Annotated in this window: 53 protein-coding genes (2 of these 53 cut by a window edge); 23 read left to right on the top strand and 30 right to left on the bottom strand. The window is 68.2% G+C overall.

All coding sequences use genetic code 11. From position 1 onward, the window contains the following. A protein-coding gene (locus tag VFE83_RS09625; RefSeq protein WP_324905488.1) for an ABC transporter permease crosses the window boundary here: on the top strand, window positions 1–1,050 show its 3' portion. It extends 117 nt beyond the left edge of the window; 1,050 of the gene's 1,167 nt are visible here — the last part of the coding sequence; its start codon lies off the left edge, out of view; the stop codon is at window positions 1,048–1,050. Between the two features lie 10 nt (window positions 1,051–1,060). Continuing rightward, the gene (locus VFE83_RS09630; RefSeq protein ID WP_324905490.1) at window positions 1,061–2,386 is read left to right on the top strand and encodes an ABC transporter permease; all 1,326 of its coding nucleotides are present in this window, start codon (window positions 1,061–1,063) and stop codon (window positions 2,384–2,386) included. Between the two features lie 451 nt (window positions 2,387–2,837). Here VFE83_RS09630 and VFE83_RS09635 read toward each other — a convergent pair whose 3' ends face one another. From VFE83_RS09635 to yedA, 3 genes are read right to left on the bottom strand one after another with little or no spacing between them, the layout of a single operon-like run. After that, window positions 2,838–3,347 carry a DinB family protein gene (locus VFE83_RS09635; protein WP_324905492.1) on the bottom strand — a complete coding sequence of 170 codons (510 nt, stop codon included), beginning with the start codon at window positions 3,345–3,347 and terminating at the stop codon, window positions 2,838–2,840. A 19-nt stretch (window positions 3,348–3,366) separates the two neighbouring features. Beyond that, on the bottom strand, window positions 3,367–4,275 hold the full coding sequence (gene rarD, locus VFE83_RS09640; protein ID WP_324905494.1) for an EamA family transporter RarD: 909 nt from the start codon (window positions 4,273–4,275) through the stop codon (window positions 3,367–3,369). Beyond that, window positions 4,272–5,210: a drug/metabolite exporter YedA gene (yedA, locus tag VFE83_RS09645; protein ID WP_324905496.1), complete on the bottom strand. Its 939-nt coding sequence runs from the start codon at window positions 5,208–5,210 to the stop codon at window positions 4,272–4,274. Before yedA ends, rarD begins: the two co-directional genes overlap by 4 nt. 205 nt (window positions 5,211–5,415) lie before the next feature. Here yedA and VFE83_RS09650 point away from each other — a divergent pair, with 205 nt between their 5' ends. After that, the gene (locus tag VFE83_RS09650) at window positions 5,416–5,916 is read left to right on the top strand and encodes an Lrp/AsnC family transcriptional regulator (RefSeq protein ID WP_324905497.1); all 501 of its coding nucleotides are present in this window, start codon (window positions 5,416–5,418) and stop codon (window positions 5,914–5,916) included. A 29-nt stretch (window positions 5,917–5,945) separates the two neighbouring features. Here the strand turns inward: VFE83_RS09650 and VFE83_RS09655 are convergent, their stop codons facing one another. The 6 genes from VFE83_RS09655 to VFE83_RS09680 form a co-directional block, all read right to left on the bottom strand. Beyond that, window positions 5,946–6,392, bottom strand: a complete 447-nt coding sequence (locus tag VFE83_RS09655; protein WP_324905500.1) for a universal stress protein — start codon at window positions 6,390–6,392, stop codon at window positions 5,946–5,948. A 111-nt stretch (window positions 6,393–6,503) separates the two neighbouring features. Next, window positions 6,504–7,334, bottom strand: a complete 831-nt coding sequence (locus tag VFE83_RS09660) for a methylated-DNA--[protein]-cysteine S-methyltransferase (RefSeq protein WP_324905502.1) — start codon at window positions 7,332–7,334, stop codon at window positions 6,504–6,506. A 269-nt stretch (window positions 7,335–7,603) separates the two neighbouring features. Next, window positions 7,604–9,862, bottom strand: a complete 2,259-nt coding sequence (locus tag VFE83_RS09665; RefSeq protein ID WP_324905504.1) for a carboxy terminal-processing peptidase — start codon at window positions 9,860–9,862, stop codon at window positions 7,604–7,606. Between the two features lie 258 nt (window positions 9,863–10,120). Next, window positions 10,121–11,134, bottom strand: coding sequence for a lipoyl synthase (gene lipA / locus VFE83_RS09670; protein WP_324905506.1), 1,014 nt, complete (start codon window positions 11,132–11,134; stop codon window positions 10,121–10,123). A gap of 61 nt (window positions 11,135–11,195) precedes the next feature. After that, entirely contained in the window at window positions 11,196–11,933 is a 738-nt protein-coding gene (gene lipB, locus VFE83_RS09675; RefSeq protein WP_414674717.1) for a lipoyl(octanoyl) transferase LipB, read from the bottom strand. Beyond that, the gene (locus tag VFE83_RS09680; protein WP_324905508.1) at window positions 11,921–12,199 is read right to left on the bottom strand and encodes a DUF493 family protein; all 279 of its coding nucleotides are present in this window, start codon (window positions 12,197–12,199) and stop codon (window positions 11,921–11,923) included. The genes lipB and VFE83_RS09680 overlap by 13 nt, the downstream gene beginning before the upstream one ends. An 84-nt stretch (window positions 12,200–12,283) precedes the next feature. On the opposite strand from VFE83_RS09680, the gene VFE83_RS09685 reads away from it, so the two are divergent. Beyond that, entirely contained in the window at window positions 12,284–13,057 is a 774-nt protein-coding gene (locus VFE83_RS09685) for a DUF695 domain-containing protein (RefSeq protein WP_324905618.1), read from the top strand. A 62-nt stretch (window positions 13,058–13,119) separates the two neighbouring features. Here VFE83_RS09685 and VFE83_RS09690 read toward each other — a convergent pair whose 3' ends face one another. The 9 genes from VFE83_RS09690 to VFE83_RS09730 all read right to left on the bottom strand — a co-directional run bounded on the left by VFE83_RS09690 (window position 13,120) and on the right by VFE83_RS09730 (window position 24,062). After that, window positions 13,120–14,118, bottom strand: coding sequence for a CsgG/HfaB family protein (locus VFE83_RS09690; protein WP_324905511.1), 999 nt, complete (start codon window positions 14,116–14,118; stop codon window positions 13,120–13,122). A 246-nt stretch (window positions 14,119–14,364) separates the two neighbouring features. Next, window positions 14,365–15,579 (bottom strand): D-alanyl-D-alanine carboxypeptidase family protein, encoded by a 1,215-nt coding sequence (locus VFE83_RS09695; protein WP_324905512.1) that lies wholly within the window; start codon window positions 15,577–15,579, stop codon window positions 14,365–14,367. Between the two features lie 61 nt (window positions 15,580–15,640). Further along, window positions 15,641–16,747, bottom strand: a complete 1,107-nt coding sequence (locus VFE83_RS09700; protein ID WP_324905514.1) for a septal ring lytic transglycosylase RlpA family protein — start codon at window positions 16,745–16,747, stop codon at window positions 15,641–15,643. Further along, window positions 16,744–17,880, bottom strand: coding sequence for a lytic murein transglycosylase B (gene mltB, locus VFE83_RS09705; protein ID WP_324905516.1), 1,137 nt, complete (start codon window positions 17,878–17,880; stop codon window positions 16,744–16,746). The genes VFE83_RS09700 and mltB overlap by 4 nt, the downstream gene beginning before the upstream one ends. Window positions 17,881–18,009: 129 nt before the next feature. After that, complete coding sequence (rodA, locus tag VFE83_RS09710) at window positions 18,010–19,122, bottom strand: rod shape-determining protein RodA (protein WP_324905518.1); 1,113 nt, start codon at window positions 19,120–19,122, stop codon at window positions 18,010–18,012. After that, window positions 19,119–21,254, bottom strand: coding sequence for a penicillin-binding protein 2 (mrdA, locus tag VFE83_RS09715; protein ID WP_324905521.1), 2,136 nt, complete (start codon window positions 21,252–21,254; stop codon window positions 19,119–19,121). Before mrdA ends, rodA begins: the two co-directional genes overlap by 4 nt. Window position 21,255: 1 nt before the next feature. Further along, window positions 21,256–21,741 (bottom strand): rod shape-determining protein MreD, encoded by a 486-nt coding sequence (mreD, locus tag VFE83_RS09720; RefSeq protein ID WP_324905524.1) that lies wholly within the window; start codon window positions 21,739–21,741, stop codon window positions 21,256–21,258. Beyond that, entirely contained in the window at window positions 21,738–22,850 is a 1,113-nt protein-coding gene (gene mreC / locus VFE83_RS09725; RefSeq protein WP_324905525.1) for a rod shape-determining protein MreC, read from the bottom strand. Before mreC ends, mreD begins: the two co-directional genes overlap by 4 nt. A 165-nt stretch (window positions 22,851–23,015) precedes the next feature. Beyond that, on the bottom strand, window positions 23,016–24,062 hold the full coding sequence (locus tag VFE83_RS09730; protein ID WP_324905526.1) for a rod shape-determining protein: 1,047 nt from the start codon (window positions 24,060–24,062) through the stop codon (window positions 23,016–23,018). A 276-nt stretch (window positions 24,063–24,338) separates the two neighbouring features. On the opposite strand from VFE83_RS09730, the gene VFE83_RS09735 reads away from it, so the two are divergent. Then, the gene (locus tag VFE83_RS09735) at window positions 24,339–25,271 is read left to right on the top strand and encodes a carbohydrate kinase family protein (protein ID WP_324905528.1); all 933 of its coding nucleotides are present in this window, start codon (window positions 24,339–24,341) and stop codon (window positions 25,269–25,271) included. A gap of 165 nt (window positions 25,272–25,436) precedes the next feature. On the opposite strand, the gene VFE83_RS09740 is transcribed toward VFE83_RS09735, so the two are convergent. The 5 genes from VFE83_RS09740 to VFE83_RS09760 all read right to left on the bottom strand — a co-directional run bounded on the left by VFE83_RS09740 (window position 25,437) and on the right by VFE83_RS09760 (window position 30,330). After that, window positions 25,437–25,904: a YbaK/EbsC family protein gene (locus VFE83_RS09740; protein ID WP_324905530.1), complete on the bottom strand. Its 468-nt coding sequence runs from the start codon at window positions 25,902–25,904 to the stop codon at window positions 25,437–25,439. A gap of 451 nt (window positions 25,905–26,355) precedes the next feature. Next, window positions 26,356–26,595: a hypothetical protein gene (locus tag VFE83_RS09745; RefSeq protein WP_324905531.1), complete on the bottom strand. Its 240-nt coding sequence runs from the start codon at window positions 26,593–26,595 to the stop codon at window positions 26,356–26,358. Window positions 26,596–26,613: 18 nt separating this feature from the next. Then, window positions 26,614–27,339, bottom strand: a complete 726-nt coding sequence (locus VFE83_RS09750) for a hypothetical protein (RefSeq protein WP_324905534.1) — start codon at window positions 27,337–27,339, stop codon at window positions 26,614–26,616. Next, entirely contained in the window at window positions 27,336–28,304 is a 969-nt protein-coding gene (locus VFE83_RS09755) for an alpha/beta hydrolase (RefSeq protein ID WP_324905536.1), read from the bottom strand. The genes VFE83_RS09750 and VFE83_RS09755 overlap by 4 nt, the downstream gene beginning before the upstream one ends. Before the next feature lie 88 nt (window positions 28,305–28,392). Continuing rightward, a complete protein-coding gene (locus VFE83_RS09760) occupies window positions 28,393–30,330 on the bottom strand; it encodes a M1 family metallopeptidase (RefSeq protein WP_324905538.1) in 1,938 nt (645 codons plus the stop codon). A 113-nt stretch (window positions 30,331–30,443) separates the two neighbouring features. Here VFE83_RS09760 and treA point away from each other — a divergent pair, with 113 nt between their 5' ends. The 4 genes from treA to VFE83_RS09780 all read left to right on the top strand — a co-directional run bounded on the left by treA (window position 30,444) and on the right by VFE83_RS09780 (window position 33,883). Further along, the gene (treA, locus tag VFE83_RS09765; RefSeq protein ID WP_324905540.1) at window positions 30,444–32,135 is read left to right on the top strand and encodes an alpha,alpha-trehalase TreA; all 1,692 of its coding nucleotides are present in this window, start codon (window positions 30,444–30,446) and stop codon (window positions 32,133–32,135) included. A 104-nt stretch (window positions 32,136–32,239) separates the two neighbouring features. Continuing rightward, window positions 32,240–32,980 carry a 3-oxoacyl-ACP reductase family protein gene (locus VFE83_RS09770; protein ID WP_324905542.1) on the top strand — a complete coding sequence of 247 codons (741 nt, stop codon included), beginning with the start codon at window positions 32,240–32,242 and terminating at the stop codon, window positions 32,978–32,980. 2 nt (window positions 32,981–32,982) lie between these two features. Then, complete coding sequence (locus VFE83_RS09775; protein ID WP_324905544.1) at window positions 32,983–33,315, top strand: multidrug efflux SMR transporter; 333 nt, start codon at window positions 32,983–32,985, stop codon at window positions 33,313–33,315. Window positions 33,316–33,421: 106 nt separating this feature from the next. Then, the gene (locus VFE83_RS09780; protein ID WP_324905546.1) at window positions 33,422–33,883 is read left to right on the top strand and encodes a bacteriohemerythrin; all 462 of its coding nucleotides are present in this window, start codon (window positions 33,422–33,424) and stop codon (window positions 33,881–33,883) included. Between the two features lie 10 nt (window positions 33,884–33,893). Here VFE83_RS09780 and ubiE read toward each other — a convergent pair whose 3' ends face one another. Next, the gene (gene ubiE / locus VFE83_RS09785) at window positions 33,894–34,679 is read right to left on the bottom strand and encodes a bifunctional demethylmenaquinone methyltransferase/2-methoxy-6-polyprenyl-1,4-benzoquinol methylase UbiE (protein WP_324905548.1); all 786 of its coding nucleotides are present in this window, start codon (window positions 34,677–34,679) and stop codon (window positions 33,894–33,896) included. A 90-nt stretch (window positions 34,680–34,769) separates the two neighbouring features. On the opposite strand from ubiE, the gene VFE83_RS09790 reads away from it, so the two are divergent. The 6 genes from VFE83_RS09790 (at window position 34,770) to VFE83_RS09815 (ending at window position 40,519) form a co-directional block, all read left to right on the top strand. Then, entirely contained in the window at window positions 34,770–36,419 is a 1,650-nt protein-coding gene (locus tag VFE83_RS09790; protein ID WP_324905550.1) for an MFS transporter, read from the top strand. Next, a complete protein-coding gene (locus tag VFE83_RS09795) occupies window positions 36,416–37,504 on the top strand; it encodes an HlyD family secretion protein (RefSeq protein WP_324905552.1) in 1,089 nt (362 codons plus the stop codon). The genes VFE83_RS09790 and VFE83_RS09795 overlap by 4 nt, the downstream gene beginning before the upstream one ends. Before the next feature lie 220 nt (window positions 37,505–37,724). Further along, on the top strand, window positions 37,725–38,999 hold the full coding sequence (locus tag VFE83_RS09800; RefSeq protein WP_324905554.1) for an MFS transporter: 1,275 nt from the start codon (window positions 37,725–37,727) through the stop codon (window positions 38,997–38,999). Between the two features lie 82 nt (window positions 39,000–39,081). Further along, complete coding sequence (locus VFE83_RS09805) at window positions 39,082–39,273, top strand: hypothetical protein (protein WP_324905556.1); 192 nt, start codon at window positions 39,082–39,084, stop codon at window positions 39,271–39,273. Window positions 39,274–39,351: 78 nt separating this feature from the next. Beyond that, entirely contained in the window at window positions 39,352–40,119 is a 768-nt protein-coding gene (locus tag VFE83_RS09810; RefSeq protein WP_324905620.1) for a HipA family kinase, read from the top strand. Next, complete coding sequence (locus VFE83_RS09815; RefSeq protein WP_324905558.1) at window positions 40,106–40,519, top strand: DUF3037 domain-containing protein; 414 nt, start codon at window positions 40,106–40,108, stop codon at window positions 40,517–40,519. Before VFE83_RS09810 ends, VFE83_RS09815 begins: the two co-directional genes overlap by 14 nt. A gap of 105 nt (window positions 40,520–40,624) precedes the next feature. On the opposite strand, the gene VFE83_RS09820 is transcribed toward VFE83_RS09815, so the two are convergent. Then, window positions 40,625–41,071 (bottom strand): hypothetical protein, encoded by a 447-nt coding sequence (locus VFE83_RS09820; RefSeq protein WP_324905560.1) that lies wholly within the window; start codon window positions 41,069–41,071, stop codon window positions 40,625–40,627. Window positions 41,072–41,400: 329 nt separating this feature from the next. Beyond that, window positions 41,401–43,233: a glutamine--fructose-6-phosphate transaminase (isomerizing) gene (glmS, locus tag VFE83_RS09825; RefSeq protein ID WP_324905562.1), complete on the bottom strand. Its 1,833-nt coding sequence runs from the start codon at window positions 43,231–43,233 to the stop codon at window positions 41,401–41,403. 187 nt (window positions 43,234–43,420) lie between these two features. Here glmS and VFE83_RS09830 point away from each other — a divergent pair, with 187 nt between their 5' ends. The 7 genes from VFE83_RS09830 (at window position 43,421) to VFE83_RS09860 (ending at window position 51,195) form a co-directional block, all read left to right on the top strand. Further along, window positions 43,421–44,704 carry an efflux RND transporter periplasmic adaptor subunit gene (locus tag VFE83_RS09830; protein WP_324905564.1) on the top strand — a complete coding sequence of 428 codons (1,284 nt, stop codon included), beginning with the start codon at window positions 43,421–43,423 and terminating at the stop codon, window positions 44,702–44,704. 2 nt (window positions 44,705–44,706) lie between these two features. Then, complete coding sequence (locus tag VFE83_RS09835) at window positions 44,707–44,943, top strand: hypothetical protein (RefSeq protein ID WP_324905566.1); 237 nt, start codon at window positions 44,707–44,709, stop codon at window positions 44,941–44,943. Window positions 44,944–45,109: 166 nt separating this feature from the next. Further along, entirely contained in the window at window positions 45,110–45,841 is a 732-nt protein-coding gene (locus VFE83_RS09840) for an ABC transporter ATP-binding protein (protein WP_324905568.1), read from the top strand. A 9-nt stretch (window positions 45,842–45,850) separates the two neighbouring features. Further along, the gene (locus VFE83_RS09845; RefSeq protein ID WP_324905570.1) at window positions 45,851–47,161 is read left to right on the top strand and encodes an ABC transporter permease; all 1,311 of its coding nucleotides are present in this window, start codon (window positions 45,851–45,853) and stop codon (window positions 47,159–47,161) included. A 37-nt stretch (window positions 47,162–47,198) separates the two neighbouring features. Next, the gene (locus tag VFE83_RS09850; protein WP_324905572.1) at window positions 47,199–48,422 is read left to right on the top strand and encodes an ABC transporter permease; all 1,224 of its coding nucleotides are present in this window, start codon (window positions 47,199–47,201) and stop codon (window positions 48,420–48,422) included. Window positions 48,423–48,527: 105 nt separating this feature from the next. Continuing rightward, entirely contained in the window at window positions 48,528–49,877 is a 1,350-nt protein-coding gene (locus tag VFE83_RS09855) for a sigma-54 dependent transcriptional regulator (protein ID WP_324905574.1), read from the top strand. A 4-nt stretch (window positions 49,878–49,881) separates the two neighbouring features. Next, a complete protein-coding gene (locus tag VFE83_RS09860; protein ID WP_324905576.1) occupies window positions 49,882–51,195 on the top strand; it encodes a sensor histidine kinase in 1,314 nt (437 codons plus the stop codon). Window position 51,196: 1 nt separating this feature from the next. Here VFE83_RS09860 and VFE83_RS09865 read toward each other — a convergent pair whose 3' ends face one another. Both VFE83_RS09865 and glmU read right to left on the bottom strand, forming a co-directional pair. Then, window positions 51,197–51,721 (bottom strand): GNAT family N-acetyltransferase, encoded by a 525-nt coding sequence (locus VFE83_RS09865; protein WP_324905578.1) that lies wholly within the window; start codon window positions 51,719–51,721, stop codon window positions 51,197–51,199. After that, window positions 51,718–53,079, bottom strand: coding sequence for a bifunctional UDP-N-acetylglucosamine diphosphorylase/glucosamine-1-phosphate N-acetyltransferase GlmU (gene glmU / locus VFE83_RS09870; protein WP_324905580.1), 1,362 nt, complete (start codon window positions 53,077–53,079; stop codon window positions 51,718–51,720). The genes VFE83_RS09865 and glmU overlap by 4 nt, the downstream gene beginning before the upstream one ends. Before the next feature lie 147 nt (window positions 53,080–53,226). Here glmU and VFE83_RS09875 point away from each other — a divergent pair, with 147 nt between their 5' ends. Further along, window positions 53,227–53,631 carry a GtrA family protein gene (locus VFE83_RS09875; RefSeq protein ID WP_324905582.1) on the top strand — a complete coding sequence of 135 codons (405 nt, stop codon included), beginning with the start codon at window positions 53,227–53,229 and terminating at the stop codon, window positions 53,629–53,631. 111 nt (window positions 53,632–53,742) lie between these two features. On the opposite strand, the gene VFE83_RS09880 is transcribed toward VFE83_RS09875, so the two are convergent. Together VFE83_RS09880 and atpD are read right to left on the bottom strand one after the other, a co-directional pair. Then, window positions 53,743–54,165, bottom strand: a complete 423-nt coding sequence (locus VFE83_RS09880; RefSeq protein ID WP_324905584.1) for a F0F1 ATP synthase subunit epsilon — start codon at window positions 54,163–54,165, stop codon at window positions 53,743–53,745. A gap of 146 nt (window positions 54,166–54,311) precedes the next feature. Then, window positions 54,312–55,667 carry the 3' portion of a F0F1 ATP synthase subunit beta gene (gene atpD / locus VFE83_RS09885; RefSeq protein WP_324905586.1) on the bottom strand. It continues 45 nt past the right edge of the window, so 1,356 of the gene's 1,401 nt are visible here — the last part of the coding sequence; the start codon falls outside the window, past its right edge; its stop codon occupies window positions 54,312–54,314.

The following is a 55,667-nucleotide window of genomic DNA, read 5'->3' on the forward strand; positions in this document are numbered from 1 at the left end:
GAGAGCTTCGCGCAGGCTGGCAAGAGCGCGGCCGGCGCGCAGCGCCTGCAGACCGGTTCGCGCCTGTCCTTCATCCAGACCCTGCCGCTGGCGCTCAACGAGCGCATCAAGCAGGTCGATGGCGTGTCCACGGTCACCTACGCCAACTGGTTCGGCGGGGCGTACCAGGACCCGCGCAACCAGATCTTCAGCTTCGCGGTGGCACCGAACTACCTCGACCTCTATCCAGAGATCGAAGTGAGCGCGGCCGAACGCGCGGCATTCGACAGCACGCGCACCGGCATACTCGTCGGCGAGACGCTGATGAAGCGCTTTGGCTGGAAGGTGGGCCAGAGGATCCCGCTGCAGTCGACGATCTTTCCCAACCGCGACGGCACGAAGAACTGGAGCTTCGACATCGTCGGCACGCTACGTTCCAAGGACAAGAAGAGCGGTGGCTGGTACGACAGCCTCGTACTGATGCAGTGGAAGTACTTCGACGAGTCCACGCCGTACAACCGCGGTGAAGTCGGCTGGTACGTGGTAAAGGTCAAGGACGCCGGCCAGGCCGACCGCGTCGCAAAGCGCATCGATGCCCTTTCGGCGAATTCAGCCAACGAAACCAAGACCATGACCGAGCAAGCCGCGTTCGCTTCATGGATGAAGCAGACGGCGAACATCGGCCTGATCGTGGGCTCGATCATGGGTGCGGTGTTCTTCACCCTGTTGCTCCTGACCGGCAACACCATGGCCCAGGCGGTGCGCGAGCGGATCCCCGAGCTGGCGATCCTCAAGACCATCGGTTTCAGCAACGGCAGCGTGCTGGGGCTGGTGCTGACGGAATCCGTGCTGCTTGTCCTGATCGGCGGCGCGCTGGGGCTGGGCCTGGCCGCGGTAATCGGACCGATCGTGAACGTCGGCAGTGGCGGGATGATCAACATGCCGCCGGTCGGCCTGAGCAGCTGGGCACTGGGCCTGGCCCTGATGATCGGCATCGGCCTGCTGGTCGGCGCGTTGCCGGCGCTGCGTGCGATGCGCCTGAACATCGTGGACGCGCTGTCGGGCCGCTAAGGAGATCCTCATGAACAAGTTGAAGTCGTTCTTCGGTGGTCTCGGTCTGGTGCTGTTGGTGGCACTGGGCCTGGTGGCGTGGCTGGCATTGCCCTGGTACGCGCTGCTGGCGCTCGCCGTTGCCTTTGCACTTTGGATGCTGCTCAGCCGACGCGGCCGCCAGGCCAGTTCGGTGACGCAGGTTGGCGTGTCCACCCTGCGCCAGCGGCTGGGATCCTCGTCGGTGATCGTGATCGGCATCGCCGGCGTGGTCGCCGTGCTGGTGGCGATGCTGGCGATGGCCGAGGGCTATCGCGAGACATTGCGCCGCAGTGGCAGCGAGGACACCGCCATCGTGCTGCGCGGCGCCTCTGCGGCGGAGGTGATGTCCACGCTCAACCACGACAGCATCAACGTGATCGCCCAGGCTCCGGGCATCGCGCGTGACGCGCAGGGTCGTCCCATCGCCTCGGCCGAACTCGTGGTGGCGGCCAACATGCCGCTGCGCGACGGTGGACCCGACGAGGACGGAAGCGTGCAGTTGCGCGGCGTGGGCGAGCAGGCATGGGCGGTGCGCCCCAACGTGAAGCTCGTCGAGGGCCGCCGTTTCAACACCGGCATGCGCGAGATCGTCGTCGGCGTGGGTGCGCAGCGCCAGTTCCGCGGGCTCGAAGTCGGCAAGCAGGTACGCATCGGCAGCGACCAGTGGACCGTGGTCGGCGCATTCAGCTCCGGCGATGCGATGGAGTCGGAGGTCTGGGCCGACGCGGAAGTGGTGGCCACCACCTATCGGCGCGGCAGCACGCGCACCTCGGTGACCGCGCGGCTCGATAGTGCCAAGTCGTTCAAGCCGTTCAAGGCCGCACTTGCAGGGGACCCGCGCCTGGACACCGATGCCACCACCACGCTGGAGTACTTCAGCAAGCAGTCCGAGCAGATGGTGAAGATCATTCGCGTGATCGGCATCGTCGTGGGCGCGATCATGGCGATCGGTGCCATCTTCGGGGCACTCAACACCATGTTCGCAACCGTGGCGACACGCGCACGGGAAATCGCCACGCTGCGCGCCATCGGCTTTCGTTCGGTGCCGGTCGTGATTGCGGTGATGCTGGAAACCATGCTGCTGGCGTTGGTTGGCGGCCTGATCGGCGGCGCGCTCGCCTGGCTCATCTTCAACGGATACACCGCCTCCACCATTGCCGGCGGCGTGGGACAGCTGACCTTCGAGTTCAAGGTCACGCCGGCGGTAATGTGGACGGGCCTGAAGTGGGCGCTTGCCATCGGCTTCGTCGGCGGCCTGTTCCCCGCATTGCGCGCGGCGCGCCTGCCGGTGACGGATGCACTGCGCGCGGCATGATGTCCACGCGGTGATGGCAACCGAAAGGCCGCGAGCGATCGCGGCCTTTCTTTTTCCGGCGATGAAGGTTTCGAGCAACCGCATTCCCGCACAACAGCCGTCATTCCCGCGAAGGCGGGAATCCAGCGACCAGATGGGGGCAAGCCTTACGCAGTGCGTGATGCGTCAGGCAGATGGATTCCCGCTTTCGCGGGAATGACGACAATCAGGTTCATAGCCAATGCCGCCATTCCCGACGCATCATCACTAACGCAACAGTATCGTCATACCGCGCAAGACCCCATCAGCCCCGCACAACAGTCGTCATCCCGCGAAAGCGGGAATCAGCGATCAGATGGGCCAAGCCTTACGTAGGGCGTGATGCGTCATGCAGATGGATTCCTGCTTTCGCGGGAATGACGGCTATCAGGCGAAGATCCAGTCACTACGTAAGACCACGCATGGCTCCACACTACGCGCGAGTCCGCGCGACCCGCTCCGCCTCGATCTTCCCCAACAGCCACTGCAGGCCCGCCAAGTGCTGCTGGTCGTGGCTGCACAGGTAATGCGCCAGGCTGCGCAGTGTGAGCGGGCCATAACCTTCGAACTCGGCCGTGCGCGCCAGCTGGCGCTCGTCCAGGCGCGCGATGGTCTCGACCGTGCGCGAACGTGCGTCGCGGAACGCGTGCAGCACCTCGTCGGCATCGGCATCGCCGTAGCGCCGCTCGATCGCCAGCGGTTCGCTGTCGATGGAAGGCAGCAGCGGATGTTCTTCGTCCAGCGTGCGGCGAATGCGCTCCTGGTAGCCCTCCACCTCGATGTCGCGCACGTGGCACAGCTGCTCGATCGCGGTGAAATGCTCGCTGGGAATGCCGTCCCAGCTCGGCGGTGCCCAGTGGCGGAACTCGCGCGGAATGGCCGCGTAGTGCGCCTCCAGTTGCAGCGGAAACAGTGCCAGTGCGTTCAACGTGGTCTTGTTCATCGCAGGCCTCAGGAAGGAATCAGGCGGCGGCCGGCGCAATCGGCCGGCGCGCGCGCATCAGCCCGTCGGTGGCGAACACCGCCAGGCCGCACCAGATGAAAACGAAACCGACCAGCCGCGCGGCGTCGAACGGCTCGCGCAGGATCAGCACGCCGATCAGGAACTGCAGCGTCGGCGCGATGTACTGCATCAGCCCGACCACCGACAGCGGAATGCGCCGTACCGCGTAGGCGAAGCCGATCAGTGGCAGCGCGGTGAGCACGCCGGCGAACACCAGCAGCAGGTCCATCGCGATGCCCCAGCCGCCGAGGAAGCCGCCCATGCCGTGCGTCTCGCCCCACAGCATCACCGCCAGCCCAGGCAGGAACAGGTAGAGGCTCTCCACGCCCAGGCCGGCGACGGCATCCACCGCGACCAGCTTGCGCACCAGTCCGTACAGGCCGAACGACAACGCCAGCGCGATGGCGATCCACGGCGGTCGGCCGTACTGCCAGGTCAGCCACGCCACACCGAGCAGCGCCAGCATGACCGCCACCCACTGCAGGCGTGTGAGCCGTTCGCGCAGGAACGCAACGCCGATGACGACGTTGAGCAGCGGATTGATGAAGTAGCCCAGGCTGGTCTCCACGACATGTCCGGCGTTAACCGCCCACACGTACAGGCCCCAGTTGAACGAAATGAGCGTGCCGCTCAGCGCCAGCATCCACGCCGCGCGCGGCCGGGCCAGCGTGGCGCGCAGCCAGCCGCGTCCCTGCTTCCAGAACAGCCAGCCGGCGACCAGCAGCGCGCTCCACACGATGCGATGCACGACGATCTGGATCGACGGCACGGTCTTGAGCAGATGCCAGTACAGCGGCATCAGGCCCCACAGCACGAACGAAGCCGCGGCGATCCACAGCCCGTTGCGCGTCTCGTGCGCGCCGGTCATGCCGCCGGCTCCGAGGTGGACGCCGGTGCCACGGGCTTGCTCGCACGCGCCTTGGACAGGGTGATGATCACCACGCCCAGCAGGATCACCGCCATCGCGCCGAGGTCGTGCGCGGTGAAGCGCTCGCCGCCGATGAGCGCGCCGAACACCACCGCGATGGGCGGATTGACGTAGGCATAGCTGGTCGCCAGCGCCGGCCGCACGTGATGCAGCAGCCAGATGTAGGCGGTGAAGCCGAAGATCGAACCGGCCACGACCAGGTACAGCATCGCGGTGGTCGCGCTGACGCTCGGCATCTGCGTGATGCGCTCGCCGTGCAGGACCGCGGCGAGCAGCATCCACACGCTGCCGGTGAGCATCTGCCCCGCCGCCGACATGAAGGGCTGCGGCAGGTCCTGGTCGCGGCTCCAGATCGAACCCCAGGCCCAGGCGATCGGCGCGATGACCAGGCACACCAGGCCCAGCGTCGAGGACGACAGCTCGCCGCCTGCGCTCAGCCACAGCACGCCGAGGAAGCCGATCACCAGGCCCACCCATTCGATGCGCGAGGGATGGCGTCCGCGCAACATCGCGAACACGCCGGCGAACAGCGGCATCGAGGCCACCGCGATCGCGGCCAGGCCGGAACCGACCTCGGTCTCGGCCAGGTTCACCAGCCCGTTGGACAGCAGCACCATCCAGATCGAGAGGATCCACAGCGTGCGCCACTGCCGGCCGGTCGGCGATGCGCCGCCGCGCCAGCGCAGCACTACGTACATAATCAGGCCGGCCAGGAACATGCGGCCGGCGCCCAGCAGGAACGGCGGGTAGCTCTCCAGCGCGAAGCGGATGGCGAGGTAGGTCGAGCCCCAGAGGATGTAGACCGAGGCCAGGGCAAAGGCGACGGCCAGCGCGCCGGGGGCGGCCCGGGCGACGGTGGGTGCAGCGGTGCTCATGCGGTGTCCAGACGTGGGGTGGAGGTGCGGCACTGCCAACAGCGTGTTTTGCCCCGAACGCCGCGGGCACCGCGCCGTGCGGAGCCCTTGCCGATGTGGCCGGAGCCCCGCACCGCCGGTGCAGGAAACGTTCGGATAGGCAAAGCGTAACGCCGGATGCCGCGACGTGATTGATAAATCCTGCGCAAGAACGCAAAAATTTTGCATGGCCGCCACACCCCTGATGCTCGACGAATTCGACCATCGCCTGCTGGAGCTCCTGCAGCGCGATTCCGCATCCACGCTGACCGCGCTGGGCGAAGCGGTGGGCCTGTCGGCCAGCGCCGTACAGCGCCGGCTGACGCGCTATCGCCGCAGCGGGCTGATGCGCGAGATCGCCGTGCTCGACCCCAGGTCACTGGGCGGAACGATCACGCTGGCGACGGTACTGGTGGCGATGGAGCGCGACTCGGCGAAGCTGCACGCGGCCTTCCACGCGCGCATGCGCGGTGCGCCGGAGGTGCAGCAGTGCTACACGCTGGCCGGCGAGTGGGACTATCTGGTGATCCTGGCCACGACCGGCGTGGCCCATTGCCGCGAAGTCGCCGACCGGCTGTTCGGCGGCGACGAGAACCTCAAGCGCTACGAAACCCGGATGGTGTTCGAGCCGATCAAGCTGGGCCTGGAACTGCCCACGCGCCCACCGCCGGCGCGACGCAGGAAATAGCGCGTCCGCGCCGGTTCATCGAACGGTACTTACGACGGCTGGCGGTACACCAGCACCGGAATGGTCGAGTGGGTGAGTACCTTCAGCGTCTCGCTGCCCAGCACCAGCGCCTTGATGCCGCGCCGGCCGTGCGAAGCCATCGCGATGAGATCGCAGCCACGCTCGTGCGCGATCGCGATGATCGCCTCGTACGGGAACTCGTCCTCGATGACCACGCTGTCGCACGGCACGCTCAGCGCGTGCGCCCGTGCTTCCACGGTCCGCAGGTGGCTGCGCGCCATTTCGCGCGCCTCGCGCTCGTAGTCGTCGCGCACCGCGATCATCTGTTCCGGCGTCACCGCGAACACGTGGTACGGCTGCGTCACGCACAGCACGGTCACGCGGGCGCGCAGCGTCTTCGCCAGCTCCAGCGCCTGGTCGATGGCGTGGTCGGACAGCGGCGATCCATCGGTGGGAATGCAGATGTGGTGGTACATGGCGGCCTCCGCAGGGTGGATGTACCACCACCTTCGGGTTCCGGCGCGGCCATGCCGTTGATCCGGCTCAACCGTCGGCCGGTGTTCCGACGAGCGGCACGGTCAAGGCGCTCAGGCCGCGCGTTCACGCGCCAGGACCTGCTGTTTCATCGGCAGGCCCCATCGGTAGCCGCCCAGTGAGCCGTCTCCGCGCACCACGCGATGACAGGGCACGACCACGGCCAGGCGGTTGCCGGCGCAGGCGTTGGCGACGGCGCGCGTGGCGCGAGGATGGCCGATCTGCCGCGCGATGTCGGCGTAGCTGCGCGTCTGCCCGCGCGGGATCTTCATCAGGGCGTCCCAGACCTTCTTCTGGAACGCGGTACCGATGAGGTCGACCGGTACCTGCGCCTGCCTGCCGGCCAGCGCATCGGCCACGGCGCGCAGGCGCGGCGCGAGGAACTCGTCGCGTCCGGAGTCCACGCGCTCGAGCTGCGCCTTGGGGAACTCGGCATGCAGTTGTGCTTCCAGCTGCGCCGCGTCCTCGCCGAGCTCGATCATGCAGATGCCGCGCGAGGTCGTCGCCACCAGCGCCTGGCCGAGCGCCGTGTCGGCGATGCTCCAGCGGATCTGTTCGCCCGCGCCGCCCGACCGGTACCGCGCCGGCGTCATACCCAGTCGCGCCGCGCCGCCTTCGTACACGCGCGAGGGCGACCCGTAGCCGGCGTCGTACAACGCCGCGCTGACGTCGCTGCCTTCGCGCAGCGCCAGCTTCAGCGTCCCCAGCTTGCGCTGGGCGAGGTACTCGGCGGGACTCAGTCCGAAATGTTCGGCGAACCGGCGCTGTAGGTGCGAGGCGCTCAGGTCCACCTGCGCCGCCAGCTCGGCCAGCGTCGGCTCACCGTCGTCGAGCAGGCGCCTGGCGTGATCGAGCTTGTCGCGAAGCTGGCGGGCGGTGTTCATGGGGCAAAGCCTAGCGAGGACGCCGCATAGCCCGCTATCCGGATCTTGCTGCAGGTCTGGAGCTCCGCAGACCCCGTGAATCTCCCCCGGCCCCTCTTTTTCAAAGAGGGGAGAAGCGCAAGCGAAGCTCCGTTCTTTGGCCCAAGGAGGGAGCAGGAGCGAAGCTCCGTCCGTTGTTCCAAGGAGACAAAGCACGCCCCGCGCTTTTCAACTTCCCCCTTTGAAAAAAGGGGGATTGAGGGGGATTAGCTCTTGGCTTTACCCAAGCCTCAGTCGGCCCAATGACCCGCCGTCGTCGCGGTCGGCAGCACCTGTGCCGAGAGCTGGCGGTCGTTGTTGAGCAGGCGTACCGCGTCGGCCAGGATCGCCGCGGACTCGCGCAGCAGCGGATCGGGGCGCTTCTCGGCCAGCTTCTCGCGCTCGGCATCCTTGGCGATGTCGCGCTCGTTCGCCGACAGGCCGTCGTCGTACGCGTCCTCGGCCAGCGGATCCAGGTCCAGGCCCAGCGCCTTGCGCTGCTCCTGGCGCTGCTTGCGCTTGGCGTCGTCGCGGTCACGCTCGGCGCGGCGCTCGGCCTCGTTGAGGCTCACCCACTTCTTCGCGCGCTCCTCGCGGAACTGCGCGACGTCCTCGGACCACCACTGGAATTCCTTGTCGTTGGCGATGCGCGTGGTGTGCAGCGCTTCCAGCTTCGGCAGCAGCGGCGCGAAGTTGCCGTACGCGGTGTGCGGCACCGCGGAGATGCGGGTCCACGGCAGCGCGTTGTCGTAGGTGCTTTCGCCGTATTCGCTGGCATCCACCGACACCGGGAACGAGACGTCCGGCACCACGCCCTTGTTCTGGGTCGAGCCGCCGCTGACGCGGAAGAACTGCGCGATGGTCAGCTTCACCTGGCCGAAACGCGCTTCCTCGTTCGCCGGCCAGCGGTCCAGATCGACCAGGTTCTGCACCGTGCCCTTGCCGAAGCTCGTCTCGCCGATGACCAGGCCGCGACCGTAGTCCTGGATGGCACCGGCGAAGATCTCCGACGCCGAGGCCGAACCGCGGTTGATCAGCACCGCCAGCGGGCCTTCCCAGGCGATGCCGCTGTCGCTGTCGCCTTCGACGCTGACGCGGCCGCCGGATTCGCGCACCTGCACCACCGGGCCGCGGTCGATGAAGAGGCCGGTCAGCTCGATCGCCTCGTTGAGCGAACCACCACCGTTGTTGCGCAGGTCCAGCACGACACCATCGACCTTGTCGGCGCGCAGCTTGGTCAGCAGCCTGGCCACGTCGCGCGTCGCCGACGCGTAGTCGTCGCTGTTCTTCCGGCGGCCCTCGAAGTCCTGGTAGAAGCCCGGCAGTTCGATCACGCCGATGCGCTTTTCCGGCGCGCCGTCGGCGGCGGGAATGGTGATGACCTTGGACTTGGCGGCCTGGTCTTCCAGGCGCACCTTGTCGCGCACCAGCACCAGGCGGCTCGGCTCGCTGTCCAGGCCGGCCTCGGCCGGAATCACGTCAAGACGCACCTTGGTGCCCTTGGCGCCGCGGATCTTGGCGACGACGTCGTCGATGCGCCAGCCGATCACGTCCTCCATTGCGCCGCTTTCGCCCTGGCCCACGGCGACCACGCGGTCACCGGGCTTGAGCTTGCCGGACTTGCCGGCCGGACCGCCCGGCACGATCTCGCGGATCGCGACCACGTCGTCCTGCTTCTGCAGCACCGCGCCGATGCCTTCCAGCGACAGCGACATCGAGACGTTGAAATTGTCCGCGGTCTTGGGGGTGAAGTAATCGGTGTGCGGATCGACCGAGTTGGCGTAGCTGTTGAGGAAGGTCTGGAACACGTCCTCGCCCTTCAGCTGCGCGATCGACTTGCCCATGTTCGCGTAACGCTTGTCGAGCGTCTTGCGGATGTCTTCCTGCTTCTTGCCCGCCAGCTTCAGGCGCAGCCAGTCGTTGCGCACCGACTGCTTCCACAGCGTGTCCAGCGCGGTCGCCTCGGCCCACGGTGCATCCTCGCGGTCGTACTCGTAGCGATCGGCGCCGGTGAATTCGAAGATGTCCTGCTTCAGCAGGTCGCGCGCATAGGCCACGCGCTGGTCGACGCGCTGCTTGTACAGCGCGAAGATCGCGTAGGCCGGCGCGAGGTCGCCGCTCTTGATCGCGTCGTCGAACTTGAGCTTGTACGCGTCGAACTTGGCGATGTCCTGCGCGGTGAAGAACTGCTTGCCGCCGTCCAGCGCTTCCAGGTAGCGCTTGTAGATGTCGGCCGACAGCGTGTCGTCCAGCGCGACCGGCCGGTAGGCGTAGCGACTGTCGGAGAGCAGTCCGTACACGAGCTTGGCGGCCGTGGTCTGGTCGGCGGTGGCCGCGCGCGGCAGCGGCGACGGCTCCATCGACTTGATCAGGTTCGGCTTCTCGTGCGCGGGCACCTCGACCTGCGAGGTCTTCTTGTCGCCCGCGCTGTCGGACTGCGCGAGCAGCGCAACCGGCGTGGTCAGCAAAAAGGCGACAAGGACGGAGGCAGGCGTGGTCTTGGCTTTCATCGCGGCAGCTCTAGGCCGCATGCGGCCTGGTCAGGTCTTCTAGGGAGTCGAACGCAGAATGGACCCGGAGTCCGACAGCCCCACAGTGCCGAAAGTTGCACCGGCTGTCACCCCGCGAAGGTGGGATTAAGCGTGCCATGCGGCGCACTTTCCCCATTCATCGGCGGGCATTCAGCTGCGCGCAGGCGAACCGTTAGGCGTACGTTAGCCTCGGGCACCGGTGGTCAAAGAAGCGTGATGCAGGCCGCCGCCGCGGGATCAGACCGCTGCGACGACGCCGGCTTCCATCGCCGAGCGGTCGGCGTGGTAGGACGAACGCACCAGCGGGCCCGAGGCGACGTGGGTGAACCCCAGCGCCATGCCGTATTCCTCCAGCGCCTTGAATTCCTCCGGCGTCCAGTAACGCAGCACCGGATGGTGGTGCGCGCTGGGCTGCAGGTACTGGCCGATGGTGATCATGTCCACGTCATGCTCGCGCAGGTCGCGCAGCGTCGCCTGAACCTGCTCAAGGGTCTCGCCCAGGCCGAGCATGATGCCGCTCTTGGTCGCGACCTCCGGATGCTGCGCCTTGAATTTCTTCAGCAGCGTTAGCGACCACTGGTAATCGGCGCCCGGACGCACGTTGCGGTACAGGTCAGGCACGGTTTCGACGTTGTGGTTGAACACGTCCGGCGGATTGGTCGCCAGGATCTCCAGCGCGCGCTCCATGCGGCCCTTGCCGCGGAAGTCGGGCGTGAGCACCTCGATCTTGGTGCCGGGGCTCTGCTCACGGATCGCGGCGATGCAGTCGACGAAATGCTGGGCGCCGCCGTCGCGCAGGTCGTCGCGGTCGACGCTGGTGACCACCACGTACTTCAGGCGCATGTCGGCGACGGTGGTCGCCAGGTGCATGGGCTCGGCCGGGTCCGGCGGCTTCGGGCGGCCGTGGGCGACGTCGCAGAAGCTGCAGCGGCGCGTGCAGACCTCGCCCAGGATCATGAAGGTAGCCGTGCCGTGGCTGAAGCACTCGTGGATGTTCGGGCAGCTGGCTTCCTCGCACACCGTCACCAGGCGGTTCTCGCGCAGCTTCGCCTTGAGCTGCTGCACCGAGTTGCCCGAAGGAATGCGCACGCGGATCCACGACGGCTTGCGCAGCACCGGCGCATCGGCGAACTGCACCGGCGAACGCGCAATCTTGTCGCCGGCGACCTGCTTCACCCCCGGTTGCAGGGTCGCAGGTACGTCGCTACCGACGACAGCGAGGGGAATGGTCTTGGCGGCAGGTTCGTTCATGGTCTCTTCTTTGACACGGATTACGCGGAAGGACGCGGATAGGGCAAGCCCGGGAAGGTCCTTATCCGCGTTTATCCGTGGAATCCGCGTCCAATGCTTTCTCTGGCGGAAAGGCAGACGGCGGTGCCGCTTCGACGACAAGGCCGAACTGGCGGGCGACGTGCCCGATCAGCACCGGCTTGACCGCTTCCAGCCCGGACGGGCCGCCCAAGTCTAGCATCGAGGTCACCTGCAGCCCCTGGTAGCCGCAGGGATTGATGCGGCGGAACGGCTCCAGGTCCATCGCGATGTTGAACGCCAGGCCGTGGAAGGTGCACCCGCGGCGCACGCGGATGCCCAGCGCGCCGATCTTGGCTCCGTTCACGTAGACGCCCGGCGCACCGTCGCGGCGCTCGGCGTGGATGTTCCAGTCGCCCAGGGTGTCGATCATGGCCTGTTCGATGCGGTGCACGTAGTCCTTCACGCCTACCTTCAGGCGCTTCAGGTCGAGCAGCGGGTACAGCACGATCTGGCCCGGCCCGTGGTACGTCACCTGGCCGCCGCGATCGACGTGGATCACCGGGATCTCGCCCGGAAAGAGCACGTGCTCGTCCTTGCCGGCCTGACCCAAGGTGAACACCGGATCGTGCTCGACCAGCCACAGCTCGTCGGGCGTATCCGGTGTGCGCGCGTCGGTGAAGGCCTGCATGGCGTGCCAGACCGGCTCGTAGGCCTGGCGGCCCAGGTCGCGCAACTGCGTGGGTGGCAGGAGACGCGGCGCCTCCGCCACGTCCGCTACCGGCGCGGCTACAGCGTCCACTTCACTTCCGGATGGTCGCGCAGGACCTGGTGCGCGCGGTCGTACTGCTCGCGGCTCTCGGCACGGAAGCTGATGCGCACGGACACGAAACGGCCGTTGCTGGAGAGCTTCCAGTTGACCGTCTCGTGCAGCACTTCGATGCCTGCATCCATCAGCAACGTGGGAAGCACGGTTTCCAGGTCCTTCTCGGCCGCGCCCATCGCACTGAGCTCGAACGTGCCGGGAAACTGGAACCCATGCTCCGGGTTGTCGGATTTGATTTCCATGGGCGGATTATCGGGGTGGGAGGCGCGGAACCCAAGGGACGGGTTCGACATAAGATGCCCGGATCACCCAAGCAGGGACGCCGGATGGACCGGAAATGGGACTTCTACTTCTGCCATGTGGACGACAAGCCCGCATCCATCTACGTCGACCTGCACCTGCGTGACCAGGCGCCCCTGGCGGCATTGCCCGATCGCGCCTACCTCAGCCTCGTGTTGCGCCAGCCGCGTCCCGACGGGCTTTCCAGCCATGACGAATTCGACGCGCTCAAGGCCATCGAGGACGCCCTTGAGGAACACCTCGCCTCGCCCACCACGATGTACGTCGGACGCAACACTTCCGACGGGCGGCGGGACTACTGGTTCTACGTCGCGGACGCCGCTGCCTGGAAGCGGCAGGCGGCGGATTTCATGGCGCGGTTTCCCGACTACTCCCACGAGGCGGAGTCGGAACCGGATCCCGCATGGTCCGCATACCTCGAATTCCTGTACCCGAATGAGCAGGGCTGGGACTTCATCACCAATCGCCAAGTGTGCGATAGCTTGGAGGAAAACGGCGACCCGCTGACGCAGGCGCGCGAAATCGAACACTGGGCCTACTTTCCCGACGCGTCCTCGTGCGAGGTGTTCGTCGCCCGCGTAACGGCACTGGGGTTCGAAGTGCGCGAGTCGTGGGTAACGGAGTCGGCAGGTGACGAGGTCGGCGTGCGTCTTGTCCGGCGCGACGTCCCCAGCCATCGCGACATTCACGACGTCACCGTTCCACTGCTCCGCGCAGCGCGCGACGCGGGCGGGCGCTACGACGGGTGGGAGACGCAATGCCTGCCATCCAACGAACGGCGGGGCTCGCCGCACCAATGAAGAAGCCGGCAATTGCCGGCTTTTTCATGCGCCCGAAGCCGCGTGCCTGAACCGGGAAAGAACTACCCGCCCGCCGCCGGGTGCGGATCGCGCGGGTCGTACTTGGACAGCTCCAGCAGGGTCGACGACACCCAGCCCTTGTTGCCCAGTTCGTCCTCGACTTCCCACATCGCGCCGTCTTTGGTGCCGGTGGGGTACAGCATCATGCCCACGTCCAGCGAGCGCACTGCCTTCGTACCGGCAGGCGTGGTGAACAGGCGCGCCGGCTTGATCACGGTGACCGCGCGGGCGGCGTTCGCCGCGGACGCGTCGTCGGGCAGGCCACCCAGTTGCGCGACGATGTCGGTGTAGGCCTGCAGGTACGCCATGGCGATGACCTGGCCGATCTCCGTATTGGCGTAACCGCCCACGCCGGCGCTGCCGAGGCCACTGCCGCCGAACAGGCTCCCGCTTGCGCCGAAGCCGATGTCGGTCTTCTTTGCGCTGCCTTCGGCCATGGCGACCTGCTCGGAAGACCGCACGTCGGTGATGGTCAGCACCACGTCGGCGGTCTTGCTGCGCATGTTCAGCGCGCCGCCAAGTGCGGCGCCGCGACTGCCGCCGAGCAGGCCGCCCACCAGTGCGCCGATGCCGCTGCCGCCTGCGTTGCTGTTGCGCGCGACCAGGTCCGGAACCATCACGTAGTCGGCCGCCTTCACCTGGCCCTTGCCCACGTTGGAGCGGTTGCGCAGTTCGCCGCCGTAGGACAGCTCGCGCTCGCGCATGGCCGCGTCCATGCCGGCGCCGCGATCGACCAGGGTGAAGCATCCAGACTTGCTGACGAAGACCTTGATCAGCTTGGACGGCGCGGGCAGCTGCTCGCCGCTCCACCAACTTGTGGCGTCTTCCGGTTCCAGCACCGAGATGCTGCCGAGCTTCTTGCTGCACACGGGTATCTGCGCGGTCTTCTCCGCGCGGATCTGCTGCGCGCTCTTGCGTTGCGCGACCGCCGGCGTGGCGATCGTCCCCGCGATGACCAGCATGGCCGCGGTCCATACGGCCGCGCGTCCGGTGTGATTCATTCGATCTGCTCCCTGATGAGTTTCCGTCTTCCGTGAGGCTGCGATGCAGCTCCCGCCGTGTTGCCGCGGCGAGACGGACGCGCGCGGACCGGCGCGAGACGGTAGCGGGCCATGGCACGCACTGCCTTCCGAATTTGTCCCATGGAAACCGGGCGCGCAGTCGTGCATCGCGCGACGCATGGCGATCGCCCAAAAGAAAAGGCCGGCAAGTTGCCGGCCTTTATCAAGCGACGTTCGTCGAAGGAGTCAGTCCGACTCCCACCACATCCAGAATTCATCCCACAGGCGCTTGAAGAAGCCGCCCTGCTCGACCGCGTTCAGCGCGACCAGCGGACGCTGTGCGACGACCTTGCCGTCCAGCGTGACCTTCACCGTGCCGATCTTCTGGCCCTTGGCGATCGGTGCGACCAGCGTCTTGGGCACGTCCATCATCGGCTTGAGCTGGTCGTACTTGCCGCGCTGCACGGTCACCAGCATCGGCTCGGCGACGCCCAGTTGCACTTCGTCCGCGGCGCCCTTCCACACCTTCTGCCTGGCAATGGCCTTGCCGACGTCGTAGAGCTTGTGGGTTTCGAAGAAACGGAAGCCCCAGTTGAGCAGCGCCTGCGAATCGACGGCGCGCTGGTTCTCGCTGGTGGAACCCATGACCACCGAGATCAGGCGCTGGTCGCCGCGCTTGGCCGAGGCCATCAGGCAGTAGCCCGCGCCGGAGTGGTGGCCCGTCTTGATGCCGTCCACGCTCGGATCGCGCCACAGCAGCAGGTTGCGGTTGGGCTGCGTGATCGGACCGACCGTGAATTCCTTGATCTTGTTGTACGAATACGCGACCGGATAGTCGTGGATCAACGCACGGCCGAGCAGCGCCAGGTCGCGCGCCGTGGAGACGTGTCCCTCAGCCGAGAGGCCGGTCGGGTTCACGAAATGCGAGTTCTTCATGCCGATGCGGGCGGCGTACTGGTTCATCAGCGACGCGAAAGCATCCGTGCTGCCGGCGACGTGCTCGGCCAGCGCGATCGCGGCATCGTTGCCCGACTGGACGACCATGCCCTTTTCCATCTCCAGCAGTGGCGCGGTCTTGTTGACCTCGAAACCGGAGTAGCTGCCGTCGGTGCCCGCGCCGCCGACGCGCCAGGCGTTCTCGGTCATCATCACCTGGTCGTCTGGCTTGATCTTGCCGGCCGCCATTTCCGCGGCGATCACGTAGCTGGTCATCACCTTGGTGATGCTGGCCGGCTCCATCGGCTGGTCGTAGTTCTCGCCGGCCAGGATGTTGCCGCTGGCGGCATCCATCACCACCCAGGCGGTGCCGGTGACCTTCGGCGGAGGCGGCACCGGCAGCGAGTCGCTGGCCGGCGGCTGCGCGGTGCGCGGCTGCGGCGTGGTCTGCGCGATGGCAAGGCCCGCCACCAGCGTGGTGGCGGCAGCGAGTACGGCGGCTCTGGCGAGAGCGGGGACTTTCATCTTCTGGGCGGCTCCGGCGGCCGGACGAGCCGGCCTGTGACAAAAATAAAGAGGAGAAATTCTAGTCGCGCACGCGCTGCGGCTGGCCGAAACCCAGACCCGCGATGCGGGCGGCGAGTTCCGTGACCTGGGCGGGCTGCAGCGGCCCCACCCGCACGCGCCAGATGGTCTGGCCGTTGGTGCTGGCATCGCTGAGCTGCGCAGTGTCGATACCGGCCTGGCGCAGCTGCGACAGGGCGCGATCGGCGTTGGCGCGGGCGGTGAAGCTGGCGACCTGGTACATCACGCCCGGGTCGCCCGAAGCCACGGGCGATGTGGGCGCCGGCGCGGGCCGGCCCGTCGCGATGCGCACGCCCGGCGGCAGTTCGCCGGCCTTGGCATTGGCGATGGGCATGGCGGCGACCAGGCGGTCCATCGCGCTCGGCGCCGCTGGCTTGGCGGGCCCCGCAGCCGGCGCGGACGCCATGGTCGCCTCGTCATCGCCCGGCGTCAGTGCGCGCACCTCGACCCGGCCCGTGCCGCGCTGGGTGATGCCCAGCTTGACCGCGGCGGCGTAGCTGAGGTCGATCAGACGCCCGTCGTGGAAGGGTCCGCGATCGTTGACGCGCACCACCACCGACTTGCCGTTGTCGAGGTTGGTGACGCGGGCGAAGCTCGGCAGCGGCAGTGTCTTGTGCGCGGCGGTGAAGGCGTACATGTCGTACACCTCCAGGTTGGACGTGCGGCGGCCGTGGAACTTCTGCCCGTAGTACGAGGCGGTGCCGCGCTCGCTATAGCCCTTGGGGTTGTCGAGCACCTTGTAGGTCTTGCCCAGCACCTTGTACGAGGGCCGGTTGCCCACGGCCGAACGCGGCTCGGCGGTGACTTCGGGCTCGGGAATCGCATCCACGTCCGGGATGTAGTCCGGCGTGGTGTCCGGCACGCCCGGCTTGTACAGGCCGCCAGCGATGTAGTCGCCACGCGTGCGCGGGTCTTCCTGGGCGGGCGCGTACGGGGATTTCTTCTTGCCTCCGGGAAGCGGCGCGCGATGCACGCCATCGCGATCCGGGGCCGGCACCGCTTCGGAAGCGGACTTCTTGGGATTGCTCGCGCAGGCCGCCAGGCCCAGCACCAGCGCGGCGGCAAATACCCTCAGGGCCACGCCGCGATGAAGGCTGGCGCCGTTCATGCCGCCGGTTGCCCCGTGCCGGCATCGGCGACCGGCACATCCCGCCCGACGATCGCCTCGCTCAGCTGGTACACCGCCATCGCGTAGTGCTTGGAGATGTTGTAGCGGGTGATCGCGTAGAAATTGCGGAAGCCGAACCAGTATTCCGGCCCGGCCACGCCATCCAGGCTGACCACGGTAGCGGTCTGGCCGGGCGCGACGGCGCCCAGCGGCCGGAAGCCGCGCCTGGCCAGATCGTCGAGCGTGTATACGGGATCCAGGCTTTCCGGCTGGATCGGCTGCGCGCCGACGTCCGCATTGGCCCGCAGCGTCACCGGGCCGCCACGCACCCAGCCGCCCTTCTTGACGAAGTAGTTGGCGATGGACGCGAACACGTCGTCGAGGTTGTTGAACAGGTCGCGCTTGCCGTCGCCGTCGCCGTCGACGGCGAACTCGCGATAGCTCGACGGCATGAACTGACCCCAACCCATCGCGCCGGCATAACTGCCGGTGAGCGTGGTGATGTCGAGTCCGGTTTCCTTGCCCAGCGCGAACAACTGCGCCAGTTCGCCGCGGAAGAACGCCTCGCGGCGGTTCTCGCGATCGGCCTTGGCCGGATCGCCGCTGCGCGGATAGGCGAAGGCGAGCGTGTACAGCGCATCCAGCACCGGATACGAACCGGTGTTGCGGCCGTAGTTGGTCTCCACGCCGATGATTGCGACGATCACCTGCGCGGGCACGCCGTACTGGGCCTCCACGCGCGCCAGCGCATCGCGGTGCTGGGCGAGGAACTCGCGGCCGCCGTCGATCCGGGTCTGGGTGATGAAGATGGGGCGGTAGTCGCGCCAAGGCTTGGCCTCGGCCGGGCGCGACATGGCGGTGATGATGCTGTCGCGGATCTCGGCGCGTGCCAGCACCGACTCGATATAGGCCGGATCGATGCCGTACTGCGTGGCGGTGTCGCGTACGAACGCGGCGCGCGCCTGCTCCAGGGGCTGCTGCACCACCGGTTCGGGCAAGGCGGGCGTGCCCGGGACCTGCGGCACGGGCGCAGCGGGAGCAGGGGTCTGGGCGGGCGCGGGCGGCGGCGCAGCGGGTGTCGCGCAACCGGCCAACGCGAGCAGGAGCGCGCTGATCACGGCGCTACGGGGCATGTGGCGTCGGGTCATCGACGCGAGGGTAGCACGCGTTCCGGGACGTCAAAACCGCGTGTTTGCGCGATGATCGGCTGCGAGTCAGCTTCGTCGGTGCGTGCGCCCACGCTGAATGCGCATTGGTGCGAGTCAGCGTGCGTAGATCGGCCGATGCGCGCGCACCGCCATCACCACGCCGAGGCCCGCGAGCAGCGAGACCGCCGACGTGCCGCCGTAACTCAGCAACGGCATCGGCACGCCGACCACCGGCAACAGGCCCGAGATCATGCCGCCATTGACGATGACGTACACGCAGAACGCCAGGCCCAGCGCGCCGGCAATCAGGCGCGAATAGCCGTCGCGTGCTTCCGCGGCGATCCACAGGCAGCGGCCGACCACGAACAGGTACAGCGCCAGCACGGTGGCCACGCCGGCCCAGCCGAACTCCTCGCTGAGCACGGCGAAGATGAAGTCGGTGGTGTGTTCGGGCAGGTAGTTGAGGTGCGACTGGCTGCCCTGCCCCCAGCCCTTGCCCGTGAGGCCACCGGCGCCGATGGCGATCTTCGACTGGATGATGTTCCAGCCGGTGCCCAAAGGATCGGACTCGGGGTTGAGGAAGGTGAGGATGCGGTCCTTCTGGTACGGCCGCAGCAGCCAGAACCACGCGACGGGTGCGACCGCGGCAACCGCGCCGAACGCCATGCCGAACCACCACCACGGCAGGCCGGCCAGGTACAGCGCGAAGGCGCCGCTCACCGCCACCAGCATGGCCGTGCCGAAGTCCGGCTGCAGCAGGATCAGCCCGGTCGGCACGGCGATCAGGATCGCGGCGACCAGCACGGTGCGCAGCCGCGGCGGCAGCGCCTGCCGGTCCAGGTACCAGGCCACCATCATCGGCAGGCTGAGCTTGAGCAGCTCGGCCGGCTGCACGTACACCACGCCCAGGTTGATCCAGTGCCGCCCGTGCTTGCCGGTGCCGATCAGCAGCACCAGGATCAGCGGGATCAGCGAGCCGGCGAACAGGATCGGCGTCCAGTTGCGCAGCTGGTTCGGCGGAATGCGCGAGAGCACCCACATCACGCCCAGGCCGGCGACGAAGAACGCGCCCTGCCGCACGACCAGGCCCATCGAGTGGTCGGCCGCGCTGTACAGCACCGCCAGGCCGATGCCCATCAGCGCCAGCAGCGCGCCGACCAGCGGCAGGTCGAGCGTGCGCGCGAAGCGCACCAGCAGGTCGAACAGCCAGCGCAGGATCTGCCTCATCGGGTGGGCTCCTGCGGGCGCTGCAGCCGTGCCTCATCGGCGGCGCCATTGGACCGGACGGCCGAGGGTCCGGCCGGAGCAGTTGTTGCGGGCGCCGGCCGGCCAGCGTCCGCGGCTCCGCCGACCCTCACCCCAACCCCTCTCCCGGCGGGAGAGGGGCTTCGCGTGGCGGGCGCCGAGGGCGTTGCCGCGCTTGCGGGTGCGGGTGCGGCGGGAGCGGCAGGCGCCGGGCCGATCGGCTCGGCCTTGGGCTGCGGCGGACGCACGTACTTGGGATCGGTCGGGATCGGTTCGGGCATCTTGCCCAGCAACCAGGCGTCGAAGATCTTGCGCGCGATCGGCGCCGCGGTGCTGCCGCCGAAGCCGCCATGTTCGACCGAGATCGCTACCACGATGGTCGGGTTGTCGGCCGGTGCGTAGCCGACGAACAGCGCCTGGTGGCGCAGGTGGTACGGCAGCGAATGCGGATCGAAGCTCTGGCTGCCCTTGCGGCTGATCTTCTGCGCGGTGCCGGTCTTGCCGGCCATGAGGTACGGAGCGCCGGCGGCCATCGCGCGGCCGGTGCCGCCGGGGCCCATCGTGGCGATCATGCCTTCCTGCACCGCGCGCAGGTTGGACGGGTTGTCGGTGATGCGCGGCGGCGTGGGCTGCGGCAGCTTCAGCCACGGCGTGTCATAGCCATCGCGGCGTTCGACGACGAGGTGCGGACGCACCAGGTCGCCACCGTTCGCGATGGCCGCGGTGCCGCGCACCAGCTGCAGCACCGTGGCGATCCAGTAGCCCTGGCCGATGCCGGCGTTGACCGTCTCGCCCGCGTACCACGGCTCCTTGCTGCGCTTGCGCTTCCACTCCGGCGACGGCACCACGCCCACGTTCTCGCCGGCCAGGTCGATGCCGGTGCGCGCGCCGAACCCGTACTTGTGCATGTACTGGGCGAAGCGGTCGATGCCCATGTCGTAGGCGAGCTTGTAGTAGTAGTAGTTCACCGACGCGGCGATCGACTTGCGCAGGTCGGTCCAGCCCGCGCCGCCGTGCGCGTCGCGCCAGCCGCGGCGCTGGCCGGGGATGTAGAACGTGCCGGTGGAGAACACCGCGTCCTCGGGACGGCGCAGGCCGCTGTCCAGGCCCGCCAGCGCGATCAGCGGCTTCACCGTCGAACCCGGCGGGCCGCCGCCGAGCACGTTGCGGTTGAACAGCGGACGCGACGGGTTGTCCATCAGCGCGCGGTAGTCGGCGTTGGAAATGCCGTTGACGAACAGGTTGGTGTCGTAACCCGGCAGGCTGACCATGCCGAGGATCTCGCCGGTGCGCGGATCCATTGCCACCGCCGAGCCGTCCATGTCGCCGAACGCGGTGACCATGGCCTGCTGCAGGTCCAGGTCGATGCTGAGCCTCAGGTCCGAGCCCGGCGTGGCCGGCACGTGGCCGACCTGGCGCATCGGTCGGCCGTCGACGTTGGTCTCGATCTGCTCGTAGCCGACCTTGCCGCGCAGCACGTCCTCGTAATAGCGCTCCAGCCCGGTCTTGCCGATATGGGTGAGCGCGGCGCTGCCTTCGCCGAGCTGCTTGACGTCGTCGGCGTCGATGCGGCCGACGTAGCCGATGACGTGAGAGAGCAGTTCGCCGTAGGGGTAACGCCGGTTGAGGTACGGCACCAGTTCGATGCCGGGGTAGCGCCAGCGGTCCACCGCGAACCTCGCGGCCTCCTCCTCGGTCACGCGCAGCTTCAGCGTGATCGGCTTGAAGCCGCGCGTCGCCCTGCGCTCGTCCTCGAAGCGCGCCACGTCTTCGGGGCTGATGGCGATGATCTGCGACAGGGACGGCAGCCACTTGTCCGACTTGCCGGCTTCGAACGGCGTCACTTCGATGCGGTAGGCCGGCACGTTGTCGGCCAGCACGCGCCCCTTCCGGTCGAGGATCAGCCCGCGCCCCGGCACGACCGGGCGCAGCTTGATGCGATTGGCTTCCGACTGCGTGGCGTAGTCGTCGTGCTGCCACACCTGCAGGCGGAAGTACCAGAACGACAGGCCCACCAGCGCCACCAGCACGCAGGCGAAGGCGATGGCGGAGCGCAGTCGGAACTGGTTGGCTTCGGCTGCGCTGTTCTTCAGGACGCGGCGGCGCGGGCCCATCTCAACGTACCCGCCAGCGGCCATGCCGCATCGAATCCAGCGCCACGTACACCAGCGGCCATAGCAGCATGCCGGTCAGTGGCGAGAGCCAGTACGACGGCGACAGGGTCGGCGCGCCCACGGCGACGTGCACCGCCGCGGTCACGATGCGGTCGTTGAGCAACAGGCCGCCGATGGCCAGCGCCTGCTGCGACATCGGGAAGAAGCGCAACCGCGCGCGGAAGCGCTGCAGGATGTAGGTCATCACGACCAGCCGCAGCGCATGCTCGCCGAGCAGGCCGCCGTAGACCAGGTCGCCGAGCAGGCCGACCAGGAACGCCGCGCCCAGGCCGAAGCGGTCGGGGTCCTCGATCACCCAGTAGGCCAGCACCAGCGCCAGCCAGTACGGGCGTAGCGGCTGCGCCACCTCTGGCAGCGGCAGCAGGCCCAGCAGCAGGGCCACCGCCAGGCTCACCGACACCACCCATTGCGGTCGGGCGCGCGTCATCGGCGCACCTCCGGCGGGTTCTGTTCCGACCCGCGGCGCGCTGGCGCGGGTGTCGAGGGTTGCGGAGCAGGCGTGGCCGGCGATCGAGAGGCGCCATTGGCGGGCGGCGTCGCCGGCGTGGCCGGTGCAATTGCCGGAGCGGTTCCACCCGGCTGCGACGGATTTGCGGCCGAGGCCGGCGGGTCGGCTGCCGTGCCGGTCGCAGGCGTGGCGCCGGCCCGCTGGGCACCTTCGGCCTGGTTGAAGGCGGTAGCCGCGGGCAGCGGGTTCGGCATCGACAGCAGCACCAGCACCTCACGGCCACGGTCGAGTTGCGCGGCCGGCTTCACCTCGCCGACCAGGAAGGCGCGGCTGTCGTCCGGCTTGAGCGAGGCGATGGTGCCGACCGGGAAGCCCGGCGCGAAGCGACCGCCCAGGCCCGAGGTGACCAGCACGTCACCGACCTTCACGTCGCTGGAAAGCGGCACGCTGGTCAGGCGCAGCACGTCGCTGCGGCCCTCGCCGTACACCACCAGGCGCACGCCGTTGCGCGCCACTGCCACCGGGACCGCGTGCGACGGATCGGTCAGCAGCAGGACGTTGGCGTACATCGGCGTCACCGCGATGACCTGGCCGAGCAGGCCGCCGGAGTCGATCACGCTCTGCCCGACCTCGACGCGGTCGCGCGTGCCCACGTCCAGCACCAGCCGCTGCCGGGTCGGATCCAGGTCGACATCGAGGACCGGCGCCAGCACCACCTCGAGCTTGCCGCGGTCGGCGGCGTCCAGCAGGCCGCGCAGGCGCGCGTTGTCGGCCGCCAACGTGGCAAGCCGCGCCATGCGGGCCTGGTTGAGCATCAGCTCGTTGCGCAGGCGGCGATTCTCGGCGGTGAGCTGGGTCAGCGTCCCGGCGTCCTCGCGGATGCGCTCGACCGCCTGTCCCGGCCAGCCGGCGACCATCCACAGGGGCTGCACCAGCACGGTGAGCTGTTGCCGCGCCCGGGTCAGCCAGCCGCCGCGGTGGTCCAGCACGATCAGCACCACCGCCAAGGCCAGGTAGGCCAGCAGCTTGAGCGTGCCAGCCACGTCGCCGGTGCGTGCGGAACTGGGAGGACCGGCGTAGGTGGGCATCGTGGCCGGGAGTCGGGAACCGGTTAGAGGGAATCGTCAGAGCGTCGCGTCTGTACGCGTGTCGTCGCCGGGCGGAGATGCAGGCCCGGCGCGGTCGGAAACCGGGCGGAAGCGCATTGCGGGACACGCCGCAACCATTCCCCTTCCCGGTTCCCCATTCCCGGCTTACTCCGGCGCGAAGAACTCGTTGCCGTGCATGTCGACCAGCTCCAGCGCGCGGCCACCGCCACGGGCGACGCAGGTCAGCGGATCGTCGGCCACTTGCACGTGCAGGCCGGTCTCCTCGCTGATCAGGCGGTCCAGGTCGCGCAGCAGCGCGCCACCGCCGGTCAGGACGATGCCGCGCTCGGCGACGTCGGCACACAGCTCCGGCGGGGTCTGCTCCAGCGCCAGCTTGATCGCCGAGACGATGCCGGCCAGTGGCTCGCGCAGCGCCTCGAGCACCTCGTTGGAGTTGATGGTGATCATCTTCGGCACGCCCTCGGCGAGGTTGCGGCCGGAGACTTCGATGGTGGCGGCCTTCTGCTGCGGGTAGGCGCAACCGATCTCGAGCTTGATGCGCTCGGCCGTGGCCTCGCCGATCAGCGTGCCGTAGGTGCGGCGCACGTAGCTGATGATGGCCTCGTCGAAGCGGTCGCCGCCGATGCGGACCGAAGCCGAGTACACGATGCCGTTGAGGGCGATGACCGCCACCTCGGTAGTGCCGCCGCCGATGTCCACGACCATCGAGCCGCGGGCCTCGGTCACCGGCATGCCGGCACCGATCGCGGCCGCCATCGGTTCCTCGATCAGGTAGACCTCGCGGGCGCCGGCCTCCTCGGCCGATTCCTTGATCGCGCGGCGCTCGACCTGGGTGGAGCCGCAGGGCACGCAGACCAGCACGCGCGGGCTCGGGCGCAGGAAGCGCGACTTGTGCACCTTGCGGATGAAATGCTTGAGCATTTCCTCGGTGTAGGTGAAGTCGGCGATGACGCCGTCCTTCATCGGCCGGATCGTGGTGATGTGGCCGGGCGTACGGCCCAGCATCATCTTGGCCTCGCTGCCCACCGCCGCCACCGTGCGGTTGCCGCCGATCAGGCGGTCCTGGCGGACGGCGACCACCGACGGCTCGTTCAGGACGATTCCCTGGCCGCGGACATAGATGAGGGTGTTCGCCGTGCCCAGGTCGATGGACAGGTCGTTGGAAAACATGCCGCGAAACTTCTTGAACATCGAGGGATCGGCCGTTAAAAGGGGGCGCGTGAGGGGTTCGCTAGCCTATCAACGCCCCCCTTGTCGAGCAAGGAAAAAACCTGCATTTCCGGGCACTTCGTGCCCTGCGCCGTCACCTGAACGAGCCCATCGCCCGCGGCGGCCCCGCCGGTCCGGCTGGCCGGCCGCTGCCCCAGCCGCTACCCTAGCGCCCGCGCGCCACCGTGGCCGCCGTCACGCGAACCCTCGCACCGCTTCGCCCGCTCCGCGCGGGCATCAACACTGGGTGACTTTCCGATGTCTGCACTGATCTGCGGCTCGCTGGCCTACGACACCATCATGGTGTTCCCGGACCAGTTCAAGAACCACATCCTGCCGGACAAGGTGCACATCTTGAATGTGTCCTTCTTGGTGCCGCGGATGCGCCGCGAATTCGGCGGCTGCGCCGGCAACATCGCCTACAACCTCAAGCTGCTGGGCGGCGATCCGATCCCGATGGCGACCGTCGGCCAGGACTTCGGTCCGTATCGCGAGCACTTCGAGCATTGCGGCATCAACCTGTCGCAGGTGAAGGAGATCGAAGAACTGTTCACGCCGCAGGCCTTCATCACCACCGACCACGACAACAACCAGATCACCGCGTTCCATCCCGGCGCGATGATGCGCAGCTACGAGAACCACGTGAAGGACGTGAAGGGCGTGACGTTCGGCATCGTCAGCCCCGACGGTCGCGAAGGCATGCTGCAGAACGCGAAGGAATTCGCCGAGGCCGGCATTCCCTTCATCTTCGACCCGGGCCAGGCCATGCCGCTGTTCAACGGCGAGGAGCTGCGCAACTTCATCGAACTGGCCGACTACGTCACCGTCAACGACTACGAGTCGAACCTGCTGCAGGAGCGCACCGGCTGGAGCGAGAACGACATCGTCAAGCGCGTGAAGGCCTACATCACCACGCGCGGTCCGCACGGCTCGCAGATCCACACGCCCGACAAGACCTATGACGTGCCGCCCGCGCACGAGCGCCGCGTCACCGATCCGACCGGCTGCGGCGACGCGTTCCGCGCCGGCCTGATCTACGGCATCGAGAAGGGCTACGACTGGCTGACCATCGGCCGCATGGGCAACCTGATGGGCGCGCTGAAGGTCGAGCATCCGGGCACGCAGAACCAGCGCTTCGACTTCGAAGAGTTCAGCGAGCAGTTCAAGCAGCAGTTCGGTTACGCGCTGTAAGAAGCCGGGAATCGGGAACGGAGAACCGGGAATCGTACGAGCGGGTTACGGCTCGCTCTCTGGTTCCCGCCTTTGGCTCTCGATACCAGCCAGCGAATCGCGCGCAAGCTTGGGCTTCGCGCGCGCCACGATTCACGATTCACGATTCACGATTCCCGGCGATCGTCACATCATGTGCGCCAGCCAGAGCATCTCCGGCGCGGCGAGGCGTTCGAATTCCGCATAGGGCATGCGCACCACTTCGGTGTGGTTGCCGGCGTTGAACGCGATTTCCTGCTGATGCGCCAGGCGTGAGTCGATGTACACCGGCATGCCGTACAGGTGGCCGAAAGGCGGCATGGCGCCGGGTTCGCAATCGGGAAAGGCGTCGCGGAATTCGCTTTCCTCGGCCAGTTCCACGGGCACGCCGCCCAGCGCGAGCGAGAGCCGGTACAGGTCGGCGCGATACGTCGCGGGCATGACGACCATGGCGAGCTTGCCGTCGGCCTTGATCATCACCGTCTTGGCGAAGTGATTGGGCTCCACGCGCGCGGCCGATGCGGTCTCGTGCGCGGTGACGGTGCGCGGATGCGTCAGCGTCGTGTATGGCGCTTGGCCTTGGTCGAGCAGGTTGTGCAGTCGTGGGGAGAGCATGGCGTCCTCCACGTGGCGCAGCAGCGCTTCCACTCGCGGCCGTGCCGTCGATGAACCCGGCACGCGCTTCCGTTGCACGCGCCGCCCGATGCGTGTGCTGCCCGCATCGGTTCCGAGCTTACGGGCACGACCGTAAGGCGCGCGTGCAGGAATGCGTTCACGTGGGGCGTTTCAGCGACCGAGTGGTTCTCTTCGGACTTGCCTCTCGCTGTTAGAAGCCGGAGGCCGGGAAAATTCGCCCTCCATTCGCAATCGCTGCTGTGGGCAATCCCCCTCGATCCCCCTTTTTCAAAGGGGAGGAAACACCTACTGCGGCTGAAAGTACCTCGACGGCCCATCGCACCGTATCGGCCCCCGGTCTTCTCCCTCCTTTGAAAAAGGAGGGCCGGGGAGGATTCGCTTCTGCCTCGGACGCCTTCAGGTTCTGCGTATCAGCAAGCGGCACGATCCTTTACTGATCGAACTCCTCCGCCATCCGCTCAAGCCATTGCGGCAGATCGCGCCGACGTACCCGAAGCCGTCGCGCTTCGGCCAGGCGCTCCAGCATGTACGCGCGCCGCGCCTCGTCTTCGCCTGCCAGGCGCAGTGCGAGGTCGCGGTCCATCCAGCCGCGGATCTTCCAGTACAGCCCTGCGTGCAATGCGATCACCAGCACCGTGGTGATCACGACGATGACGTAGGCGATGTTCACGCCGGACGTCCCACCCGCTCAGTTCCACTTCGGCAGCTTGTTCGCGTCCAGTCCTCCCACTTCGAACACTGCCGTACGCGTACCGCCGGCCTTCACCGGAAACTCGATCGCGATGACTTTCGCGCCCTTCACGGTGCGCCACAGCATCTTCTCGTCTTCGATGAACATCGCGATGGCCTCGTCGGTCTTTGGCCGGCTCGCGTCCACCGGCTTCGGCTCGGCGTCGTCGACCTTCAGGCTCACCTTGCAACCGCCGTAGCAGTCGAAATCACCCTTCTCCAGCACCAGGTAGCTGCTGCGGCCCCAGTCGGGGTGATCGCGGAAGATCAGCTGCACCGGGCGCGCGCCGCTGCCGTCCGTGTCGACATGGTCCTTGGCGTAGATCGACGCGGACAGTTGCTCGCCGCCTTTCACCGGCTGCGTCTGGTAGGTCCACAGCACGCTCAGCCGGCGTTGTTCACGCGCCTGCGTGGCGCGGCCCTTCACTTCGTTGTAGCGCTCTTCGATGCGCGCCGCGGCGGCGCTGGACGGATATTTCGACATCAGCACGTCGCCGTGCGCGCGCGCGAGTTCCCAGTTCTGCCTGCCGTACTCCGCCTCGAAGGCCTTCGCCATTTCCTCGGCGGCCTGCTCCTGCGCGGCGGCCTGCGCCGCGGCTTCGGCCTTGGGGTCCTGCGCCGGCTGGCATGCCGCGAGCACGCCTGCAAGCACGAGCACCGGAACCTGCAATGCGGAGTGTTTCATCGTCCCCTTCCTCGTTCGATCAGCATGATCACGGCCTGCGCGACCGCATCGGGTTGCTCCACCAGCGACATGTGGCCGCAGCCGTCGAGCAGCACGCGCTGCGCCTGCGGCATGCGCTCGCCATAGATGGCCAGCGCACTGAGGTCGATCACCGCGTCCTGCCGGCACCATAGCAACATCGCCGGCTGACGGATGTCGGCGGCGGCCTCGCCGGGCAGGAAGCGCTCTTCGCCACGGCCGATGCGGTCGAGCACGCGTTGCTCGAATGCCGCATCGCGCCTACGCCGCTCGATGTAGATGCCGTCCACCGGCCACGGAATCACGGGTTTGGTCGCGTCGTCCTCGAACACCGTGTCCAGATAGCGTTGCAGGGATGCCTCGTCGCTCACCGCGAACGGGTTGCGCCCGGCCAGCACGTCCTCGCCGAAGCGGTTGTCGTTGAAGCGCACGCCGGCGGCGTCCAGCAGGCCGACGCGCGTCACCTGCTTCGGATGGCGAGCGGCCGTCAACGCCGCGATGCCGCCACCCATTGAATGCCCCAGCAGCACGACGCCCTCGCCCGCCACCGCATCGATGAAGTCGGCGACGCGATCGCTCTGCGCGTAAAATCCGTAATCGGCGCCCTCGATGCGCCCGCTCTCACCCCAGCCCGGCAGGTCGGGAATGATCAGGCGATAGCGTCCCTGCAGGCGCCTGGCGACCGGATACCAGTTCTCCTTGCTGCCGGTGAAGCCGTGCAGCATCACGACGACAGGCGCGCCTTCGGGCGCGTCGTCGCTGTAGGCGTACACCCAGCGGTGGTCGCCCACCTGCACGTGCGCCTTGGACAAACCCGCGGCGATGCGCTGGCGGGTGAAGTCGCCGCTGATGAGGGCGTACGGGTTGCGCCACAGCAGCGCGGCGGCGATGAGCAGGAGCGCAATGAGCGCGACGGAGACGATGCGGAGTTTGCGGTGGCTTGCCACGGTCACCTCATCTCGCCTGATGCCGAAGGACTGCCGCGCCTTGCCCCTCCCCTGCTTGCAGGGGAGGGTTGGGTTGGGAACCCTTGCCTTACTGCTTCGACGGCTGCTTCGCCTTGGCGATGGTCTCTTCGACCGAGGCGGTGGTGATCGGGTGATAGCCCGGACGCGCCTTGGCGAAGGTTTCTTCCGCCAGCTTCAGGCCTTCGGGCGTCTTAACCAGTTCGCTGTAGGTCGGCATGATCAACTTGCGGCGGCCGACGCGGGTGATGAACTCCGCCGCAGCCTGGTTGGCCTGCGTGTATGCGCTGCGCACCGCCAGCGGATACCAGCGCTGCGCGATCTCGCCGTTGGGCGTGCCGGTGAAGTGGAACGCGCCATCCAGCGCGGCCAGCTGTTCGGGCTTGAGCGTCTGCGGCATGCCGTCGATGAAGTGCACCCATTCCTGCGTGCTCCACTTCGCGGTGGCGTCCGATGCAGGCAGCGTGCCGGTGTCGAGCCAGGCCTTGCGCGCGGCGTCCACCGCGTCGAAGCGCGGCGACACGGTCTTCGGCGCACTGGCCGGCACGCCCGGCTGGTAGATCCACTCGTCCAGTTCGGCCTCGGTGACCTTGCCCGGATACTTGTCCAGCAGGTTCGCCTTGGCGTACTCGATGAACTTGGTGGTCGGGATCGACTGGAACGCGAAGTGGTTGAAGTACTCCTTCAGGAACGGATCGAACGCCTCGCGGCCGAAACGCTCCTCCAGGAACTGCAGGAACCACGCGCCCTTGGTGTACACGGTGGAGCTGCTGGCGCCATCGGGATCGGACAGCGTGCCCGGACGTAGCGCCAGCACCTGCAGCTTCGGGTCGATTTCCTTGTACTCGGCGGCCAGTTCGTTGCGCGAGATCACCTTCTCCATGTCGGCCGCTTCCTTGCCGTACAGGTCCTCGACGATGCGGTTCTCGACGTAGCTGGTGAAGCCTTCGTTGAGCCAGCCGTCCTTCGGCGTGGAGAACGTCACCAGGTTGCCCGACCAGCTATGCGCGAGTTCATGCGCGACCAGCGACACCAGCGACTTGTCGCCGACGATCACGGTGGGCGTGGCAAAGGTCAGGCGCGGATTTTCCATGCCGCCGTACGGGAACGAGGGCGGCAGCACGAGGATGTCGTAGCGCTCCCAGCGGTACGGGCCGTACAGGCGCTCGGCGGTGGCCATCATCTTCTCGGTGTCGGCGAACTCGGTGGCGGCCTTGCTCACCATCCCCGGCTCTGCCCAAACGCCGGCGCGTGCGCTGATCGGCTGGAAGGTGAGGTCGCCCGCGGCGATCGCCAGCAGGTACGACGGGATCTTCTGCGGCATCTTGAAGGTGTAGTCGCCGTCGCGCGCCGCCTTCGGGTCGTTGTCGGCGCTCATCAGCACCATCGTGTCCTGCGGTGAGGTCACGTGCGCGGTGTAGGTGAAGCGCACGCGCGGCGTGTCCTGCAGCGGCACCCACGAACGCGCGTGGATCTGCTGCGACTGGCTGAACATGAAGGGCGACTTCTTGCCCTGGGTCATTTCCGGCGTCAGCCACTGCAGGCCCGATGCGTCCGGCGAGGTGCGGTAGGTCACGCGGATGCGCGGATTGCGCTGCGGCGTCTGGATGGTGAGCTTGCTGCCCAGCACCTTGTCCTTGTCGGCCAGCGCGAACTCCAGGTCTTCCCACTTGCCGTCGCTGCGCTCGCCGACGACCTTCTCGACGGTGATGTCGCGCGTGTCCAGGACCAGCTGCGTGGCCTTCGCATCCAGCCAGTTGAGCGTGTAGGTGGCGCTGCCGGCCAGCTGCTTCTGGTCGAAGTCGACCTTCAGTTCCAGCGCGAGATCCTCGATGCGGACCTTGTCCGGCTCGGAGTACGAGTACTCGTCCACTTCGGCGACGGTCTTCTGGTCGGCGGTCACGGCGGCGGCCTCCTTGCTGGCGGTGTCGGCGGGCGGCGCGGCATCGCGCGAGCAACCGGCGGCGAGAGCGGCGGCAAGGCACAGGGAGAGGATCGAATAACGCATGCGGAATCCACGCAGGACAAGGGTGAGCGGCCGAGTTTAGCGCCTCCGCGCCGGCGGCTCGAATGGCGGAAGCTCACATTCCGCCCATCTCCGGGCCTCTACCTTGCGGCCCCATGAGCCCGCATTCCGCCCTGGGAGATTCCGGCAACCGCTGGGCCGCGGCGGCCCTCCCCTTCGTGCTGGCGACCACGCTGGCCGCCTGTGTCGCGCCACATGGCCGCGAGCAGGCACCGTCCGCCGCCGCACCGGTCACGCCCGACCTCGCCTACCCCGAGCTGTTCGACGCCGTGCAAAGGCGGCCGCTGTTTGCGGACCAGAAGACCTTCGCCGACGCGCGCCCGCTGCGTGATCCCGCGCGTATCCGCGCCGACTATCTGGCGCAGCGCGATGCGCCGGGTTTCGACCTGCAGACGTTCGTCGCGCGCGAGTTCGCGCTTCCCGCACCGGCGCAGACCACGCACGTCGAACCCGGACGCAACGTGCAGGAACACATCGACCGCCTGTGGCCGGCACTGACGCGACGCAATCCGCCGCCTCGACCCGGTGATAGCCTGCTGACGCTGCCGCAGCCCTACGTCGTGCCCGGCGGGCGCTTTCGCGAGATGTACTACTGGGACTCGTACTTCACCATGCTCGGCCTGGTCGAAAGCGGCGAGCACGAACGCTCGCGACAGATGCTCGCCAACTTCGCGTTCCTCATCGACGCGTACGGCCACATTCCCAACGGCACGCGCAGCTATTACCTCAGCCGCTCGCAGCCGCCGTTCTTCTCGCACATGGTCGAACTGGAGGCGCGCGTCGAAGGCGACGCCATCCTCGTGCGCTACCTGCCGCAACTGCGGCGCGAACATGCGTGGTGGATGCAGGGCGAGCAATCGCTGGAACCCGGGCAGGCGACGCGCCGCGTCGTGCGGCTGGCCGACGGAAGCGTACTCAATCGTTACTGGGACGACCGCGACACGCCGCGACCGGAAGCCTGGCTGCACGACGTGAAAACCGCCGCAAGCGTGCCACAGCGCGCGGCCGCCGAGGTGTATCGCGACCTGCGCGCGGGCGCCGAAAGCGGATGGGACTATTCCAGCCGATGGCTCGACGATCCACGCACGCTTGGCACCATCCGCACCAGCGCGGTGGTCCCGGTCGACCTCAACTCGCTGATGCATCACCTGGAAAGGACCATCGCGAAGGCATGCCACAAGGCCGCCGATGCCGCCTGCGTGCGGGAGTTCGACGCACGCGCATCGCGTCGCCAGGCCGCGATCGAACGGCACCTGTGGAATGCCGCCGGCTATTACACCGACTACGACTGGCAACGCCGCACGTTGCGCACGCCGGTCACCGCCGCGGCGCTGTATCCGCTGTACACCGGCATCGCGTCGCCGCAGCGCGCGCATCTCACGGCGGTGACGGTGCGCACGCGACTGCTCCGTCCGGGCGGACTGGCCACGACCACGCTGCGCACCGGCGAGCAGTGGGACGCACCCAACGCCTGGGCGCCCTTGCAGTGGGTCGGCGTCGAAGGTCTGGAACGCTATGGCGAACACGCACTGGCGCGCGACATCGCCGACGGATTCCTGCGCCGCGTGGAAGACGTGTTCCAGCGCGAGCGGCGCCTGGTGGAGAAGTACGACGCCGATGGAGACCAGGGACTCGGTGGCGGCGGCGAGTACGCGTTGCAGGACGGCTTCGGCTGGACCAACGGCGTGGTGCGTGCGCTGCTGTCGAAATATCCGCGGCCTGCCCAGACAACCGCGCAGCGTGAAGCGAAGGCCGCCGCGGAGTCAGCTGCATCCTCGCAACGGTGATTTCCGTCGCGCAGGCGGCGCAACGATCCTTCCCGCCAGACCCCGCTGAAGAGCGCGTGCGGCCTTCCTAGCCTGTCGTCCTTCCTCATCCATGGACATGCGACATGAGCGATCTGAAAGGCAGGGTGGCCCTAGTCACCGGTGGCAGCCGCGGCATCGGTGCGGCGACGGCATTGCGGCTGGCGCGGGACGGCGCCGACGTTGCGATCACCTACGCCAGTTCCCCGGACAAGGCGCAGGCCGTGGTGCAGTCGGTACAGGCGCTGGGCCGGCGCGCCATCGCGATCCACGCCGACAGCGCCGATGCGGATGCGGTAACGGCTGCGGTGGAGCGCACGGTGGCCGAGCTCGGTCGGCTCGACATCCTGGTGAACAACGCCGGCGTGTTCTCGTACAAGCCGTTCGAACAGGTCTCGCGCGAGGAATACACCGCGATGATGGCGATCAACGTGCAGGCGCCGTTCGTAGCGGCGCAGGCCGCATCCCGGCATCTCGCGAGCGGTGGCCGCATCATCACCATCGGCAGTTGCCTGGGCGAGCGCGTGGGCGGCCCGAACATGGCGCTGTACTCGGCCAGCAAGGCCGCAGTGATCGGCCTCGCCAAGGGATTGGCGCAGGATCTGGGCCCGCGCGGCATCACCTCCAACGTCGTCCAGCCCGGCCCCATCGACACCGACATGAACCCCGCCGACGGCGAGGGCGCCGATGCGCAGCGCCAGGGCCTGCCGCTGCGCCGCTACGGCCGCAGCGAGGACATCGCCGCGATGGTGGCGCACCTGGCCGGGCCGGCAGGCGACTTCATCACCGGCGCGGTGATCTCCGTCGACGGCGGCTTCTCGGCCTGACCATGCAGCGCGCGACCGTCCTTGCCTGGATCCTGCTGGTCGGCGCCGGCCTGCTGGAGGTGGTGTGGGCCATCGCACTGAAGCAGAGCGAAGGCTTCAGCCGCCTAGCGCCCAGCGTGGTCGGCATCGTGGCGGCGGTGACCAGCTTCGTGATGCTGGCCATCGCGTTGCGTTGGCTGCCGGTGGGCACCGCCTACGCGGTGTGGGTGGGCATCGGTGCCGCCGGTGTCGCGCTCGCCGGCATCGTGGCGCTCGGCGATTCCGCCAGCGCGGCACGGCTGGGTTGCGTGGCGCTGATCGTGGCCGGCGTTGTGGGTCTGAAGCTCATCGAGTGACGGCCCGCAACACGAAAGAATCCCAGCGGTGAATTGAGGTCCATCAAGGGAGCGCCGCCGGGCGTTCCCAATGCTGCGCGCCCCACGCACGTACAGGAGCGCGCCGATGGCCCTCATCACCTGGCAGGAGTCGCTGGACACCGGCATCGACGTCATCGACACGCAGCACCGGCGCATCTTGGCGATGATCAACGAGCTGCACCACGTCCAGTCGGTTGGCGATGCCGCGGCCGTGATGGGCGTGATCGACGAACTGACCGACTACACGCTTTCGCACTTCGCCTTCGAGGAAACGCTGATGGAGGACGCGGGCTACGCGTTCGCCCGCGCCCACAAGCGCATCCACGACATCTTCGCCAAGCGCGTGCAGGAATACCGCGCGCGGGCCGCCGCCGGCGAGGACGTTGCAAACGAATTGCGCAGCCTGCTGTCGCGCTGGCTGTTCAACCACATCCGCACCGACGATGCGCACTACGTCGGTGCGGTGAAGCAGCGCATGAACGCGCTCGCGCAGGACAACGCCGAGGACGGCTGGTTGCGCCGCTCGCTCAGGCGGTTCTTCCGCTGAGGGCGTGCCTTTAGACCTTGTAGCCGGTGTGGATGGCGACGATCCCGCCGGAGAGGTTGCGGTACTCGCAGCGCGAGAACCCCGCGGCCTGCATCATCCCCTTCAGCTCGTCCTGCGGCGGATGCTTGCGGATGCTCTCGGCCAGGTACTGGTAGCTGTCGGCGTCGTTGGCGAACAGCCGGCCCAGTCGCGGCAGCACCTGGAACGAATGGAAGTCGTAGATCGGCTTGAACCAGTCGGACTTCACTTCCGAGAACTCCAGCACGCGCGCCTGTCCGCCTACCTTCAGCACGCGGAACATCTCGCGCAGCGCGGCGTCCTTGTCGGTGACGTTGCGCAGGCCGAAGGCGATCGTGACCAGGTCGAAGCTGGCATCCGGAAACGGCAGCTTCTCGGCGTTGAGCTGCACGTACTCGAAGCCGGCGACCTTGCCGGCATCGGTCATGCGGTCGCGGCCGACGCGCAGCATCGCGCCGTTGATGTCGCCCAGCACGATGCTGCCGGCCTGGCCGACGCGGTCGCGCAGCAGCAGCGCGATGTCGCCGGTGCCGCCGGCGAGGTCGAGCACGCGATCGCCGCGCTTTACCTGGCAGGTGCCGACGAAATAGCGCTTCCACACGCGGTGGATGCCCAGCGACATCAGGTCGTTCATCAGGTCGTAGTTGCGCGCGACCGACGAGAAGACCTGGCCGACCAGCTTCTGCTTCTCGCCGACGGGCACGTCGCGGAAACCGAAATGGGTGGTACCGGGCGCATTGCCGGAACTGGCGTCCTGCTTCGGGCTGGATTCGTTCATGCGGCGATTATCGCACCCCATGCGACAATTCACCGCCGCCGGACGCGGGTCGTGCGCCGGAGCCCGCGCCGAAGGAGGAACACCGCGCCGATGAGCCGTTACGCGCCGCGCGAATGGCAGCCGCACGAGCGGCCCACGCTGCCGGGATCGCCCTCGACCCCGCTGCACTCGCCGGCACGCCGCGCGGCCTTCGCCGTCGTGGGCTTCATCGTCGCCATCACTGGCGGCCTCGGCAACGCCCTGGTCACCGCCAACCTGCTGAACCTGCAGGGTGCCATCGGCGCCACGTCGGCCGAGATCGCGTGGCTGCCGGCGGCCTACGTGATGACCAACGTCTCGGCGAACCTGATCCTGGTGAAGTTCCGCCAGCAGTTCGGCCTGCGCCTGTTCACCGAGGCCTTCCTGCTGCTGTACGCGCTGGTGACCTTCGCGCACCTGTTCGTGAACGACTTGAACTCGGCCATTGCGGTGCGCGCGGCGCACGGCATCGCCGCCGCGGCGATGAGCACGCTGGGCCTGTACTACATGATGCAGGCCTTCCCCGCGGCGCACCGGCTGCGCGGGCTGGTGGTCGGCATCGGCGTGGCGCAGCTGGCCCTGCCGCTGGCGCGCATCTTCTCGGCCGAGCTGCTGGAATTCGGCGAGTGGCGCGGGCTTTACCTGTTCGAACTCGGCCTGGCGCTGGTCGCGCTGGGCGGCGTGCTGATGCTGCGCCTGCCGCCGAGCGACCGCATGAAGGTGTTCGAAAAGCGCGACTTCCTCACCTTCGCGCTGTTCGCGCCGGGCATGGCGCTGCTGTGCGCGGTGCTGTCGCTGGGCCGCATCGAATGGTGGCTGGAGGCCGAATGGATCGGCTGGGCGCTGGCCGGCGCGATCGTGCTGCTGACCGCGGCAATGGCGGTGGAACACTTCCGCGAGAACCCCCTGATCAACACGCGCTGGCTGGCCAGCGGCACCATGGTGCGGCTGGCCGTGGCGATCCTGCTGATCCGCATCGCGCTGTCGGAGCAGAGCACGGGCGCGGTGGGCTTCATGCAGGCGCTGGGGTTCACCAACGACCAGATGCACGGGATGTTCGCAGCGGTGTTCGTGGGCGGTGCGCTCGGCATTGTCGCCAGCGCGCTGACCATCCGGCCCAACCGCATGATCATCCCTTCGACCATCGCGCTGGGCTGCATCGCCATCGGCGCGCTGCTCGACAGCCGCTCGACCAACCTGACGCGACCGGCCGACATGTACGTCAGCCAGTTCCTGATCGGTTTCGGCAGCGTCTACTTCCTTGGTCCGGCGATGGTCGCCGGCATGGGCCGCGTGATCGGACAGCCGCGCAACCTGATCACCTTCGTGGTGCTGTTCGGCATGGCGCAGAACCTGGGCGGGCTGATCGGCACCGCCGCGCTGGGCACGTTCCAGACCGTGCGCGAGAAATACCACTCCAGCCAGCTGGTGGAGCACCTGACGCTGCAGGATCCGCTGGTGGCCGCCCGCGTGCAGGCCGGCGCCTCGGCGTACTCGCAGGCCATCGCCGACCCCGCGCTGCGCAACGCTCAGGGCGTGCGCGCACTGGGCGCGGCGGCTTCACGCGAAGCCAACGTGCTGGCCTACAACGATGTCTTCCTGGCGATCGCCGCCATCGCGCTGCTGACCATGGCGTGGATGCTGGTGCATCGCCTGCAACTGGCGAGGCGCGACCGGCTGGCCGCCGCCGCGACCGCCCCCACGCCTTCGCCCGCCTCATGAACAATCCCGCCCCCGACGCCACGCCCGCAGCTTCGCAAGCCCGCCAGCGCCGCCGGCGCTGGCAGATGGCCGCCTTTGCGATGGTGGCCCTGATCGGCGTGGTGGTGGTGCTGTACGCATGGCGACTGCCGCCGTTCCGCAGCGACATCCAGAGCACCGAGAACGCCACCGTGCGCGGGCAGGTGACGATCATCGCGCCGCAGCTGGCCGGCTACATCACCGCGGTGCCGGTGCAGGATTTCCAGCGTGTGCGCCGCGGCCAGCTGCTGGTGCAGATCGACGACCGCATCTATCGCCAGCGCCTTCAGCAGGCGCAGGCGCAGCTGCAGAGCCAGCAGGCGGCGCTCGACAACGCCGCGCAGCAGCGGCGCAGCGCGCAGGCGCAGGTGCTGCAGGGCGAAGCCTCGATCCGCGATGCGCAGGCGCAGGCGCAGAAGACCGCCGCCGACCTGCGACGCATCGAACCGCTGGTCGCGCAACAACTGCTCTCGCAGGCGGACCGCGACCAGGCTATCGCCGCGCGGACGCAGGCGCAGGCCGGCGTCGCGCAGGCGCAGGCCGGCGCCGAGATCGCGCGGCAGAACGTGCAGAGCGTGGCGGTGAACGTGGGCGCGCTCGAAGCGGCGGTGGCCAACGCGCAGGCCGCGATCCGCCTGGCGCAGATCGACCTGGAGAACACGAAGATCCACGCGCCGCGCGATGGCCAGCTCGGCCAGGTCGCAGTTCGCGTGGGTGCGTTCGTCAATCCCGGTACGCAACTGATGGCGCTGGTGCCCGACCGCATGTGGGTGATCGCCAACATGAAGGAAACGCAGATGGCCCGCGTACGCATCGGCCAGCCGGTGTCGTTCACCGTCGATGCGCTGGGCGGCGCACGCCTGCATGGCCGCGTCGAGGAGATCTCGCCGGCAACGGGCTCGGAGTTCAGCGTGCTGCCCGCGGACAACGCCACCGGCAACTTCGTGAAGATCGCCCAGCGCATTCCGGTGAAGGTGTCCATCGACGACCGGCAGCCGCTCGCGGCACGGCTGCGTCCTGGCATGTCGGTGGTGGTGAGCATCGACACCTCCGGCGCGCGCGACTGAAGCGCCACGTCCGGCAAAGAACGCGCGCGATGAGCCCGGCGTGAAGGCGCGCGCAGCCGCATTGCACATCGCGTGGAACCCAGTGTTGCCGGATCGCGGGTGGCCCCGTTGCCGGCACTCCCGCACACTGTGCACCTTGCCTGCTGCATGACGACTCCGTCGCGGCACTCGTCCCCCGACCTTCTTCGCCCGCCATGCGCGGGCCGCTCCGGATTTCCCGATGAACGCCAACAGCACCGCAGCCATCCCGATCGCGCGCCCCCTGTGGCGCGACCGCGCGCTGGTGCTCATCGGCATCGCGATGTCGGCGTTTAACCTGCGCACGGCCGTAACGTCGCTGACGCCGCTGCTCGACAGCCTGGGCCAGACGTTCGGCTTCGGATCCACCATGACCGGTGTGCTCGGCATGGTGCCGACGGCGGCGTTCGCGCTGTTCGGCGTGATCACGCCGGCCATCGCGCACCGGCTCGGCCTGGAACGCACCGCGCTGCTGTCGATGGCGCTGGCCGCGCTCGGCCTACTGGCGCGCGCCTTCGTCGGCGACACGTCGATGCTGCTGCTGACCTCGGCGGTGGCGCTGTCGGGCATGGGCATGGGCAACGTGGTGCTGCCACCGCTGGTGAAGCGCTATTTCGGCGACCGCGTCGGCACGGTCAGCACGCTCTACATCACCGTGCTGCAGCTGGGCACCATCCTGCCGGCGCTGCTCGCCGTGCCGATCGCGCAGGCCGCCGGCTGGCGCGTGTCGCTGGGTGCGTGGTCGCTGGTCGCCGCCGCTGCGGCGTTGCCGTGGATCGGCGTGCTGTGGATGGAGCGCTTCGGCCAGTCGCGCGAGGCCAAGCTGCTGGCGCGCGCACACGACCGCGCGGTAACGGCCGACGACGCCGCGCCCGAACTCGACGCACCGCGCGCCAACGGCCGCGTGTGGCGTTCGCCGGTGGCGTGGGGCCTGACGCTGATGTTCGGCATGACCTCGCTGACGACCTACTCGATGTTCACGTGGCTGCCGAAGCTGCTGGTCGAGGCCGGTGGCAGTCCGGCGCTGGGCGGCAGCATGGTCGCGCTGTTCTCGACGATGGGCCTGCTCAGTGCGATCGCGCTGCCGGCGCTGGCGGTGCGCATCGCCAATCCGTTCCCGATCGTCGTTGCCTGTGGAGTCGCGTACCTGGCCGCCTTCGCCGGCCTGCTGACCGCGCCGATGGCCGCGCCGCTGCTGTGGGTCGCGCTGCTCGGCCTGGGGCCCAGCACGTTCCCGCTGTCGCTCACGCTGATCAACCTGCGCACCCGGACGCCGGGGGGTTCGTCGCGTCTGTCGGGCTTCGTGCAGGGCGTGGGCTACAGCCTGAGCTGCTTGGGCCCGCTGCTGTTCGGCTGGCTGCACGACGTGGCGCACGGCTGGGCGTTGCCGTTCGCGTTCCTCGCGCTGTGCCTGCTGGCGCTGCTGTACGGCGGCTGGCTGGCGAGCCGCCCGCGCATGCTCGAGGACACCTGGTAGCGGCATCTGCACGCAATGCACACGCGATGTTCGCAATCGCTTGTGCAGGCTTGGACGCACGTCCATGCAGAGGGGCAACGCCATGGCCCGACGCCACGTCGAGACCGATCCGGCTTCCGCCGGCAAATCGCAGCGCGAGTACGAGCACAGCTCCGGCGACCGCAATACCAAGAAGGGCGAGAAGGACTGGAAAGGCTTCAGCGGAGGCCGCCAGCGCGACGCCACGCCCGGTGCTCCCGGCGCGGAACCCGCGCGCAAGGCCGATCGTCGCTGAGCCGCGCAGCGATACGCACGCATTCGCGGGGCGATGCAGGTAACCTGTCGCGGCTCTCACTCGCCGCGATCCATGGCCCTGCGCACCGTCCAAGCCACTCGCTACGTCACGCCGCTGCGCGAAGGCGGCTCACTGCCCGCCGTCATCGAAGCCGATGACGACGGGCTTTACGTACTCAAGTTCCGCGGCGCCGGCCAGGGCCCGAAGGCGCTCGTCGCCGAACTGGTGGCCGGCGAGATCGCGCGCGCGCTCGGCCTGCCGATTCCGGAGCTGGTCTTCGTCGAGCTGGAAGCCGAACTCGCCCGCACCGAGCCCGATCCCGAGATCCAGGAACTGATCCGCGCCAGCGACGGGCTCAACCTCGCGCTGGATTACCTGCCCGGCGCGATCAACTTCGATCCCGTCGCCGAACAGGTGCCCGCGGCGCTCGCGTCCGAGATCGTCTGGTTCGACGCCTTCGTCAGCAACGTCGACCGCAGCTTCCGCAATCCGAACCTGCTGGTCTGGCATCGCAAGCCGTGGCTGATCGATCACGGCGCGGCGCTGTATTTCCACCACGGCTGGGACGGCACGCCCAGCCACGCCGACAGTGCCTTCCCGATGATCCGCGAACACGTGCTGCTGCCGCAGGCCGACGACATCGCCGGCGCGGATGCGCGCCTGGTATCACGCCTGTCGCGCGACACGTTCGAGGCGATCCTCGCGCAGGTGCCGGAAGCATGGCTCGTCGGCATCGACACGCCGCAGGACCCCGGCGCGCATCGCGCCGCGTACGTCGAGCACTTCATGCAACGGCTGGCGCATCGCCAGCGCTTCGTCGAGGAGGCCGTCTGTGCACGCGCCTGAACCGACCCGCAGCCGCGACACCTACGACTACGCGGTTATCCGCGTGGTACCGCGCGTGGAGCGCGAGGAGTTCGTCAACGTCGGCGTGATCCTCTCCTGCCCCGCGGCGAAGTTCCTCGAGGCCCGCATCGAGATCGACGAAGCGCGGCTGCGCGCACTCGATCCCTCCATCGACCTGGACACGGTGCGCCGGCATCTGTCCGCCATCGAGGCGATCTGCGCGGGCGGCCCCGGCAGCGGCCCCATCGGCCTGCTGCCGCAGCGCGCGCGCTTCCACTGGCTCACCGCCAAGCGCAGCTCGATCATCCAGACCTCGCCGATCCACCTGGGCCGCTGCACACACGTGACCGATGCGGTGGAGCACCTGATGGACCGGATGGTGCGCGTGCCGCGGGAGTGACCGTCGCCTGCGTCGGTCAAGGCCCTCACTGCGCATGAGCAGTGGCACGTCAACGAAAGCACCACACGGCACGTTCGGGGGGCGACGCCGTTGCCCCCTACGTGCTTACAAAACCTGTATCTGCGACGCCCGGCTTACGCGAACGTGCGTCTGGTAGTAGTACTTCCCGCTGGGCCTGTTTCCGACCATGAAGTCGATGCGGGTACGCCGCGCAGTGCCGGTAACGAGTATCCGTTTGCCCTTGAGCGCGATCTCCGGCGGAGCACCCAACTGCTGTTCAAGCTGCGCGGCTGCTTCCTGCAGGACAGCCACGGAGAGATTGCGCGGGTCCCGGTAGTCGATTTCCGAATTCAGGTGGACCTTGTCGGTGCGCCCCGTCGCCTTGACGGTCATGGCGAACACTCCCCTGACGCCCTCGTGCGGCGCGGCTGCGGCGCGCAACACGGCTTGCCCCGGGTCGATCCAAGCCGCGTCGGCCAATGGCGCGGGACTGGTGGCGCAACCGGCGAGCAGCGCGGCGAGCGTCAGGCCAGCAATCTTCGAGTGACTCATACCAATCTTCCCTGATCGAACCGCAGCCGATTCTGTCGTAGCTGTCAGGCAGTTGCATAGCAACGACCGCTCCGCTTCCCGCCTCGGCAAGCAACAACGCCTTGTCCGCGGCACACATTTCGACCAACCGGGCTCGCGTGTGCGAGCCCGGTGCCCGGCATGGGTCAGAAAGTAACGGTTTGGCGCAGGTGCGCAGCGGCTCGGAAAACCGGGCCAGCCGGGCCTGCAACAGAAGCGGCTGCCTGGCGCTGCCCTGCCGCATCGAGCTGCCACAACCGTGACGCGGCTGCACCAACTCCTGTACATCGGCGACCGCGCCTCTCGGGCGCTTACTCCACCGTCACCGACTTGGCCAGGTTGCGCGGCTTGTCGACGTCGGTGCCGCGGGCGAGTGCGGCGTGATAGGCCAGCAGCTGCACCGGGATCGCGTGCACCACCGGAGAGAGCACGCCGACGTGGCGCGGGGCGCGGATCACGTGCACGCCTTCGGACGGGCCGAACTGGCTGTCCTCGTCGGTGAACACGAACAGCTCCCCGCCGCGCGCGCGGACTTCCTGCATGTTGGACTTCACCTTCTCCAGCAGGCTGTCGTTCGGCGCGATCACCACCACCGGCATCGCCGCATCGACCAGCGCGAGCGGGCCGTGCTTGAGCTCGCCCGCCGGATACGCCTCGGCGTGGATGTAGGAGATTTCCTTGAGCTTGAGCGCGCCTTCCAGCGCGATCGGATAGTGCACGCCGCGGCCGAGGAACAGCGCGTGCTGCTTCGGCGCGAAGCGCTCGGCCCATGCGGTGATCTGCGGCTCCAGGTTCAGCGCGTGCTGCACGCTGCCGGGCAGGCAACGCAGCGCGTCGAGGTACTCGGACTCCTTCTCCACCGACAGGCGGCCGTGCAGCTTGGCCAGCGTCGCCGACAGCGTGAACAGAGCGACCAGCTGCGTGGTGAAGGCCTTGGTGGAGGCCACGCCGATCTCGGCGCCGGCGCGCGTGTAATAGACCAGGCGGCTGGCGCGCGGGATCGCGCTCTCGGGCACGTTGCAGATGGACAGCGTCTTGTCGTGGCCCAGCGACTTGGCGTACTTCAGCGCTTCCATCGTGTCGAGCGTCTCGCCCGACTGGCTGATCGTGACGATGAGGTGCTTCGGGTTGGCCACCGCCTTGCGGTAGCGGTATTCGCTGGCGATCTCCACCGCGCACGGCAGGCCGGTGATCGCCTCGATCCAGTAACGCGCGGTGAGGCCGGCGTAGTAACTGGTACCGCAGGCCAGGATCTGCACGCCTTCCACCTCGCGCAGCACGTCCTCGGCATCCGCACCGAATACTGCCGGCGAGAAGGCGTTGCGATCCATCACGGCCTCGATGGTGTCGGCGATCGCGCGCGGCTGCTCGTGGATTTCCTTCTGCATGAAGTGGCGGTACGGGCCCAGCTCCAGCGAGGCCAGCGACACGTCCGACATGTGCACGTCGCGCTGCGCCAGCGCACCGCCGGCATCGAACACACGCACGCCTTCGCGGGTGACTTCGGCGGTGTCGCCTTCTTCCAGGAAGATCACCTGGCGCGTGGCCTGCACGATCGCCGACACGTCGCTGGCGACGAAGTTCTCGCCTTCGCCCAGGCCGACCAGCAGCGGGCAGCCCATGCGTGCGGCGATGAGGCGGCCGGGCTCGCGCTTGCTGACCACCGCGATGGCGTATGCGCCGACCAGTTCGCGCACGGCCTGCTGCACGGCAGCGAGCAGATCGGCGCCCTGCGACTGGTGGTGGTGGATCAGGTGCGCGATGACTTCGGTGTCGGTCTGCGATTCGAAGCTGTAGCCGAGCGCCTTGAGGTGCTCGCGCTGCTCGTCGTGGTTCTCGATGATGCCGTTGTGCACCACGGCCAGCTCGCCGAAGCTCACGTGCGGGTGGGCATTGGCCTCTGTCACGCCGCCGTGCGTGGCCCAGCGCGTGTGGCCGATGCCCAGCGCGGCGTTGAAGTGCTCGGCCTGGGCGGCGTTCTCCATCTCGGAAACGCGGCCGGTGCGGCGCACGCGGCGGATGTCGTCACCGTCCAGCACCGCGATGCCCGCGGAGTCGTAACCGCGGTACTCCAGGCGCTTGAGGCCTTCGATCAGCACCGGTACCACGTCGCGATTGGCGATCGCTCCAACGATTCCGCACATGCAGTGTCACTCCTGTCGGCAAGGCGCCCAGTTTAACGGGATGGCGGTGAGCGACCGGTCGTCCGCGCGGACGTCGCAAGCGTCCGGACGGACACTGCGGACACCTGAAAATCCTTCTAAAACATGCACATAAGTGTTGGCACGCCTTGTGCTTCACCTGAAGCAGAACCCTACGAGCCCGCCGCACATGAGCATCCGCGACACCTCCGGCCAGGACCGCCCGGTCGCCTCCTCCCCCACCCCGCTGCGCCGGCACCGGCGCTGGCTGATCGCGGGCGGTGCGGGCCTGGCGGTGGTGGTCGCGGTGGGCTGGCTGGCCTCGGGGTGGAGCGCCGGCGCACGTTCGCTCGACAGCTCCCGGGTGCGCATCGCCGAGGTCAAGCGCGGCGATCTGGTCCGCGACATCGCCGCCGACGGCCGCGTCATCGCCGCCAACAACCCGGTGCTGTACGCCATCGCCAGCGGCACGGTCACGCTGAAGGTCGTCGCTGGCGACGCGGTGAAGAAGGGCCAGGTGCTGGCCGAGATCGACAGCCCGGAGCTGCGCAGCAAGCTGGTGCAGGAGGAATCCACCCTCGCCGGCCTGCAAGCCGAAGCCAGCCGCGCCGAACTCGACGCACAGCTGTCCAGCTCGAACGCGCTGAAGACGCTCAACCAGGCAGAAATCGACCGCACCGCTGCGCTGCGCGACCTGGAACGCCAGCAGCGCGGTTTCGACGGCGGCGCGGTGTCGCAGATCGAACTGGCCAAGGCGCAGGACGAGCTGAAGAAGACCGATATCGGCCTGGAGCACGCCCGCCGCGACGCCGACCTGCAGGGCCGTGGCGCGCGCCTGGACGCGCGCAACAAGACGCTGCTGGCGCAGCGTCAGGCCGCGCTGGTCGACGAGATGCGCCGCCAGGTGGATGCGCTGACGCTGCGCGCACCGTTCGACGGCCAGGTGGGCCAGGTGCAGGTGGCGCAGCGCGCCAGCGTCGCCGCCAACGGCGCGGTGCTGAGCGTGGTGGACCTCACCGAGTTCGAGGTCGAGATCAAGGTGCCGGAAAGCTTCGCGCGCGACCTGGGCATCGGCATGCCGGCGCAGATCACCAGCGGCACCGGGCAGCCGTACGCGGCGCAGGTCGCGGCCGTCTCGCCGGAAGTGGTCAACGGCGAGGTCACCAGCCGGCTGCGCTTCACTGACAAGCAGCCGCCCGGCCTGCGCCAGAACCAGCGCCTGTCCGCGCGCATCGTGCTGGACACGCGCCGCAACGTGCTGATGGTCGACCGCGGCCCGTTCCTCGAACAGGGCGGCGGCCACAGTGCCTATGTCATGGACGGCAACGTCGCGGTGAAGCGTCCGATCCGCACCGGTGCCAGCAGCCTCAGTGCCGTCGAAGTGCTCGGCGGCCTGCAACCCGGCGACCGCGTCGTGGTCTCCGGCTCCGACCTGTTCGGCGACGCCGAACGCATCCGAATCTCGGGAGAATGATCATGAGTACCGATCGTGTGTTTCTAAACGGCGTGTTTCTCAACAGCGTGTTCCCGTTCGACCTGCAGTGGTCCGCGCAGGACCTCGCCGACGCCGTCCCACTGCGTCTGCACGAGCTGGTCGGCTTCGACGCCGGCGCCACGGAAGCGGCCAATACCGCCGAAGCGAAGTCGCGCGCGCCGTGGCCGCGTCGCGCATACGCCACCGCCCGCCAGCTGCCGTCGTTCCGCGTGCGCTGATGGCGGCAGCCGTGCCACGCCGTACCTCGTGCTCCCGCCAAGGCGGGAATCCATGGACGTTGCTCCTGCTCTCTCTCTCCGGGGCAACGGTCCGTGGATTCCCGCCTTCGCGGGAATGACGAGCCCGACAAGACCTGCACCGACCACGCCATCCAAGGAACCCGCCATGCTGCTGATGCAAACCGTCTCCAAGGTCTACCGGACCGAACTCGTCGAAACCCACGCGTTGCGTTCGCTGGACCTGCACGTGCGCGAAGGCGAGTTCGTCGCCGTCACCGGTCCGTCCGGTTCGGGCAAGACCACCTTCCTCAACATCGCCGGCCTGCTGGAGACGTTCACCAGTGGCACCTACCAGCTCGACGGCGAGGACGTGAGGAACCTGTCCGACGACGCGCGCTCGCGCCTGCGCAACCGCAAGATCGGTTTCATCTTCCAGAGCTTCAACCTGATCCCCGACCTCAACCTGTTCGACAACGTCGACGTGCCGCTGCGCTACCGCGGCATGTCCGCGTCCGAGCGCCGCCAGCGCATCGAGGACGCGCTGGCCAAGGTCGGCCTGGGTTCGCGCATGAAGCACTACCCCACCGAACTGTCGGGCGGCCAGCAGCAGCGCGCGGCGATCGCACGCGCGCTGGCCGGCAGCCCGCGCCTGCTGCTCGCCGACGAGCCCACCGGCAACCTCGACTCGCAGATGGCGCGCGGCGTGATGGAGCTGCTGGAGGAGATCAACGCGCAGGGCACGACGATCGTGATGGTGACCCACGATCCCGAACTGGCCGCACGCGCGCAGCGCAACGTGCATATCGTCGACGGCATGGCGACCGATCTTTCGGTGGAGTCGAGCCTGATGCGCGCGCGCAAGCTTGCCGAAGCCGCAGAGTCCAACCCCATCGCCTGAGGACTGCGCATGTTCGCCTACTACCTCGATCTGGCCCTGCGCAGCTTCAGGCGCAACAAGGTGCTGACCCTGCTGATGGTGATGGCCATCGCGCTGGGCATCGGCGCCAGCATGACCACGCTCACCGTCTTCTACGTGCTGGCGGGCGATCCCATCCCGCACAAGAGCGGCCAGCTGTTCTACCCGCGCCTGGAACCGCGCGGCATGGATGGCTTCACGCCCGGCGACGAACCCGAAGAGCAGATGAGCCGCTTCGACGCCGAGGCCCTGCTGCGCGACAAGCGCGGCGACCTGCAGGCGGTGATGAGCGGCGGCAACATGGCGGTGCAGCCGCAGGACGGCAAGACGCCGCCCTTCCATGCCGAAGCGCGCTACACCTCGGCGGACTTCTTCCGCATGTTCGACGTGCCGTTCCGCTACGGCAACGGCTGGACCGCCGGCGAGGACGAGGCGCGCGCCAACGTGGCGGTGATCTCCAAGGCGCTCAACGACAAGCTGTTCGGCGGCGCCGACAGCGTCGGCCGTACGCTGGTCGCCGACAAGACCTCGTTCCGCATCGTCGGCGTGCTGGACGACTGGCGGCCGGTGCCGAAGTTCTACGACCTCACCAACGACCGCTTCACCGAAGTGGAGCAGGTGTTCGTGCCGTTCCAGACGTCGCTGGTGCTGAACCTGGGCACCTCGGGCAACATCAATTGCTGGGGCGACTCGGGCAACGACGAGCAAGGCTCGCGCGCGCTCAACGCTCCGTGCACCTGGCTGCAGTACTGGGTGCAGCTGGACAGCGCCGACAAGGTCGCCGCGTACAAGCAGTACCTGATGAACTACTCCGACCAGCAGCGTGCCGCCGGCCGCTACGAGCGTCCGACCAACGTGCGCCTGCACAGCGTGATGGAATGGCTGGACGAGCAGAACGCGGTGCCCGGCGACGTGCGCCTGCAGATGTGGCTCGCGCTGGGCTTCCTGCTGGTGTGCCTGCTCAACACGGTCGGCCTGCTGCTGGCGAAGTTCCTGCGGCGCTCGTCCGAGATCGGCGTGCGTCGCGCCCTGGGTGCTTCGCGTCGCGAGATCTTCGCGCAGTTCCTGGTCGAGGCGGGAATGATCGGCCTGGTCGGCGGCATCGCGGGCCTCGCGCTGGCGTGGCTGGGCCTGTGGGCGGTGCGCCAGCAGCCGGCCGGCTACGCCGAGCTGGCGCACATGGATCTGCCGATGCTGCTGACCACCTTCGTGCTCGCCATCGTCGCCAGCGTGCTCGCCGGGCTGCTGCCCGCGTGGCGCGCCATGCAGGTGACGCCGGCCATCCAGCTCAAGAGCCAGTGACGCGACCGCGTCGCGTCCTTCTTCCGGGAGATTCTCCGTGGACATCCGCCCCATCATTTCCACGCTCAGCCGCCACAAGACCGCCGCGGCGCTGATCGTGATGGAGATCGCGCTGACCTGCGCGATCATCTGCAACGCCGTGTTCCTGATCGGCCAGCGCCTCGAACGCATGCACCGCCCGACCGGCCTGGCCGAGTCGGAGGTCGTGCGCGTCAACATCACCGGCATCGGCGAGGACGAGAACGCCGACGAACTGGTCCGTCGCGACGTGGCCGCGCTGCGCGCCATTCCGGGCGTGATATCCGTCAGCAGCACCAACCACCTGCCGTTCGACAACTCGTCGTGGAACAGCTCGATCAGCCTGGCGCCCGACCAGCCCATGCCCAACCTCAGCAGCTCCGTGTACCTGGGCGAGAACCTGATCAGGACGTTCGGCCTGAATCTGGTCGAAGGGCGCGACTTCACCGCCGACGAGTACGTCGACTGGGAAGCGCTGAACAAGCCCAACTCCAACCTTCGCATTCCCGCGGCGATCATCACCCGCGAGGTCGCGCAGAAGCTGTTCCCCGGCGAAAGCGCGATCGGCAGGAACATCTACGCCTGGAACCAGGACGACAGTCCGCATCGCGTGGTCGGCGTGGTCGAGCGGCTGGTGCGCCCCAACGACAACGGCGGTCCGACGCAGAGCTACTACTCGATCCTCCTGCCGGTGAGCAACGTCACCATGGGCCGCTTCGCGCTGCGCACCACGCCGGAACGTCGCGACGAGGTCACCAAGGCCGCGGTGGCGGCACTGGAACGCACCAGTGCGGCGCGCATCATCCTGCGCCAGGGCAGCTTCACCGAGGTCATGGAGACCTACTACCGCCAGGACCGCAGCATGGCCTGGCTGCTGGTGGCGGTGATCGTCGCGCTGCTGGTGGTGACCGCGCTGGGCATCGTCGGCCTGGCCAGCTTCTGGGTGCAGCAGCGTACGCGGCAGATCGGCGTGCGGCGCGCACTGGGCGCCACGCGCGGGCAGGTGCTGCGTTACTTCCAGACCGAGAACTTCCTGCTGGCCACGGTGGGCATCGTGATCGGCATGATCGGCGCGTACGGCATCAACCAGCTGCTGATGAGCACCTACGAGCTGCCGCGCCTGCCGGCGTGGTACCTGCCACTCGGCGCGGTCGCGCTGTGGCTGCTGGGCCAGGTCGCGGTGTTCGGCCCGGCCCGCCGCGCGGCGGCGGTTCCGCCTGCGGTGGCGACCCGCAGCGCCTGAGGTCGCTCCGTCGTACCCTTGCACGCACGTGCGGCGCGGGCTGATCGCCCCGCCGCACGCCGGCCCCCGCGCGCGCCGGTTGGACGCGAACCTGCGAGACACTGGATGCCCACGGTACTGATCATCGACGACAACCCGGCCGTTGCGACGGCGCTGGACACGCTGTTCTCGCTGCACGACATCGACACGCGCACCGCGTCCACGCCGGAAGACGGACTGGCGGAGCTGGAGCGCAATCCGGTCGACCTGGTCGTGCAGGACATGAACTTCCAGGCCGACACCACCTCCGGCGAGGAAGGCGTGGAGCTGTTCAAGTCGATCCGCGCGCGCCACCCCGACCTGCCGGTGATCCTGCTGACCGCGTGGACGCACCTGGAGGCCGCGGTCGACCTGGTGAAGGCCGGTGCCGCGGATTACCTGGCCAAGCCGTGGGACGACCGCAAGCTGCTCGCCGCGGTCAACAACCTCATCGAGCTGTCCGAAACGCGGCGCGAGCTCGACCGCCACCGCGGGCAGGAACGTCGCCGCCGCGACACGCTGCTCGGCGATTACGAACTGTGCGGGCTGGTGTTCGCCGATCCGGCGACCGAAGCCGCGCTGACGCTGGCCACGCGCGTGGCAGCGTCCGACCTGCCGGTGCTGATCACCGGACCCAATGGCGCGGGCAAGGAGAAGTTCGCGCAGATCGTGCATGCGAATTCGCAGGTGCGCGGCGGCCCGTTCGTCGCGCTCAACTGCGGTGCGCTTCCCAGCGAGCTGATCGAGGCCGAACTGTTCGGCGCGGAAGCCGGCGCGTACACCGGCGCGACGCGTGCGCGCGAGGGCAAGTTCGAGGCCGCCGATGGCGGCACGCTGTTCCTCGACGAGATCGGCACGCTGCCGCCGGCGGGGCAGATCAAGCTGCTGCGCGTGCTCGAAACCGGACGTTTCGAGCGACTGGGCGGCAATCGCGAGCGACAGGTGAAGGTGCGCGTGATCAGCGCGACCAATGCCGACCTGCCCGCGCTGATCGCCGAAGGCCGCTTCCGCGAAGACCTGTACTACCGGCTCAACGCCATCGAGGTGCGCGTGCCGCCACTGGCGCAGCGCCCGGACGACATCGTGCCGATCGCGCGGCACTTCCTGCCTTCGGGCAAGAGCCTGACCGACGAGGCCGAACGCGCACTGCGCCAGCACGCGTGGCCGGGCAACGTGCGCGAACTGCGCAACACGATCCAGCGCGCGGCGCTGCTGGCGCGCGATACCGTGATCGAAGCGGCAGACCTTGGCCTGCCTTCTTCGTCCACCGGTGCACTTGCGGCCGCGTCGAACAATGCCGACGAGCCCGACCGCGCCACCATCGAGGCGGCCTTGGAACGCGCCGGCGGCGTGCTCGCACAGGCCGCGCACGAGCTGGGCCTGTCGCGGCAGGCGCTGTACCGCCGCCTCGAGCGCCTGGGCATCCGCCGCGAGTGACGTCATGAAGCGATTGCGCCGTCTGCCACTGAGCCTCGTCTTCGGCACCCTAGCGCTGGTGTACGTGGCGCTCGCCGTCGCCCTGGCGCTGTGGCTGTCGACGCTGCTGCCGGCCTGGCAGGCCGGCCTGCTGACGGTCGCGCTCGTGCTGCCGTTGCTGCTCTATCACGTGCGCCGCGCGTTCGCGCCGATGAACTCGCTGTTCCGCGCGCTGGCCGGCACAGTGGCGAGCTATCGCGACGGCGACTTCAGCTTCAGCCTCGCGTGGCCTGCCCGTGGCGAACTGGGCGAACTGGTGGAGGCCCACAACCGCCTGAGCGAAGCACTGCGCGAGCAGCGCCTGACGCTGGTGCAACGCGAACTGCTGCTCGACACCATGGTGCAGAACACGCCGGTGGCGATGCTGCTGATCGATCCGGGCGATCACGTCGTCCACAGCAACCTGGCGGCGCGCAAGATGCTGGGCGATGGACGGCGACTGGAAGGGCTGACGTTCGCCGACATTCTCGAGCGCGCGCCCGACGAACTGCGCGAGGCCATCGACCGCGGTGGCGACGGCATGTTCAGCGTGGGCAGTGAGGACAACGAAGAGGTCTATCACCTCGCCCGTCGCCGCTTTCGACTCAACGGACGCCATCACGAACTCGTGCTGCTGCGCACGCTGACCGCCGAGCTGCGGCGGCAGGAAGTGCAGACCTGGAAGAAGGTGATCCGCGTGATCAGCCATGAGCTCAACAACTCGCTGGCGCCTATCGCCTCGCTTGCGCACTCGGGTGCAGAACTATTGCGCCGTGGCCAGCTCGACCGGCTGCCCACCGCGCTGGCGACCATCGAAGAGCGCGCACGACACCTGGAAGGCTTCATCCGCGACTACGCGCGCTTCGCCAAGCTGCCCTCGCCGCGCCTGGAGCCGGTGCCGTGGTCGCGCTTCATCGGCCGGCTGCGCGAACAGGTGCCGTTCCTCTACGAGCACCGCGTGGGCGACGACGTGGTGCGCATCGACGTGGCGCAGCTGGAACAGGCGCTGCTGAACCTGCTCAAGAACGCGCACGAGTCCGGCTCGCCCGCCGAGGACGTGACGATGACGTTGCGGCGCATGCCGGACACGTGGCGGCTGGAGATCCTCGATCGCGGCAGCGGCATGAACGATGCGGTACTCGCCAACGCGCTGCTTCCGTTCTATTCGACCAAGCGCAACGGCACCGGCCTGGGGCTTGCGCTGACGCGCGAGATCATCGAGGCGCACGGCGGCCGCATCGCGCTGCTCAACCGCAGCGGCGGCGGCCTGTGCGTGAGCCTGACGCTGCCCGCTGCCTGAGTCAGGACACCGCTGCGAGCCGCCGCGCCATCGCCACGCGCAGCTGCATCGGGAAACCCAGCGCGCGTTCTTCCGCGATCACGCCGCGCAGGTGCGGCGTCCATTCGTGTTCGGCCAGCGTGACAAAGCCCGCACTCGCGTAGAAGCGCGCGTTCCACGGCACGTCGTTGAGCGTGGTGAGCGTCATCTGGCGCAGGCCATCGGCTGCAGCCGCATTGCATGCGTGTTCGAGCAGCGCGCGTCCGATGCCGCGTCGTCCGAAAGCGGGATCCACGTCCATCTGCAGCAGGTGCGCAGTGTCGTCGACACGCGCGTACAGCGCATAGCCAACTGGCTGTCCCTGCAGCGTCGCCACGAACGATCGGCCCGCGTCGGCGGCTGCGGCATGGATGTCCGCCGGCAACGTGTGCGCGGAGAACAGCGCATGCGCCGGGTGTCCCTGCAGCAGTGCCGAGGCACGCCGCTCGATGTCGATCAGCGCCGCGGCGTCATCGACGTGCGCGCCACGGATCGAGCAGCCGCTCATTTCTTCTTCGGACGCTGCCATCCGTCGACGGTGGTCTGGCGGGCGCGCGCCAGCGTGAGCTTGTCTTCAGGCGCATTGCGCGTGATCACCGAACCGGCGGCGATCGTCGCGCCGCTGCCGATGGTCACCGGCGCCACCAGCGACGAGTTGGAGCCGATGAACGCGCCGTCCTCGATCGTGGTCGTGGACTTGTTCACGCCATCGTAGTTGCAGGTGATCGTGCCCGCACCGACGTTGACGCCGGCACCGATGATGGTGTCGCCGAGGTAGGTGAGGTGGTTGGCCTTGCTGGTGACGCCGATCCGCGCGTTCTTGGTCTCGACGAAGTTGCCGACATGCACGCCGTCGGCCAGCACGGTACCGGGACGCAGGCGCGAGTACGGCCCGATCTGCGCCGCGCCTTCGACGATGACGCCGTCCAGGTCGCAATGCGCGCGCACCTCGGTGCCGGGCCCGAGCTTCACGTCCTTGAGCCGGCAGAACGGCCCGATGCGCACGCCGTCGCCCAGTTCGACCTTGCCTTCCAGCACCACGTCGACGTCGATCTCGACATCACGGCCGACGCTCACGCTGCCGCGCTGGTCGTAGCGGGACGGGTCGATTATGCGTGCGCCCTGCAGGCACAACTCGCGCGCGGCGCGGCGCTGGTAGGCGCGCTCCAGCTGCGCCAGCTGCCACGGGTCGTTGGCGCCTTCGACCTCCAGCGGATCTTCCACGTGCACCATTTCCGCGGCGTTGAATTCTTCCGCCGCCGACGCGAAGACGTCGGTGAGGTAGTACTCGCCCTGTGCGTTGTCGTTGCCCAGGCGCTGCAGCCAGCGGCGCAGCGCTTCGCCATCGGCGACCAGGATGCCGGTGTTGACCGTGCGGATCTCGCGTTGCTCGTCGGTGGCGTCCTTGTGCTCGACGATGCGGCCGACGCGGCCCTGCGGATCGCGCACGATGCGGCCGTAGCCGGTCGGGTTCTCCAGGTCGGCCACCAGCACGGCGATGCGTCCGTCCGCGGCAAGCAGGCGCTGCAGCGTCTGCGCGGTGATCAGCGGAACGTCGCCGTACAGCACCAGCACCCGCGCATCGACCGGCACCGCGGGCATGGCCTGCTGCACCGCATGGCCGGTCCCCAGCCGCTGTTCCTGCTCGGTCCAGTGCAGATCCGTCTGGTCGGCGAACGCCGCGCGCACCTGCTCACCGCCGTGCCCGTACACCACGTGGATGCCGGCCGCACCCAGCTGCCGCGCGGTGTCGATCACGTGCGCGAGCATCGGCCGACCGGCGACCTTCTGCAGCACCTTGGCGGTGGCCGACTTCATGCGCTTGCCCTCGCCCGCGGCGAGGATGACGACGTGCAGCTGGTTCATGCGGTGATCCTGTCCTGCCCGATGGGCAACCCCGCGGAATCTTAGCAACGGCGACGCGCGGCGACGTGTGGATCGCGACCACGGAAGCTGAAGCCACGTTCACCGCATCAACGTCGTACCAACCACCGCGCGTCTAGAATCCGCCCCATGCTCAAGCGCATCTCGAACTCGCCGGTGCTCCGCCAGGGCGGCAGCTACATCGTCATCGGCCTGCTGCAGTTGCTGGTGGACTGGGCGGTGTTCGTCACGCTGAGTGCGCTGGGACTGGCGGTCGAGCCCGCCAACGTCATCGGCCGCGTCAGCGGCGCGGTACTGGGCTTCTGGCTCAACGGCCGCTTCACTTTCGCCGGCGACGACACCACCGTAGGCCGCCGCCAGTTCGGCCGTTTCCTGTTGATGTGGCTGGCCACCACCGCCGTTAGCACCTGGTCGCTGGCCCACATCGACGACGCCATCGGCCTGCAGTGGGCCTGGCTGGCCAAGCCCGCGATCGACCTGGCGCTGAGCGCGGCCGGCTTCCTGCTCTCGCGGCACTGGGTGTACCGGCGCTAGGGCGCGCTCGTCGCGACGGTCGAGCGTTGAGCGTCGCTACATCGGCCGTGAGCCCACGACAAACAAAAACGCCGGCCCTGTGGCCGGCGTTCTGGCGATCCCGGATCGGGATCAGTGCTTCATGTTCTTGCGCAGGCGCTCCAGCGCGCTGAGCTGGGCGATGCTCATGGCCAGCTGGGCCTGGGCTTCTTCCATACTCATCTTCGGATCCTTCTTGGACAGGATCCGCTCGGCCTCTTCCTTGGCGGCGCGGACGGCGGCTTCGTCGATGTCCTGCGCGCGCACGGCCGTGTCGGCCAGCACGGTGACGACGGTCGGCTGCACCTCGAGGATGCCGCCGGAGATCGCGAAGTCCAGCTGCTCGCCGCCCGGCAGGGTCACCACGACCTTGCCCGGCTTCAGGCGGGTGATCAGCGGCGCGTGCTTCGGCGCGATGCCGAGTTCGCCGATCTCACCGGTGGCGACCACCAGCTCGGCCTCGCCGTGGAAGATTTCCTGCTCGGCGCTGACGATGTCGCAACGGATAGTGCTCATTTAGTGCCTCGCTGTCGCGAGGCGGGAATCGGGAGTCGGGAATCGGGAATGGTCAGAGCGACGCCTTGGTCGCTTGAATGTTCCCGGTCTCCGGACCGATTACCGCCCTTACGATTCTCTATTCCCGAATCCGAAGATCGCGGGCATCAGCCCGTGATCTTCTTGGCCTTCTCGACCGCTTCCTCGATGCCGCCGACCATGTAGAACGCCTGCTCCGGCAGGTGGTCGTACTCGCCTTCGACGATGCCCTTGAAGCCGCGGATGGTGTCCTTCAGCGACACGTACTTGCCCGGCGAACCGGTGAAGACTTCCGCCACGTGGAAGGGCTGGCTGAAGAAGCGCTCGATCTTGCGGGCGCGCGACACGGCCTGCTTGTCTTCTTCCGACAGCTCGTCCATGCCCAGGATCGCGATGATGTCCTTCAGTTCCTTGTACTTCTGGAGCGTGGCCTGGACCTTGCGCGCGACTTCGTAGTGCTCCAGGCCGATCACGTTCGGATCGAGCTGGCGCGAGGTCGAGTCCAGCGGGTCGACGGCCGGATAGATGCCGAGCGAGGCGATGTTACGCGACAGCACGACGGTGGCGTCGAGGTGGGCGAAGGTCGTCGCCGGCGACGGGTCGGTCAGGTCGTCCGCCGGCACGTACACGGCCTGGATCGAGGTGATCGAACCGGTCTTGGTCGAGGTGATGCGCTCCTGCAGGACGCCCATTTCCTCGGCCAGCGTCGGCTGATAACCCACCGCCGACGGCATGCGGCCCAGCAGCGCGGACACTTCGGTACCGGCCAGCGTGTAGCGGTAGATGTTGTCGACGAACAGCAGCACGTCACGGCCCTTGCCCGACGCGTCCTTCTCGTCGCGGAAGTACTCGGCCATGGTCAGGCCGGTCAGCGCGACGCGCAGGCGGTTGCCCGGCGGCTCGTTCATCTGGCCGTACACCATCGCCACCTTGTCGAGGACGTTGGAGTCCTTCATCTCGTGGTAGAAGTCGTTGCCCTCGCGGGTACGCTCGCCCACGCCGGCGAACACGGACAGGCCCGAGTGCGCCTTGGCGATGTTGTTGATCAGTTCCATCATGTTGACGGTCTTGCCGACGCCGGCGCCGCCGAACAGGCCGACCTTGCCGCCCTTCGCGAACGGGCACATCAGGTCGATGACCTTGATGCCGGTTTCCAGCAGCTCGTTGGCCGAGGACTGGTCTTCGTACGTCGGGGCCGCGCGATGGATCTCCCAATGGTCGGACGCCTGCACCGGGCCGGCTTCGTCGATGGCGTTGCCCAGCACGTCCATGATGCGGCCCAGCGTGCCGGCGCCGACCGGAACCGCGATCGCACGGCCGGTGTTGGTGGCGACCAGGTTGCGCTTCAGGCCGTCGGTCGAGCCCAGGGCGATGGTGCGGACGACGCCGTCACCGAGCTGCTGCTGGACTTCGAGCGTGATGGCGGTGTTGTCGACCTTCAGCGCGTCGTACACCTTCGGCACGGACTCGCGCGGGAACTCGAC

Source organism: Lysobacter sp., assembly GCF_035655815.1.
Classification (GTDB): Bacteria; Pseudomonadota; Gammaproteobacteria; order Xanthomonadales; family Xanthomonadaceae; genus Lysobacter_J.

What these genes read in the sequence shown, in the direction of transcription:
- VFE83_RS09690 (WP_324905511.1), bottom strand. Translation starts at nt 14,118, where the DNA reads ATGAATCACACCGGACGCGCGGCCGTATGGACCGCGGCCATGCTGGTC.
- mreD (WP_324905524.1), bottom strand. Translation starts at nt 21,741, where the DNA reads ATGACGCGCGCCCGACCGCAATGGGTGGTGTCGGTGAGCCTGGCGGTG.
- mrdA (WP_324905521.1), bottom strand. Translation starts at nt 21,254, where the DNA reads ATGGGCCCGCGCCGCCGCGTCCTGAAGAACAGCGCAGCCGAAGCCAAC.
- VFE83_RS09800 (WP_324905554.1), top strand. Translation starts at nt 37,725, where the DNA reads ATGAACGCCAACAGCACCGCAGCCATCCCGATCGCGCGCCCCCTGTGG.
- VFE83_RS09650 (WP_324905497.1), top strand. Translation starts at nt 5,416, where the DNA reads ATGGCCGCCACACCCCTGATGCTCGACGAATTCGACCATCGCCTGCTG.
- glmS (WP_324905562.1), bottom strand. Translation starts at nt 43,233, where the DNA reads ATGTGCGGAATCGTTGGAGCGATCGCCAATCGCGACGTGGTACCGGTG.
- rarD (WP_324905494.1), bottom strand. Translation starts at nt 4,275, where the DNA reads ATGACCGGCGCGCACGAGACGCGCAACGGGCTGTGGATCGCCGCGGCT.
- VFE83_RS09630 (WP_324905490.1), top strand. Translation starts at nt 1,061, where the DNA reads ATGAACAAGTTGAAGTCGTTCTTCGGTGGTCTCGGTCTGGTGCTGTTG.
- ubiE (WP_324905548.1), bottom strand. Translation starts at nt 34,679, where the DNA reads ATGAACGAATCCAGCCCGAAGCAGGACGCCAGTTCCGGCAATGCGCCC.
- mreC (WP_324905525.1), bottom strand. Translation starts at nt 22,850, where the DNA reads ATGCCCACCTACGCCGGTCCTCCCAGTTCCGCACGCACCGGCGACGTG.
- VFE83_RS09770 (WP_324905542.1), top strand. Translation starts at nt 32,240, where the DNA reads ATGAGCGATCTGAAAGGCAGGGTGGCCCTAGTCACCGGTGGCAGCCGC.
- VFE83_RS09795 (WP_324905552.1), top strand. Translation starts at nt 36,416, where the DNA reads ATGAACAATCCCGCCCCCGACGCCACGCCCGCAGCTTCGCAAGCCCGC.
- VFE83_RS09805 (WP_324905556.1), top strand. Translation starts at nt 39,082, where the DNA reads ATGGCCCGACGCCACGTCGAGACCGATCCGGCTTCCGCCGGCAAATCG.
- treA (WP_324905540.1), top strand. Translation starts at nt 30,444, where the DNA reads ATGAGCCCGCATTCCGCCCTGGGAGATTCCGGCAACCGCTGGGCCGCG.
- VFE83_RS09635 (WP_324905492.1), bottom strand. Translation starts at nt 3,347, where the DNA reads ATGAACAAGACCACGTTGAACGCACTGGCACTGTTTCCGCTGCAACTG.
- VFE83_RS09775 (WP_324905544.1), top strand. Translation starts at nt 32,983, where the DNA reads ATGCAGCGCGCGACCGTCCTTGCCTGGATCCTGCTGGTCGGCGCCGGC.
- VFE83_RS09695 (WP_324905512.1), bottom strand. Translation starts at nt 15,579, where the DNA reads ATGAAAGTCCCCGCTCTCGCCAGAGCCGCCGTACTCGCTGCCGCCACC.
- VFE83_RS09845 (WP_324905570.1), top strand. Translation starts at nt 45,851, where the DNA reads ATGTTCGCCTACTACCTCGATCTGGCCCTGCGCAGCTTCAGGCGCAAC.
- VFE83_RS09740 (WP_324905530.1), bottom strand. Translation starts at nt 25,904, where the DNA reads ATGCTCTCCCCACGACTGCACAACCTGCTCGACCAAGGCCAAGCGCCA.
- VFE83_RS09835 (WP_324905566.1), top strand. Translation starts at nt 44,707, where the DNA reads ATGAGTACCGATCGTGTGTTTCTAAACGGCGTGTTTCTCAACAGCGTG.
- VFE83_RS09865 (WP_324905578.1), bottom strand. Translation starts at nt 51,721, where the DNA reads ATGAGCGGCTGCTCGATCCGTGGCGCGCACGTCGATGACGCCGCGGCG.
- VFE83_RS09830 (WP_324905564.1), top strand. Translation starts at nt 43,421, where the DNA reads ATGAGCATCCGCGACACCTCCGGCCAGGACCGCCCGGTCGCCTCCTCC.
- VFE83_RS09750 (WP_324905534.1), bottom strand. Translation starts at nt 27,339, where the DNA reads ATGAAACACTCCGCATTGCAGGTTCCGGTGCTCGTGCTTGCAGGCGTG.
- VFE83_RS09665 (WP_324905504.1), bottom strand. Translation starts at nt 9,862, where the DNA reads ATGAAAGCCAAGACCACGCCTGCCTCCGTCCTTGTCGCCTTTTTGCTG.
- VFE83_RS09790 (WP_324905550.1), top strand. Translation starts at nt 34,770, where the DNA reads ATGAGCCGTTACGCGCCGCGCGAATGGCAGCCGCACGAGCGGCCCACG.
- VFE83_RS09880 (WP_324905584.1), bottom strand. Translation starts at nt 54,165, where the DNA reads ATGAGCACTATCCGTTGCGACATCGTCAGCGCCGAGCAGGAAATCTTC.
- mltB (WP_324905516.1), bottom strand. Translation starts at nt 17,880, where the DNA reads ATGCCCCGTAGCGCCGTGATCAGCGCGCTCCTGCTCGCGTTGGCCGGT.
- lipA (WP_324905506.1), bottom strand. Translation starts at nt 11,134, where the DNA reads ATGAACGAACCTGCCGCCAAGACCATTCCCCTCGCTGTCGTCGGTAGC.
- VFE83_RS09660 (WP_324905502.1), bottom strand. Translation starts at nt 7,334, where the DNA reads ATGAACACCGCCCGCCAGCTTCGCGACAAGCTCGATCACGCCAGGCGC.
- glmU (WP_324905580.1), bottom strand. Translation starts at nt 53,079, where the DNA reads ATGAACCAGCTGCACGTCGTCATCCTCGCCGCGGGCGAGGGCAAGCGC.
- VFE83_RS09840 (WP_324905568.1), top strand. Translation starts at nt 45,110, where the DNA reads ATGCTGCTGATGCAAACCGTCTCCAAGGTCTACCGGACCGAACTCGTC.
- yedA (WP_324905496.1), bottom strand. Translation starts at nt 5,210, where the DNA reads ATGAGCACCGCTGCACCCACCGTCGCCCGGGCCGCCCCCGGCGCGCTG.
- VFE83_RS09680 (WP_324905508.1), bottom strand. Translation starts at nt 12,199, where the DNA reads ATGGAAATCAAATCCGACAACCCGGAGCATGGGTTCCAGTTTCCCGGC.
- VFE83_RS09655 (WP_324905500.1), bottom strand. Translation starts at nt 6,392, where the DNA reads ATGTACCACCACATCTGCATTCCCACCGATGGATCGCCGCTGTCCGAC.
- VFE83_RS09855 (WP_324905574.1), top strand. Translation starts at nt 48,528, where the DNA reads ATGCCCACGGTACTGATCATCGACGACAACCCGGCCGTTGCGACGGCG.
- VFE83_RS09685 (WP_324905618.1), top strand. Translation starts at nt 12,284, where the DNA reads ATGGACCGGAAATGGGACTTCTACTTCTGCCATGTGGACGACAAGCCC.
- VFE83_RS09820 (WP_324905560.1), bottom strand. Translation starts at nt 41,071, where the DNA reads ATGAGTCACTCGAAGATTGCTGGCCTGACGCTCGCCGCGCTGCTCGCC.
- VFE83_RS09860 (WP_324905576.1), top strand. Translation starts at nt 49,882, where the DNA reads ATGAAGCGATTGCGCCGTCTGCCACTGAGCCTCGTCTTCGGCACCCTA.
- VFE83_RS09875 (WP_324905582.1), top strand. Translation starts at nt 53,227, where the DNA reads ATGCTCAAGCGCATCTCGAACTCGCCGGTGCTCCGCCAGGGCGGCAGC.
- VFE83_RS09700 (WP_324905514.1), bottom strand. Translation starts at nt 16,747, where the DNA reads ATGAACGGCGCCAGCCTTCATCGCGGCGTGGCCCTGAGGGTATTTGCC.
- VFE83_RS09735 (WP_324905528.1), top strand. Translation starts at nt 24,339, where the DNA reads ATGTCTGCACTGATCTGCGGCTCGCTGGCCTACGACACCATCATGGTG.
- VFE83_RS09760 (WP_324905538.1), bottom strand. Translation starts at nt 30,330, where the DNA reads ATGCGTTATTCGATCCTCTCCCTGTGCCTTGCCGCCGCTCTCGCCGCC.
- VFE83_RS09730 (WP_324905526.1), bottom strand. Translation starts at nt 24,062, where the DNA reads ATGTTCAAGAAGTTTCGCGGCATGTTTTCCAACGACCTGTCCATCGAC.
- rodA (WP_324905518.1), bottom strand. Translation starts at nt 19,122, where the DNA reads ATGAGGCAGATCCTGCGCTGGCTGTTCGACCTGCTGGTGCGCTTCGCG.
- VFE83_RS09780 (WP_324905546.1), top strand. Translation starts at nt 33,422, where the DNA reads ATGGCCCTCATCACCTGGCAGGAGTCGCTGGACACCGGCATCGACGTC.